Here is a 53990-nt window from a genome sequence, read left to right on the forward strand (position 1 = left end):
CCGTAGCTCAGCCTGGTAGAGCGGCGGGCTCTTAACCCGTAGAGGCGGGGCTTGGCCCGTTTCCCGCCGCGGAAGTCCCGGGTTCAAATCCCGGCGGGCCCGCCACACAGCAGCACGGGCTCCTACACCACTACTTCCCTCAGCTCATACACTATGTTCGGCAAGGGCACCACGAACATCAAGCTCATAACAGCGTAGGTAGCGAGTGACACGGGCCACGGTAAGGTAAAGGCGAGGGACGAGCTCACGAGCCCGCTGCCCGCGCCGTAGAGGGCGAAGGCCAAAGCGGCTTTTCCCTTCGTCTCTTCAGCTACGTCCTTAACGTACATCACTAACCGCTTGAACTTGTTATACTTTGATTGTACCAGTTCCTCCAACTCCTTCCTTTCCTCTGGGTTCTGTATCAGTTTGGTGTCCAAACCTTTAACGTCCAACAGCAAGTCCCAAGCCTCCCTAACGGCCTCTACCTTATTGCTTATTACATTCTTGAACAAGAATGCCGAAACCCCTAAGAGGACGACGCCGGCCGCGGCGACTAAGGGGAGCTTGAGCGAGGCGCCCGCGGCGGAGGCCGCCACATATGATGCGAGGAAGGCTAGGAGCTGCCTCCTCTCGTAGAACTGCGCCGCGGCCTCTCTGAGCTCCGCTTCGGCCACATCTACGACGTTCACCTCGCGAGTCACCTAAGGGGGAGTTCGGGGGTTCACTTAACGGTTAGGGACGCGGGCTCAAGTCCTTCACTACCCTAAAGACCTCCTCTACCGGGGCGTCGGTCTTAATCGATGTGTAGTCGTAGTGCGTCAACAACGCCTTATAGCCCAAGCTCCTCAGCTCCTCCACCACCAACTTGGGGCTCGGCATGTTAACCTTTAACAGGCTCGCAACCTTCTCAACCTTATAGGAATAAGGTACGCCCACCGAATCCTCCTCTATCAAGCTTTTCAAGAAGCGTTTTACCTCACCTCCAGCCAGTTCTGCTGCCCTCTTGGCCAAGGGTCCCGTCAAGGGACCCAACCACAAGGGGCCTAGAACCTCTCCCTTGGGGACCCTCTCGGGGAGGGGGTAGCCCTTTACGACCTCGACCGAGTAGCTGGGGCCGTAGAACAAGTAGCCGAGCTGCGACAAGGCTTCGTCCGCCCTCTTCGCCCCCCTGTCCACCGAAAGTTGCGCCCTCACGTAATAGTCCTTGAAGAACGCCGCCTCCGGCTTGAGGGCCACCTCCCTCACAGCCGCCACCCTGACCAGTGCGGCTATCAAGACCCTTATTGCAACCTCCTTTGAGAAGGGCGTCCTCCTCACCGAAGCCCCGTACTTGCGCAGAGCCGACTGAGGCCTCGCCCCGGTCAAGGGGGCGGTGTCGGTGGCCGTGAAGGCCACCACCCCTCCCCTCCTGGTCGCCCTTATCGCCCCGTCAGCGAAGGGCATGGGCGAGCCGAAGGGGTCCACGTCCACCAAGTCGTAATACCCTCCCCTCAGCTCGCGGGAGTGTAAGACTGCGTTGGCCTCTGCGAGCAAGACCTTCACCTTGTCTTCTAAGTTATTAATCTTTATATTGTACTTTATCAGCTCGACTGCTTTCGGGTTCGCGTCTACGGCCAGCACCTTGTCAGCCCCGGCCTCCGCTGCGTACCTCAAGCTTCTCACTCCGGAGCCGGCCAGCGGCTCCAAGACCTCCAGCCGCCCGAGCCTCTCCTTGAGCGCCGCTCCCAGCGCGACCGCCACGTCTCTGTTGAACTTCGCCTTGGGGTTGTAGAAAACTGGGGCGTGTGCGGGCTCGTACACGCCGTCGGGCCTCAGGTAGTCGCTCATCCTGGGGACCGCGAGCTTTACCTTCCCTTCTTCGATTACCTCTATAGGGTACTCCGGCCCCGACAATTTACTTTCCCGCCCGGACCTCCCGGGGGGACGGCACTTGATAATAGTGGAAAACTTGGAGGAGTACAGCGAGTGGCTGCTCTACGAGTACGAGCACGCTTACGAGCTGGTGGGCGATGAACTATTAATAGCAAACGTGAAGGACGAGATGTTGAAGAGTTCTCTGAGAGAGCTCGGAGTGCCTTTCGACGAGAGGAGCGTGGCGGAGCTGATAGACTCCTTGCCGAGGCCTTGGGTAGTGTTAGACCCGAAAGGGGATAGAGAGTTGGTCCCGGAGGAGGCCTCCGGGACGGTCGTCGTGGGCGGGATCTTGGGCGCACACCCCCCTAGGGGAAGGACGTGGGAGATGCTCACCAGCAAGCTCTTGCCAAAAGGAGTCTTGGTCAGGAACCTGGGGCCCGAGCAGTTCTCTATAGACGGCGCAGTCGCAGTCGCTTGGTTGATTAGGAGCGGGAAGAGGCTGAGCGAGATAGAGAGAGTCATAGGAGTAGAGCTAGAGGTGGGCGAAGTGATGGGGATGAAGGTAGTGGAAGAGCTGCCTTACGCCTACCCCGTGGTGGACGGTAAGCTGTTCTTCTCAGAAAAAGTAAAGGAGTATTTGAAGAGGAAGAGGTTAGCCGAATAGCGCGCCCAAGCCCGCAGAGAGGTCTTCCTCTGAGACCTCCTTCTTTTCTTCTTCCTCCTCCACCTCTTCCTTCTTCTCCTTCGCCTCCTCCTCGGCCGCCGGGGCGACGGTCGGGACCTCCACTTCTATTCCTAGTTCCTTTGCCTTGTCGCCCAGCGCGCCCACGAGCGCCAGCGCTTGCGCGTAGGCCTTGCTGATCAAGTATGGTGCAGTCTCCTCGGTGAGCCAGCCCGCTTCCACAGCAACCTTCAAAGCGTCCTGGAACGCCTTCGCTACGCTCAGCTTTAGCACGTCCGGCACGGGGTACGCTATGCTCACTCCTAGCGCCAACGCGTTGGTGTAGGCCTCTTGTATCTGTTCCTTATACTTGTTCAAGTCCAGTACTAGCTCCTCCGCGGGCACCCACTTCTTCAAGCTCTTTATGTAGGCTCCTTTTATCTTCATTTTTAATTCCATAGGTGTTATGCCTAGCTTCTGGAGCAAGCTGGCGAGTTCGGGCGAGATGACGTCCCCGGGCTTGGCGACTACCGTGTCCTTGGCTATGTGGATGGTCCCTCCCTTGACCATGGTCTTAATCTTCAGCTTACCGAAGGTAGATAGTATGGGGCCCGGGGTTAAGCCCGTATCTCCCGCAGGGACCACTATCTCGCTCTGGGCCACGTCCCCGGGTTTTGCGGGAGCCGGCATGCTGAACTTGGATATCTTGAGGGCCAGCTTGAACGGGTTCTCGTTGGTAAATACGAACATGTTGGAGCCTACCAGCTGTTCGTCCATCTCCTTGGGCATCTCGATTCCACTCTGCTCGAACGCTTTCCTCACCAAATTGTTCTTTATAACCTTCATGTAGGGCAGCTCTTTCCTGAACTTTTTCCTGAACTTGTGTACCAAATTGGCCGGCGTCTGTACGAGGTCCAGCACTAGCACTACGTCGTTCTCCTTCAGCCTCTCTTTTACCTCGTTCACGAGCTTTACTTTCCACTCGGGGAACTCCTCCCTGTGGTACGTGGAGACGCGATCAGTGATGGCGCTCAAGGGGCTTCACCTCCTGCTCAGAACGAGCACCGGCGGACCCATAGTTGTCTTCACTATAACTTTAGCTATCTGATTTTGAGGGTTGGGAAGCTTCCTCTCGAGCGCCCCCAAGACGGCCGCAGCGTTCTCAGCTAGCTCCTTGGGGTCCATGTCCTCCGTGCCTATGCTACACATGATTTGTGGCTGTTTCCTAACCCTCAAGTTGACCGACTTCGAGTACTTCTTGACGAAAGCCTCCAACGGCGCGTTGGGGGGTAATGGCACCGGAGCCTTCCCTCGGGGGCCCAAAGCGGGACCTAAGATCTTGCCCGCTATGCCCATCAAGTCTGTCTGAACCAAGACCCAGTCGCACCTCTTCGCGAGCTTCTTGGCCGCCTTCTTGTCCATCTGTTGGAGCTCGTCCCTAGTGACGACTGTCAAGCCCATCCTCTTCGCTTGCAAGGCCAAGTCCCCGTGGGCGACCACACAAACCTTGACCTCCTTCTTGGGGGCGTGCGGGAGCTCGACTACCTCCCTTATCCTTCCTTCAGGACCCTTCAAGTCTATATCCTTCAGGACTACGACTAAGTCAACCGACTCCTTGAAGTTACGCTTTCTACTCCTCTCGAGGGCCTCCTTGACGCCCCTCTCCAAGAGAGCTTCGTCCACTAGCAACTTCTGGCCCTCCTCCACCACTAAGAGGGGTTTTAACTGAGTGCCTCCCACTCGGGCTCGTACTTCTTAAGATAATCGTCGTACTTGCCCTCTTCCACCAACCGGGTCACTTCCTTGGGGTCCATCTTGTCTACAGTCAAGCCTATAGCTCTGGCCGTGCCGAGCACTGTCTTCACGGCCCCCTTCAAGGTCTTGGCCGTCAGCTCCGGGGCCTTGAGCAGCGCCGCCTCCACTACCTTCTCGAAAGGCAAGTCGCCCACCTTTTGGTGTATCGGGTCCCCGGAGGGGGCCTTGGCGCCCGCCAGCTTTAGGAGAAGCTCGGTTATGTTTGGGGGCTCCACTTCTATTTCATACTCCTTAGTGTCGGGATCTACAATGACCTTTACAGTTACTGTGAAGCCCTTGTACCTCTTGGTAATTTCGTTTATCTTTTGGACTACCTCGTTCGGGTCGAGGCCCACGGACTCCAACGCAGGCTTTATCGGGGGAGCGGGTTTGGCGTTACCTCCCTCGACGCTGAAGGTTAATACTTTCTTGGGCATTGCCTCTCACCTCCGCACCGGCCGCACGTAGTCCGCGGGGACTGTTATTTGCAACGGATAGGCCGCCTCTACTATGCTGAGCACCAGTTCGTTCTTCTCCGGTATCTTGGCCTCAACTCTCGCCTTCACGCCCTTAAAGACTCCGGCCACCAGTTCAACTATGTCGCCCACCTCGACGGTCTCTATTATCGGCACCGGCTTTATCATCTTGAGTACCTCGTCCAACGACATCTTCTTGCCTGGCCCTCCTCTGACGTACTTTATCCCCCTGACCGCCTCGGCCACCACGAAGTGGGCAGGGCTCTCCACTATAACGAAGCCCTTGATCCTCGGGGGCACAATTATTGACTTCACGTCTAGATTCTTGACTTTTGCCCTTTCCTCAATTAGGAGTGCGACGTCAACTTCTCTGCCGCTTACAGTTCTCACCGGGAAGAACGGCACTCCGATCACCCGTAGAGCAGTAATACTATGGCCAGCCTTATTATGTATGCTAAGGCCGCAATTATCACAGTGCTCAAGCCGACCACCTTTAGGACCGTCTTTATCTCGTCCTCATCGGGCTTGCTCGCCAAGGCCAATATTGTTTTCCAGTCGTTTATCAAATTCCTCAACTGGTTCGCGTAACGGCTTAGTTCCTTCACTTCTCATCACCCAACAACCGCTCCACGAACCACTTAGGGTCGAACTTTATCAAGTCCTCATAGTTCTGACCGACGCCCAAGTAAAGGACGGGCTTCTTTATTGTGGCTGCCACGCTCAGCACCGCCCCTCCCTTGGCATCTGCATCCACCTTAGTCAGTATCACAGCGTCCACTCCTACGGCTTCGTCAAAGAACTTCGCTTGCTCCACCGCGTCGTTTCCAGTGAGGGCGTCCAAGATCAAGACCTTGTAGTCGGGTTCAGCGACCTTAGCTACCTTCCGGAGCTCGTTCATCAAGTCTACGTCTACATGCATCCTTCCGGCAGTATCTATCAAAACTACGTTGAATCCCCTCGCCTTGGCGTACTCTATCGCGTCGTAGGCCACGGATGCAGGGTCGCTGCCGTAAGGCTTAGTTATTATCGGAACGCCTATCCTTTTTGCGTGCGCCTTGAGCTGCTCCACTGCTCCCGCCCTGAAGGTGTCGGCCGCAGCCAACACCGGGGTGATCCCGGCCCTCTTCAGCGCGTAGGCTACCTTAGCTATCGTTGTTGTCTTACCAACTCCGTTAACTCCCATGAACATGATCTTGAGTATCTTGCCTTCTTGACGAGCCCGCCTCGCCTCCTCGACCAAGTCGAAGGTAGGTACACTTATCAAACTCAAGATGGCGTCCTTCAGAGCCCTCTCTATCACTTCCCTCTCGTCAGCGCCTCTCTTTATTTTCAGTCCAACTAAGTTCTTCTTGAAGTTCTCGATCAGTTCCTCAGCTACCTCGTAAGCGACGTCGAGCTCGCTCAGCATTAAAACGTATTCCTCCAAGAGGGGTTCAAGCTTCTTTACGTCTATCTCTTTGTAAACGATTGTGTCCTTTAGTTTGGATAAAAGGCCCTTCTTCTTCTCCTTCTCCCCCGGTCCCTCCGCCTCTGGGAGAGCGGGCTTCTCTTCGGTTACTTCCTTCGTGCTCTTAGCTACTTCGTTGACCAGCCCCTTGAGTGCCTTCTTTAGGCGTCCCAGCAACGTTCAGTTCCCGGTAGATCTCGGCAACCCTGGCTTCTATTGAAGTCAGCGCTTGCGTCACCTTCGCGAGCTCGGCCTCGAGGAGCTTCAGCTGCTCGTCCACCTTCTTCTTCTCTTCCTTGAGTCTCCGGGCCGCCTCCTCCGGCTTTGTGGACAAGTAAATGTTGGCCCCCAACGGGTATAGTACTTTGGTTTCGAGCTTGGACTTCACTAGGACGGGGCCCACGGGAACTAGGGCTTCCTTTTCGCCCTTCAACTCCTCCAGCTCGCTCGCGGCCAGCTCGGCGTCCCTCGCAAAGGACTTGAGGCGCTCGGCCTCCAAGGCGAGGCTGGTCTGTAAGGCCCGGAGCTGTTCGTACTCCCTTTGGAGCTTCTGGAGCTCCTCGAGCTTTTCTTTAGGCAAGCTCACTTCCGATCACCCCAGCCCAGCTTGTACTTCCTCCAGACCTTGTGCGCGTCGTAGGTCTCCCAGCCGTTCAAGTGCGCCAGCTGGAGGAAGTAGATGTCCTCTATTTCCTCCTCCTTCATTTCTTGAACTTTCTCGATCCTTATGTGGTACCTCTTCAGCTTGTGTCTGCTGCCGAGTTCCGAGAGCACCCTCTCCACTACCTCCTCGGGCTTGGTGCCCCTCTTTATCACGTTGAAGGCTTGCCACCTGGGGTTCTTGTCGTGCGATATCAGCATATAGCCGCTAATCTTGAAGAACTTGACGTCGCTCACGTTCGTTACCCCTGCTTGCCCCATTGGGGGTTTTTTAAGGGCTCACACCTCATTAGCGTCCTCCCCGTGAAGCCCTCGGTAGGGCTCCATTTGAGGGATCGCCACGAGATAGAGCTCATGAAGAGAGTGTTGGTAGGCCGGGGAACTAGGAAGGAGTTGCCAAAGGTTATCAAGGCGTTGGGCTTTGACGGCGGCGAGGTGCTTGTGGTCACCGGTCCCCACATATGGTCTGAGTGGGGCGACGAGCTCCAAGGCCTCCTGGAGAGAGGCGGGTTCAAGGTAGATTTCGTGACAATAACCGAGCCGTCAGTAAAAGAGGCAAACGACGTCTTAAAGAAATTGAACAACAATCCAAGCGTAGTGGTCGGCTTTGGCGGGGGGAAGGCCATAGACGTGGCCAAGTACATAGCTATGAAGCTCGGGAAGGACGTCGTGAGCGTGCCCACGGCAACCAGCCACGACGGCATAGCGTCTCCGTTCTCAAGCCTCAAGGGCCTGAAGGGGCCTACCAGCGTCAAGACGAGGACGCCAATAGCGATAGTCGCTGACATCGAGGTTATAGCGAGGGCCCCTGAGAGGCTCAACCGGGCCGGCATAGGGGACGTGTTGGCCAAGTTCTCCGCCGTGCGCGACTGGAGGCTAGCTCACGTGCTGAAGGGGGAGTACTACGGCAGCTACGCGGCCTCCCTCGCTCTCATGAGCGCCCAGCACGTCCTCAAATACTCTCCCCTCTTGAAGGCGCTGAGCGAGGACGGTTTGAGGATACTGGTAGAGGCCCTCATATCCTCCGGAGTCGCCATGTGCATAGCCGGCTCCTCCAGGCCGGCCAGCGGGAGCGAGCACTTGTTCTCCCACGCGTTGGATACGATAGCCAACAGGCCGGCGCTTCACGGAGAGCAAGTGGGGGTAGGGACCATAATGATGCTCTACTTACACGGCTCCAAACTCTGGAGGAAGGTGAGGAAAGTATTGAAGGACTTGGGCCTACCGACCACAGCAGAAGAGCTGGGCGTGAATGACGAAAAGGTAATAGAAGCGCTTATCATAGCCCACAAAATAAGGCCTGAGAGGTACACGATCTTAGGCAGCGACGGCTTGACTAGGGAGGCTGCTGAGAGGCTGGCGCGCACCACAGGAGTGATAAGGTGACTCGTAAAGGTCCCGCGGAGGAAGTTATGAGCTCTCCTCAGAAGCTCCAAATTAACAAGAAGCTCTTGGTGGTGGCCTCCCTCGCTGTGGCGTTGATAGCCGGCCTCTGCATAACCTTCCTAGTGCTCAGCAGCAAGCCATCCCAGCTTCAAACCCCGACGCCTCAACGAGAGCGCTTCGGCGCCCCAGCCGAGGGGGTGCCTAAGGTAACCACCGAATACCCGCTGGAGTTCACGGAGCTCAAGGGGGCAGTAACGGCTCAGCCCTTGACCTACCCGGGCGAGGACGGCACGGCGTTCCTGTTCGTTAACACGGTAAACCAGACGCAAGAGATATGGACTATAAATGGCAACAAGGTCGTAGGCAAGTTCAAAATAGAGGGCCCGGTCGTGCCGGTCTTCGACCCCAGAAAGGGCGAGTCGGCGACCTTGGACGGCAAGCTCCTCCTCGGAATTAACGGAACCCTTTACGCAGTGTACGGGAACGAGGCTAAGCCTTTGGGCAAGTACGCACGCTCCCCGGACGCTAAGGTAGGGATATTTGTGAAGGAGAAAGACATCTACGCTTGGGAGATAAGTGAAAAGAAAGCGGGGAACGACACCTTGGTCTACTGCACTCTCTACGACGTCTTGAAGGGTAAGGTGAAGTCAAATATAACATTCAACTTGGGCGCCAACGTAAGTGTGGTCAACCCCTTGCCGGACTTGTTGGACGGGAACGGGTGCTTGGTTCTGTGGATGAAGAAGATGTCGCCATTAATGTATTACCATTACAAGGGCAACGGCGGTGAAGTCAAAGGTAAGGAAGACCTAATTAAGATGAAGGTAGCTACGTTCGCGCCGATATTCTTGGAGAACAAACCGTACTCCAGCAACCCTTACTTCATACTGATAAGCCTCGGCAACATGGGCACGTTCGTGTTGAGGTTTCATAACATATTACGCAACGAGACCGTCGTCTACACGCTGCCCGGAATATACAACTTCGTCGGTGTGGGAGACTACATGGGCAACGGCTACGTAGGGGATGCGCTCTTCTTAGTTGCTACGAAGAACGGCTTCGAGACCTATGTGTTCGACGTTAATAACGTATACCAGAACTTCACTGTAGGTAAATTGGAACCTACGATCGCGGTGGCCACCGGGATATCGCTGGAGCCGAGGGTAAAGAGGATATTCGGCTTGGGTAACTTTACTAACACCACCGTAACTATAAAGAGTAACGTGGGAGAGCTGAAGTTCAAGTTAAAGAACGTTCCCCAGAAGGCCTCCTCGCTATTCATAACCTTAACTCTGGGCAAGAAGCCTTGCTACACCGCAATAGTGAACCCGACCGTAGGCGGGTTGACCACCCAGCAACAAGTGGTAAAGGGGAAGGTCTACTTGGCCAGCGGCTGTTGGGGCTAAACTTAATTTTTTGTGAATAGCGCCCAGACGGGCATCGAGGGTGTACTGGCTCCTCCGAGAGCTCCCCCCTTCCGAAGAGGTCCTAGAGCTCCTCCACCCGACCATTAGGGAATGGTTCAAGGAGAAGTACGGCAGCTTGAGCCCGCCTCAGAGGGGAGCAATAAAGTTGATCAAAGAGGGCAAGAACGTGCTCATATCTTCTCCCACAGGGACGGGAAAGACGTTGGCAGCCTTCCTTGGCATAATAGATAACTTGTTCAGAATGGCAGATGGAGGGCTGTTGGAGGACAAGGTGTACGCCGTCTACGTCTCCCCCCTTCGGGCCTTGGGAAACGACATGAAGAGGAACCTAATAGAACCGCTCAACGAGATCTACCAGAGGGCGGAGGAAGGGGTCCAAGAGATAAGGGTTGCCATTAGGACTTCCGACACCTCTCCCTCTGAGAAGCAGAGGCAGCTCCGCAGGCCCCCACACGTCTTGATAACCACCCCGGAAAGCTTGGCCTTGTCCTTGGTCTCTCCGAAGTTTAGAGAGAAGCTCAAAGACGTCAAATGGGTCGTTGTAGACGAGATACACGAGATGGCCTCTAGCAAGAGGGGCACCCACTTGACGCTTACCTTAGAGCGCTTGGCGCTGCACGCCGGCGAGTTCCAGAGGATCGGGTTGAGCGCTACCATTCACCCCCTAGAGACCGTCGCCAAGTTCTTAGGCGGGAAGGGGAGGGACGTTTGGATAGTAGACGCAAGATTCGCTAAGCCGGTGGACATAAAGGTCTTGTGCCCGGTTAAGGACATAGTCAACGCTGACGCGGAGGAACTAAACGAAGCTATCTACAGAACCATAGTTAATTTGATAAAAGAGCACAAGACCGTTTTGATCTTCACTAACACGAGACACTCCACGGAGAAAGTTGCGTTCAAGCTGAAGCAATACTTGGAGAAGGAGGGGCTGGCAGACAAGGTGGCCGCCCACCACTCGTCTTTGTCTAGAGAGGTTAGGTTGGAGGTCGAGGAAAAGCTGAAGAAAGGAGAACTGAAGGTCGTAGTGACGTCGACGTCGCTAGAAATGGGAATAGATATAGGCCACGTGGACTTGGTTATATTGCTTTCTAGCCCTAAGAGCGTGAGCAGGCTGCTGCAGAGGGTCGGCCGGGCGGGGCACAGGATAGACGCCGTTTCCAAGGGAAGGATAATTGTGGTCGACAGGGACGACTTGCTCGAAAACGCCGTGCTAGCGAAGTTAGCTAGGGAAAAGAAGATAGACAGGGTGAGGATACCAAGGAACGCCTTAGACGTGCTCGCCCAACACCTAATTGCCCTCACCCTCGAGCTAGGGGAGGTTCCCTACGACTTCGCCCTGGAGGTCACCAAGAGGGCATACCCCTACTGGGACTTGGACGAGAGGGACTTCGAGTCAGTAGTAAAGTACTTGGCGGGGGAGTACGGGTTGGAAGAGGAGAAGGTGTTCCCGAAACTCTTCTGGGACAAAGAGAAGAACGTGTTGAAGAGAAAGAGAACAAGCAGAATGATATTTCTAATGAACGCGGGGACCATTCCGGACGAGAGCAAGGTAAAGGTGGTGGACTCAAAGAGCGGCAAACAGCTGGGCCACGTGGAGGAGCTCTTCGCCCAGAACCTGGTTCCCGGCGACGTGTTCGTGCTTTCCGGAAAGACGTATAGGTTCTTGTATTCCAAGGGAATGAGTATTTACGTAGAGCCGGCGCCCAGCGAGAGGCCCACCGTCCCGGCTTGGTTCAGCGAAATGCTCCCCTTGGCCTACGACTCCGCCAGAGAGGTGGCCAAGTTTAGGGAGATGTTGACTAAGATAAGCTTAGAGCAGTTGGTAGAGGAATACCAGCTAGAGCCGTGGGCTGCCAAGAGCTTGAAGGACTACGCCCAAGAGCAGTTGGACTACGTCGGCGTGGTCCCGGGCGACAGCACCTACTTGGTGGAAATCTGGGATGAGGAGGACAGGAGGAACTTCATATTCCACTTCCTAATAGGGAGGAGGGGGATAGACGCCCTCTCTCGGGCTTACGCCTACAAGCTGGGCCAGCTCACCGGAACCAACGTGAGCGTAACCGTTACTGACTACGGCTTCATGCTCACCGTGCCCGGCCGTCCAGAGGTGGACGTGGAGGAGCTGCTCTTCTCCGTGACTCCGGCTAACTTGAGAAGTTACGTGGAGGAAGCGGTAAAGAGGACTGAACTCTTCAAGAGGAGGTTCAGGCACTGCGCCCAGAGGGGCTTTATGATATTAAAGAGGTATAAAGGAAGGGAAAAAACTCCAGAGAGGATGCAGCTGTCGGCGCAGCAACTAATAAAGGTAGTGGAAGGGTTGGAAGATTTCCCCATATACAAGGAGACGCTACGGGAAATATTGGAAGACTACATGAACATAGAAGCTGCCGAGGAGACGGTGAGAAGAATAGTGGAAGGGGAAGTGGAGGTAGAGGTGGTCGGCCCCTTGGAGGTACCGAGCCCCTTCGCGCACATAATAGTGGCTAACGCCTTCAGCGACGTAGTCCTCATGGAGGACAAGAGGAAGCTCCTCCAGAGGTTAAGAGAGATGGTATTGAAGAAAATTCAGAGTTCAAAGGAGTCCCCGTCGTCGGGGACCTCCACGCTTATCCCCAACGCCTCTCCCTCCGCTACCACGTCTGCCTCGCTCACGGAAGGGAGCAAGTGAACTGCGAACACCTTCTTGGCTCTTATTTCCTTTCCTAGCCTCAAAGCTTCCTCGTAGGTGTTGTGGGCCCCCTCTTCGCCCTTGGGAAGGGCGGCGTCCACCACTAAATAGTCCACGGAACCCCTCAGCAGCTCTAAGCTCTCTTGAGGGAGCCACTTGGTGTCCAACGCGTAGGCCAGCCTCCTCCCGCAGTCCACCAAGAACCCGGTTGCCGGTATAGAGTGGTTCAAAGGAAATGGAGTTATCTTTACTCCTTTTATTTCAATCGTTTCAAACGGCTTCACCTCGGTAAGCTTAAGCGAGAAGGGGGCATCCCTGATCTCCTTGAAATACGGGTGTTCGAAAGTCTCCTTGGTAGATAGTGTGGGCAACTGGGGGCCCCACCGGAAGAAGTTGAGCCCTCCCCAGTGGTCCACGTGTGCGTGACTTATCAATATGAAGTCTACTTCCCCCAGCTTCTTCGCCCCCTCCAACGCGGCTTCCCAAGATCCTACGTCTATGAAGAACTTCGCCCCGTCGCACTCGAAGGCGTACGTGCTCGGCCTCCTCTTCTTGTTAGTCTCCTTCCCGTAGGCAGGCCACCCGCTGGCCGGGCCTGTGCCCAAGAAGTGGACCCTCAAGGGCCTCGCCAGTTACGGCAACCCCTCTGTCCCCATATACCTCGGATGCCAAAGAAAGCCCCGAGGAAGTTATTGTGAAGGTTGTCGGGAGGGTGGTGGAAGTAGAAGGGTTGGACTCCTATACAGTAGTCGTTGATACGTCTGCCAAGCTCAGCAAGTTCGAATTCGTTTACTTTGAGGATGGCGGAAGAAAGGTGTTAGGTTACGTGGAGTGGGTAAGGGTAAAGCCCTTCTTGCCTTCGGACGTACCGTGGGACGTAGCCAGTAAGATGCCTTTGGACGGCAAGACGGCCGTGGCGCTCGCCGGAGTGAGGAGCTTGGACGAGGGGATTCCCTCTGTAGGGCAGTGGGTCTACTTGGCCTCGGACGAGGACGTCTCTAGAGTATACTCAGTCCCCGAGGAGAGGGGCTTATGGATCGGAAACTTGAAGAACAGACCTTCCGTTCAAATAAAGTTAGACATGAACGCCCTCGTGAGACACTTAGCGATAATAGCTGCGACGGGTTCGGGAAAGACGTGGACCAGCGTAGTCTTAATAGAGGAGCTGTTGAGGAAGGGGGCCACAGTCCTAATCTTGGACCCGCATGGCGAGTACGTCCCAATAAAGGAGAAGGTGAAGGAGCTGGGAGGGGACGCGCTGGTCCTAAAGGCCCACGCTGACCAGGAGGGCGACGTGCTCTACAAGATAGACTTAACCACTGTAGACACGGACGAATTGGCCTTCGTCATGGGAATACCGAAAACTGCCACCAGGATAAGGGCCGTGCTGGAGGGGGTTAGGTCTGCCGCCCAGAAGGCCTTCAAGGAGGGCGGCGACCGGGAAGCGCTCAGCTTGAGGAGAATGGTGGATTACTTGAACGCGGTGGCGGAAGCGTCGGAGATATCGCGATCATTCAATCAGTTCGCTTCCTTGTTGAAGTCAAAAGACTTTCCCATTGATGAAAAAGCGGTAAAGAAGCTATGGAGCGTTGTTAGGAAAGGCCCCGACCCAGTCTATGACTTAATAAAGTACGTTTCGGAATTAGAAAGGTTGGGCGTCTACGACACCCGACCGACGCCGTTGATGTCGTTCTTAAGGCCATCAACCGCAACGGTGTTCAACTTAAGCGGCATAAAGAGGGAGGTCCAGGTACACTTAGTATACGACGTGCTCAAAAGGATCTTCGAAGCGAGGGTGAGGTCCGTGAGGGACGTGCCGGGTGAGAAGTACCCATTCCCGGTAATGGTCGTCGTGGAGGAGGCCCACCGGTTCGCCCCTCCTCCTTCCGAGGAGAACGTCTGGACCGCTAACTTGCTAAAGAGAATAGCATCAGAGGGGAGGAAGTTCGGAGTACTGCTCACAATAATAACTCAGAGGCCCAGCAGGGTCGACCAAACCGTCCTAAGCCAGTGCCAGAGCCAGATAATAATGAGAATAATCAACCCTAAGGACCAAGAGGCCGTGGCGAACTCATCGGAAGAGCTAGGGGCCAGGCTTGCTTCGGACTTGCCCTCGCTCAAGCCCGGCGAGGCCATAGTGGTCGGGCCAGTGCTCCCGAAACCTGCCTTCATCAAAGTTAGACCAAAGACGTTGGACTACGGAGGAGGCGACTTGGACTTGGTCGAGGAGTGGGGCAAGGCTACCCTAATAAAGGAGAGAGTCCGGGCGGTGGAGGAGCTCGCCCCCAAGGTGGCCGAACTCTTAGGGACAAGCTTCACAAAAGACGATATAGAAAGGGCGAAGGGAATCATTGTTACAGAAAAGATCTACCTGAGCAGGGCTGGGGGCAAGGTCAAGGCCAGGGTGGGGGAGTGCTCCTTCGTCTTGGGGGAAGGGGCCTGCGACCCGGCCCGCGCCTTGGCGGCGGCCGTGGAGGCCGCCCTCAGGGGGTACCTCTGAAGCTCCGCATTTAATAAAGGGCGAAGCGTGTCCCTAACGTCGGGAGCGTTAGTGTCCTTTCAACCCACAACTCTGGGCATCCCGGAAGAAGTAAAGAAGGAGCTCACGAGCGACCCAATTGCACGTAAGATCCTAATTACTATATTCAAAATGGGCTCGGTCAGGCCCAGGATAGGGTTGGAGACCGGCATTAGGTACCCCCCGTTCGAGGATTTACCTAACTGGAGGAGCATCATTGAGAAGCTTATAAGGTACAAGCTGGTAGACAAGTCGATCGTAGACAGGCTAATCCACTGTCCGAGGTGTGGTTCCATCCACGTCTCCTCCAGGCTCCTCTGCCCTTGGTGTAAGAGCTTTAACATAGAACCCACTTACATAATTCAGCACACCCTCTGTGGTTACATCGATACCGAGTCCAAGTTCAGGGACCCGAACACGGGCCAACTGGTGTGCCCGAAGTGTAAGAGGCCCTTGAGGAAGGAAGGCTTGGACTACGTAGTCATAGGTAAGGTCTTCGAGTGCTTAAACTGCAAGAGGAAGAGCAACAAACCGCTCATAGTGTTCTACTGCAGAAACTGCAGCCACCAGTTCGACTACCTCAACACTAGCTACGAGCCGGTCTACGAGTTCACCTTAACTCCCCTCGGCCAGAGGCTGCTCACGAGCGGAGAGCTACACAAACAAGACATAATCGAGGCCCTGAGGGAACTGGGCCTCATGGTCGAGAGCCCCGGAAAGGAGAGGGGAAGGAGCGGCATAGAGCACGTGTTCGACATAATAGCGAGGACTCCCCAAGGGCGCGTGTTGGCGATAGACTTCGCCGAAGAGAAGGACCCGTCGCTCGCGATAACGTCCAGAGTCCCTAAGGCGTTGGACACCGGAGTGGATAGGTACGTAATCATACTCCCCGCCAACGCGTTCGAAGCCTCTATGCTAGTCCAAATGAAGAACATAATAGTGTTAGACCTCACTGAACCCTACTTGGTTGAGAGGATAAAGAACATAGCGAAGGAACTGTTGAAGAAAGAGGTGAAGGAGGTGGAGGTCACCGCCGAAGCCCCGCCGGAGCTCGGCGAAGAGGCCTTCTTCGGCGAAGAGATACTCGGCGAAGAAGGAGGAAGAGAGATACCGGAGGAAGGGTTGCTCCTCGAGGAAGGCGAAGAAAGGAAAGAAGAGAAGGAGGAAGAGAAAGGAAAAGAAGAGGAGAAGAAAGAAGAGCTCTTGGCGGACGAGTTCTTCGGGGGATGAACGGCTTTTAGCGGTCAACGACCAGTTGGGATGACGGCTTCACGGACCGGTTGACCCCTTTTAAGATCCCAGTTCCGCAGGATGGGGGAACAGTCGTGGAAACGCTGGCGCGATACCTCAACGAGTTCAAACCCCTAATTGACGGGAAAATAATGGAAGTCTTGGAGGGGAGCCCGAAGGAGCTCTACGAGGCCGCGAGACACTTGCCCTCCAAAGGAGGCAAGAGGCTCAGGCCCGCCTTAGTGCTCTTGGTCAACAAGGCCCTTGGGGGCGAGCTGGAAGAGGCGCTGCCGGCAGCGGCGGCCGTAGAGCTCTTGCACAACTTCACTCTGGTCCACGACGACATAATGGACAGAGACGAGCTGAGGCGGGGGGTGCCCACGGTCCACGTCCTCTATGGGGAGCCCATGGCCATCCTCGCGGGCGACTTGCTCTACGCCAAGGCCTACGAAGCCTTGCTCCAGTCCCCCCACTCCCCAGACCTCGTGAAGGAGATGACCGCTGAGCTCACTTGGAGTGCCGTGACCGTGGCAGAGGGACAAGCAATGGACATGGAGTTCGAGAAGCGTTGGGAAGTAACGGAAGAGGAATACTTGGAAATGATAGAGAAGAAGACCGGCGCCCTCTTCGGCGCCTCTGCCGCCTTGGGAGCGTTAACCGCGAAGAGGAGGGAAGTTAAGGACCTCATGAAGGAGTTTGGCCTTATACTGGGAAAGGCCTTTCAGATCAAGGACGACGTGTTGTCGCTGTTAGGTGACGAGAAGGTCACCGGGAAGCCGAAGTACAACGACTTGAGAGAGGGAAAGAAGACTATACTGGTGATATACGCCCTAAGGAACTTACCTAAGGACGAGGCAGAGAGGGTCAAATCCGTCTTAGGCAAGGAGACCTCATACGAGGTCTTGGAGGAGGTCGCCGAGATCATAAAGAGGTCCGGTGCGTTGGACTATGCAATGAAGTTGGCCGAAGCGTTCGAAAAGAGGGCATACGAAATACTAGGGTCGGTCAGCTTCGAGGACGAGGCGGCTTTGAAGGCGTTGAAAGAGATGGTAGACTTCGCGGTGAAGAGGGAGTACTGATGGACCCCTACAAGTTCCCCCGGCTCTTCGTAGAGGGCAAAGAAGGGGAGGAGTACGCAGTGGTGGAAGGGAACGAGGTGACTTTCGTAAAGGAGAGGGTCCCGGGAGCCTTGGGCAAGGTCCCCTACGAAACCCCCTTGGACGAGCTCGTGGACAGACTAAAGGAGGAAGCAAAAGTGACCTTCCTAATACATCTACCAAACGAGAACAAGGCGATATTGGTGCCTAAGGGGAGCAAGGTGAAGCTCTTCAGAGTGTCCCACGTGAAGGTCGGGGTGACTGTCAAAGAAGGGGACGAAATAGAGGAAGGAAGCACGTACGCTTACGGCTTGACGGGCAAGGGCGAGGTTAGGAGGTTCAAGAGCACCGTCAAGGGGAAGGTAGTTATGGTCCATTGGGAACCGTACGGCGGGAGAGACGACTACCACGTCCTAGTAGTCCCCGAGGGGGCGATGGAATTGAAGACGAGAGCCCCAAGAGGCTGAGGGAAGCGGTTGAGGCGAGGACAGTAGAAGTTAAGTTTATTATTCTCCAAACGGTCAAGCTCTCCGCCAACTTAGGGTAGGCGAGCGTACACGCGCTCTCCGGTAGTCCCACCCCTCCCGGAGTTATGGGGATCACCGTCAGCGGAAGCGCGGACGCGAAGGTCAGAGTTCCCACGGTACCCGCCCTGCTCAACGCAGAAGCTATCACCCCGAAGGACATCGAGTAAAGAACTACCCCAAAAGTGGAGGCGAGGACCGCTGCGCCGAAGGTCTCGTAGCCAGCCAAGCTTATAGCTTCCCTTATCCCCTCACACAGCTCCTTCACCTTCCCCTTGAGGGCTCTCGGGCAGTTGAGTGCTGGCACCAAGGAACCCCCGAGGGCTTGAAGGGTCCCTATGAAGACGGGAGGGATTAAGGGAGCTATATTAACGTCGAAGCCGCCAAGCCACAGCATCGCGAACGCCACTACCGAATTTATCCCTATGGCCACCGCCTCGGAAGTGGTCTCCAACACGTTTATAGCCACTGACTTGTGGACGCCGAATTTCTTTGACAGCGTGCTTATCCTGAGTACCTCTCCGCCGTAGAAGCCCGGCGTCAAAACCGCTAAGAGCCTCGATGCCTCCCATATGAGCACAGAGTCCTTCAAACTGAGCTCTTCCCCCATCCCTTTGGAAAGCATTCTCAGCCTGAAGGCCCTCACGGCGTCCGACACGACGCTCAGCGCTACGGAGGCCACAACGGCGTACAGAGGGACCCTATAGAACGCGCTCAAGTCAACGTTTGTGAGCTTTATGTAAATCCACATGACTAGTACTGTGATCGTCAGCCCTAGTGCTATTCTCTTCCACAACTCCCTTACCCTACCCCTCCGGCTTAGAAATTAAGCCCTTTTTCGGGTCGGCGGTGGGGCTGGAGTTGGAGTGCAGCGGCAAGGTTACCGACATACGGAAGGGCAAAATACCGTATACCAACATATTGATATTTGAATGTGACGACAAGAAAGTGGAGATGTTGCTGCACGAGGACTTGATAAGTTTTGTAAAAGGCGAGACGGCGAGGTTCGTGATAAGCGAGGAGGTGCCCCAATTCAAGCAAGGTACGGACTTCTGCGGCAGGGGGGTTTTGGTGAGGGACGACGGCAACAAGAAGCTGTTCTCTATAGGCGGCTTCGTGGTACTGTTGCAGAACTTCCAAGAGAAGTTTAAGGATAACGTAAAGTACTACATATGCCTACTGAAGGAGGAATGAGGCTTGAGGGCCTCCTACAAAGCCGGCCAGTGCGGGGCGAGGGTGCTAGTGATAAAGGATCTGGGGGTAGAAACGCCCGTCGCCAACGCGAGGGAGCTGTGCGGGGAACTCAAGTGTTGTGAGGCCGAGGACGAGTGCGAGGCCGCGTTGAAGGTCCTGTCGGGGTGCGACGTAATAATAGGTCCCCAGAGGCTAGAGAAGGTTTTGTCCTACGCGAGGGCATTAATACCGATAGGACGCTTCTTCCAGTACGCTGACTTCGTGTGTCGGACCACCGCCAGAGGAATTGAGATGTTAAAGAGGTTGAAGCTCGACTGCCCGGACTACTCCTATCCTAGAGCGCTCTTCGTTGCAGACTCCCTCTCCCCTTCGGTCCACTTCCTAATGGAAGCCTTGAGGAGGGCCACGGAAGTGGGGGAGGGAGAAACGGAGGCCGGCTGCGGGCTCCGGGTCCCGGGAGGGCTGGAGGGGGCCTACCCGTTTTCACAAATAGAGTGTCCGCGGCCTCTGCCGAAAGACTTGGCCGAGAAGTTAAGGGACTACATGTAGTGGGACTCCCTCCCAGTGGCCCCGGACTCCAGCATCTTCCTCAGCCTCTCCAGTTCCGACTCTATGCTCTCCGCCCTCTCCACGAGTTCGCTCACGTCCAAGCTAAGGCCCACTATTCTTGCGAACTCTTGTAACCCCACGGCCGAGGCCCTCGGGTCCTGTCTCATGGACTCACAGAAGGGTAATATAGCAAGCGCCTTTACCCCTCGAACTTCCGCCGAGGCCAACAGGAGCGCCAAGGGGCCTATTACCTTAAGGCCTCCCGTCATAGGCTTGCCGTCGGGCAAGGGTCCGTCGTAGTGTCTAGTCTTCACCCACCTCAACCTCTCCTTCGGCTCTTCCTTGTAGGAGTTGTCAAGCCCCCCGAAGGCGTAAATGGTCTCAACGCCCCTCTTCTTCGCCCACTTAACAACATAGTCCACATATGCGAACCTTTCCACAGTGACGGGCACCCACCTGTTCATCAGGATCAATATCTTTTTGCCCTCCACCTCCTTGTAGTAAAGCTCGAAGGGAAGCTCCAACCCCCTCTCCTCGGAATAGGACACTTGCTCCGGCAAGTACTTGGTCACGAAGTACCCTATCTTTTCCGGTTTTAGCTTGTTCAACAAGAAGTCCGTAGCGATAAAGCCTACTAGACCAAAGCCCATGAAGCCCGTGACCAGCACGGAGCCCCTGAAGTCTGTAGACCCCTTGTCCATCGGGACGAACTTGACCTTCCTCACAGCACCTTACCCCTAACCCTCACGGCCTCGCCCAAATTAAGCTCCTTCATCTCCCTCCCGGACATCACGGCCTTGCCGAACGCTACGAGACGAGAGCCGTAGATTACCAAGACGTCTACGCCCCTCTTTATCCTTTCGTCCGAATCAGTCACGTGCCTCGCGAAGACGGTCTTCTCGGGGACCTCCGAGACGTAAACTCTGGCGACCTTCGGGGGGAAACACCTCTCCAAGAGGGCCGCCCCATCCGGGGAGAGGGTTATTGACATGTCGTTGGGTTTTATCGTGAAGAGCCTCTTCCCGTTCAAGATCGCGTAGCGCGGCTTCCCGGTCTTCGAGTACTTTAGCGTTACCCCCTCCAGGGAGCACCGGGGCTCGGCGCCGTAGATGTAGTGTAGCAGTCGCCTCAACAAGAGGGGATGAGGTATCGATCGCCGCCCCGAGCGGTGAGGAGGGCTGGGATTCACTGACCCGCACCCCCACAAGCGTTGAGGAGGGCCGAGGAGAGGACGTAGGCCAACGTTCCTCCGAGCGCCCCTCCGACCAAAATTAAAAGAGGGCTCGCCAAGCCCAACAAGTAAACGGCTGAGAGCGTGAGGAGTGTGACCACCGACACCGCGAAGGACGTAGAGAACGCAATCGCCATTATAGAGCAGTGCGCCATCATCTTTCCCCTATTCTTCGGTGAGGAGTTCGTAGAGTAAAATCTTTACGACAAGGTCTCTGCCAACATGTACGCCAGTAGCGCGCTTAACAAGCCCAAGATTAGGGGGGCGGCCGCGGCGTTGTAAACGAAGGCGTCCCAACCGGAGCTCAAGGAAAGGGCCCCGAGCGCGGCAAAGGCGCCGGTCAGGGCTCCGGTGACTAAGGCCACGGACCTCTCGTCCAAGCCTCCCACCTTAGAACAAGCTCAGTTCGGATAAGATCCTGTTGGCCTCTTCTAGGTCCTTGAAGGTGTCCACACTCTTCCAGAAGGCGTCCGGGTACTTGACCGCCACCAGTTTCCCCTCCTCGGCCAACTGGGGGAAGGCCGTCTTCTCCACGTCCCCGCTCTCGGGCAGGTAATCGAACACCTCGTTCCTCATACAATACACCCCTGCGTTTATCCAGTAGTCGTGTATCTTAGGTTTCTCCTTAAATTCCAGCACCTTACCCTCTTCGTCGGTTACTACTATCCCGTAAGGGGAGGGGAGGGGGACGAGCGACATAGCAACGACGGCGTCGCTGTTCTTCAAGACGTTACACAGCTTAGTAACGTCTAAATTAGTTATTACGTCCCCGTTGGAAGCCACGAACATTTCTTCGTTCCTTAGCGCGCTTTCCGCGTTCTTTATAGCTCCCCCCGTCCCTAAAGGCTCCTCCTCGACGACGTAGATTACCCTCATACCGTACTTGCTGCCGGACCCGACCAGCTCTATTACCTTTTCCTTCAAGTAGCCTACAGCCATAACTATTTCCATTATTCCGTGCTTCTTGTATAAATCGAACTGCCAAGCGACTATGGGCTTTCCGGCCACTTGGAGCAAAGGTTTGGGCAGCTCCTCGGTGAGCGGTTTCAGCCTCTTGCCGTACCCCCCGGCGAGTATCAGCGCCTTCACAGAGACCACCGTACTAGGGCCTATGAGAGCATTAATTTTGGTTCTCGCGTTGTGATAAGGGAGGTATTAAGGTGTTGAGGAGGGGACTGGTCGTCCTAGGCGTCGAGCTGACGACTGACCAAATAATATTCTATGGAACGCTGTTCCTACTGACGCTAATATCGGTTTTAGCCGGGCTTTACTTGAAGATGAAGTACGATGAGTTCGTGAAATTCTTGAACGAAACGGCTCCCCTCTTCCTGACAGGGTGATGGAAGTTGTGCAGAATGTTAATTATGAAAGGGTTTTCGGAAGACTTGGTGAAGGCATTAGTAGAAGCGGCAAGGGACGACCCTTACGGAGCGAGGAGGTGGAAGAACAAGGAGCCCAACCACCCCGACGGCTGGGGGTTCGTGGGGGTAGAGGAGGGAAGGTTCGTCGAGTACAGAAGCACGAGGGCCGTGTGGGAGGACGAGAGGGGCCTCCGGTTTCTGCACAACAACTTCGGGGCGCTGAACTTGGTGCACGTGAGGAAGACTAGTATAAAGGGAACAGAGGCCCACCCTCAGAACGTCCAGCCCGTAGGTGTCCTCAACATTCTCTGGGTTGGCTATAACGGGACCATAGACCCCTCGACTCTCGAGGCCCCCTATCCGGTCAGGAGGATGATGGGCTCCGGCGTCCTGGCCGACACCGCGGCCGTCGCGTGGGCGGTTATGGAAAACTACAGCGAGGACCCCCTACTGACCGCCATGAGGGTGAAGGGGTGGCTGGAGGAGGTACTCCCGGAAGGTAGCGGGGCGGCGGTGTTCTTCGTGGACGTCTACGGCAACGCGGGTTACGCGTGGGAGTGCAAGGAATGTAGGAAGGAAGAACTGGATTACTATAAAATATACCTTTATGAAGTGGGAAGCGTGAGGGCGGTTGCGTCTAGCACGGTGGCCCTAAAACACGGAGGCAAGTGGAGGGAGGCCCCGAAGTACGGGAGCCTTTAGATCTTGGTCGTGTTGGAGAGGGAGACGCTGGGGAACTCTGTCTCCACTTGCCTCTCCGCCAGCGTCCTCGCCTCCTCCAGTATCTTCCTAGCCTCCTTGTCCAGCACCACGTCCGCCTCCGCCGCTCCGTAGAAGCTCATCTCGTCGACCACCTCCTCCAGCTCTTCGTGGATCTTGCTCAGTTCTATCCCTAGCTCCGGTATCTCCTTCAGCAGTTGACCCTTCAGTATACCTAGAACCGGTACCACCGGCGCCAGAGTGCTCGCTACGTCACCTATTGTTAAGTACAGCTCCATCCTATACTTAACCCTTTCAAGAGCTAGCTGAGTAGTCATTAGTGTCTTGGCTATCTTCCTTATTTCCGCAATCTCACTGGCCAGTATCTTCGCCCTAAGTTCGTCGTGATTTACTATGCTATCTACCAGCTTGTTAAACAGCCTCTCGTCCCTCTCTTTCAGCTTGTTGATAGTATACCCTATCTTGTCTATCTGCTTTTCTATTAGATACCGTGCCTTGAACACCTTCTTCTTGAGCGGCTCCTCGCCTCCCTCCTTGGGACCGAATATCAAGAACCTCCTGCCGCCCTTGCTCCCCTCCTCCCACATCTTGCTGAACCTAACTATCGCATCCATCCGACGCTCCCGTTGGGTGTATAGCTGCCTAAGAAAGCTTAAAAGGGGTCTATGGCGGTATCATCCGTCCCCCAAGCTTTAAACCCCTCGCTTGTACAGCTCCCGTTTTATGCTCGTGACCCCCAAAGCCTCCGGGGACGAGGGTGGCTAAGTGGATAGTGGGGAGCGCGTGGCCTTACGTCAACACGGTGCCGCACTTAGGCAACTTGATCGGCTCCATACTGTCTGCAGACGTGTTTGCAAGGTTCTTGAGGCTCATGGGCGAAGAGGTGGTGTTCGTCTCCGGGAGCGACGAGCACGGGACACCGATAGAGGTGGAGGCCAGGAAGAGGGGGCTGGAGCCCAAAGAGCTGACGGACAAGGTACACGAGTACGTAAAGAAGTTGTTCGAAAAGTACTTGATATCTTTTGATAACTACACTCGAACGCACAACCCAGTACACGTGGAGTTCGTAAGAGAGACCTTTATGAAGATATACGAAAACGGTTACATATTCACCCAAGAAATGGTTATGCCGTACTGCCCCAAGGACGGGATGTTCTTGCCGGACAGGTTCACGGTGGGAACTTGTCCCTACTGCGGGGCCCCGGACGCCAGGGGAGACCAGTGCGAGAAGTGTGGAAAACTCTTGGACCCTCCAGACTTGGTTAACCCCCGTTGTGCCTTCTGCGGCTCCCGGCCGGTGTGGAAGAAGACGCTGCACTGGTTCTTCGATTTGCCCAGAGCCGCCGAGGGACTCGTAGAGTGGCTCGAGAAGAGCGATTTGCCAGACAACGTCAAGAAGTTTACGCTAAACTGGATAAAGGAGGGGCTCACGCCCAGGTCGGTGACCAGGGACAACAAGTGGGGCATACCCGCACCGTTCCCCGGGGCCGAGGGGAAGACCGTCTACGTATGGTTCGAAGCGGTCTTGGGCTATCTCTCAGCAGTCAAAGAGCTCGACGTTAAGAACGGGACTAACTTGTTCGAAAAGTTCTGGAAAGATATCAATTCGAGACCCGTATACTTTATTGGAAAGGACAACATACCGTTCCACTCTATCATACTCCCGGCCCTCCTCAAGGCCACCGGAGAGGAGTATCCCCTCCCCTACAACATATCCGCAACTGAGTACTTGATGTACGAGGGCAAGAAGTTTAGCAAGAGAAGGAGGGTGGGCGTTTGGATAGACGAGGCGCTAGAAGTGGTGCCCAACCCAGATTACTGGCGGTTCGCCCTAATTAGGATGAGGCCCGAGGAGAGGGACACCAACTTCACGTGGAGGGAGTTTTACAGAATAGTCAACAGCGAGCTGAACGACGATATAGGCAACTTCGCACACAGGGTGCTGACCTTCGTGGAGAGGCGCCTCGGAGGCTCGGTCCGAGGAAGGGTCGACGAAGAGGTTAAGAGGAGCATATCCGAACTTCACGAGAAGTACGTAAGCGCTATGTATAAGGTAAAACTAAAGGAAGCTTCAAGCGTAGTCTTGGAGATGGCCAGGCTAGGGAACAAGTGCTTGAACGAGAGGGAACCGTGGAGGCTGTTGAAAGAAGGAGAGGAGGAGAAAGTGAGGGACATCATGTACACGTGCTTGTTCGTACTCAGGGAGGTGGCCATCCACTTGGCGCCCTTCGCGCCCTCGGCCGCAGAGGAGCTCTGGAAGATGATAGGCGAGCCAGGAAGCGTACACGAGAGGGGGAAGCTCCTTACAAGCGGCTCAGAACCGACTGGCGAGGTCAAGAAGCCCAAGCCCTTGTTCCAGAAGTTGCCCAAGGACTTCCTCGAGAATGTGGAAGAGATGCTCGAAGAGGCTAGAAGAAAGGTTGAAAAACTCCGTCCTATCTGACTAACTGGTAAGGAAATCGTTAATAACGGCGCAGCCTCCCTCGAGCTAGGAACCTCCCATGCCTGAAGTCCGCACCTTACGCGAATCAAACAAAAACTCAAAGAAGCTCAAGAAGAGCTTCGAGGAGGCCTTAAAAGTAATAAAGGAGAGGGACGTGCCCCTCCCCTCCCTCACTTTGGCCTCTATGTTAGCTTCATTGAGCGAACTGGGAACGCTCAACCAAGGCACGGTCGGGGTGATCTCCAAGTACTTCACCCCGAGGGTGTTAGCCTACTTCGTGGCACACGGGCTGGTCGACCCGAAGAAAAGTATAGAAGAGAACTTGAAGGTCATGTTTTCCAAGTACGGGTACTCGGATAGCGAATACGACGTGGAGGTCGGTGACGGCTCCATAAAGATTTCTGTGGTCACAAAGAGGTGTAAGATCTGCCCCAAAGGGGTGGGCGGGGCCGAGCTGGAGGGGGCCGCGTGCCCACTGCCCTACATGATCGCCACTGCCCTAACCCTCATGGAAGGGAGGGAGTGGAAACCAAAGCTAATGACAGATGGGGGTAGGGTAAAGGCCGTTACGAGGGAGGGCGACAAGTGCGTCACCGTGATCGAGAGGGTTTAAGGTAGTACCTTTCATATTCCTCTCTGTTCGCCTTCAAGTACTCCCTAAAGGCTTCCCTACTCAAGGCGTCTGCTTCCTCGTTGAGCTCTCTAGGAACCCACTGGAGTTCGGCTTTAAACTTGGATAACAACGCCTTGGCCCTCTCGTAGAGCGGTGCGATCCTCTGGGACCTAACCTTGTACTCGCCTTTCAACTGCCTTATCACCAACTGGGAATCGCCTTTGACCGTTACCTCCGCCCCCTCCAAGCCCTTCTCGAGTAAGCACTCCAACGCCTTTATCAAGGCCGTGTACTCAGCCACGTTGTTGGTGACGTCGTCGCCCCGCGCGCCCACCCCCACTAGGCCCTTGCCGGAACAGACCACCTCGTCCCCCTCCTTAACCAAGAACCCGTAAGTGGCGACCCCTCCCGGGTTGACGGGCTCGCAGAGCCCGTCGAAGTACAGCTCGAGTCGGCGAGACTTACCGCCGCTCACCGCTCGCCCACCCTCGTCCTTCCTCATCCCCTCCCAGAAACGCTTTTAACCGAAAATAAGGAGCGCGTCCCGGAGAGCGCGGCGGTCGTCTAGCCTGGACTAGGATGCCGGCCTCCCAAGCCGGTGATCCCGGGTTCAAATCCCGGCCGCCGCACCAGAAGTTCCTCCTCGCAAGGCCAAGAAACCTCGAAGGTTAGGAGGCCCAGGCGATCGCCGCCTCGTGAAGGGTCTCGCAAGCAGCAAACTTATCGCGTCCCTCAAGAGACCCGACTCGGGAGAGAGCATGAAGATCGCTATAGCTGCGTGCGGCTGCGAGGGACCGGTGACGTTGGCCAGATCCTTAGCTTCCAAGGCAGCAGAACTAGGCGTAAAGATATTACTAGGAGGGTGCTGGGGGCTCATGGGTAAGGTAGTAGATGAGGCTGCGAGAGCGGGCGTGGAGGTCTACATCTTCTTGCCCTTAGGTTACCAGTGCCCGGCCGAGAACAGGGAACACGTGACCGTGATACACACTAACATGACTGAGAACTTCAGGAGCGCGCTGCTGACGAGTGCCGCCGACGCCTTGCTCGCGTTGGGCGGAGGGGCAGGCACGCTAATGGAGGTCTTGATGGCCTATCGAGAGAGGAAGAGGATCGCACTAGTCAAGGGCCACGGAATGGATACTGACAAGTACTTCGAATTGATGGAAAAAGGTATAGATTCGAGGGAACTAGCCGAGGTCAAGGCCTTCGAGGACCCCGGAGAGGCATTGGAATGGCTAGTCAAAGGCTGAAAAGCCCTCGGGGCCCGAGACCCGGAGGGCAGCAACATGATCAAGGGCAGAGTAGTCGCAAAACTCGGTGACAACATAGACACTGATATGATAATACCCTTCCGATACAAAGCCAAGACTACCGACTACTACGAGTTGGCAAAGCACGTTTTCGAGGACTTGGACCCGGAGTTGGCGAACAAGATAAAGCCCGGGGACGTGGTAGTAGCGGGCAAAAACTTCGGGATGGGGAGTTCTAGGGAACAAGCCCCCATAGCCATCAAGTACTCGGGCGTGAGCGTTGTGATAGCCAAGAGTTTTGCGAGGATATTCTTCAGGAACGCAATAAACATAGGTCTCCCGGTCATAGAGGCTCCGGAGGTCGTGGATGAAGTCAACGAGGGGGACGAGCTAGAGGTAGACTTGGAGAGGGGTATAATCAGGAACGTTACGAAGGGCAAAGAGTACTCCTTCAAACCTTATCCCCCCATGATAATGAATATCATGAAGGAAGGGGGGATATATGAGTACTTTAAGAAACACGGTAAGTTTCCATGGGAGCTGAATCGCAACTAACCGTGAAAACGTCCCCCTTTTTGGCACCCCGGGGGGAAGCGGTTGCCTCAATACGCAGTCATAACCGTGGTCGGGAAGGACCGGGTCGGGATAGTGGCCGGCATATCCTCGGTGCTGGCTGAACACGGAGTGAACATAGTAGACATATCCCAAACAGTCCTCCGCGGGATGTTTGCAATGATAATGGTTGTGGACTTAGCGGGGGCCAAGGTGAGCGTTGGTGAACTCAGAAATCTATTAAAGAAAAAGGGAGAGGAGCTGGGCGTGGACGTAGCCCTTCACTCAGCCGAGCTCGTGGAGAGCGTGGAACGGCTCTGAGCCCAAGCGAGTAAGCCCAAGGCCAAGGAAGCCGCCGGCAATACGACCACCGCCCAAGGGCCCGATGAGCTGACCGCTGAGCCCAGCAGCCTCCCTAAGTCGCCGGCAGCGTTGAAGGCGCCAACCCTTCTCCCCACGTCGCCCGCCCGCGCCAGCCCCAGGGCGGAGCTTCTCCACCACATAGTTAAGGTTTTGGTCAAGAGGAGGCCGGCCACCGATAAGGGGGGCGGGGCGGAGATCAAGAAGCCCGCCAAGGACGTGCCGACCGCAGGGAGCAGCAAGGACAAGTGGCTCTCCAAGACGTCTATCAGCTTTTTGTTGAGGAAGTAACTTATTACCGACCCAACGAGAGCCGCAGTTGCCAGCAAGAGCCCTCCGAAGGCCCTTCCGAACTCCATTCCAAACATTGCTATTGCAACTTCCGTATTCACCAATACAGTCATCATCCCTAATGCAACAGATGTCAATACCAAAGCCAAGAGTGGAGGGACGAACGCCCTCCTCTTGCCCCCGCGCCTTTCCTTCGCCGCCTTTCCCTTGAACGCGAGCGTCGCGACGGAAAGTATGAAGAGCGTGACGGCGCTCGGGACTAACGCTTTCTCAGCTAAGAGGCCCCCTATTGCGAATGCGAAGAACCAGGCCAAGTTACCCGAGACGAAGTAGAGGGAAGAAGCCCTTCCCCTGTACTCCCGGGGAACCTTGCTCATAGCCACCGCTTGTAACGAAGGCCAAGTGAAGCCCGCGCTCAAGCCGTGGACCACTCTGAGCAAGGGGTAGTAGCTCGACGGCAAGAACGCGTACCCGAGGCCGACGGCTCCCAGGGAGGCCAAACCTAAGGAGGTCACCTTAGACCCGTACTTCTTACTCATTTCTCCTCCCAAGAACGAAGACACGAGCCTGCCTAAGGAGAAGGTCGCTGCCAGCACCGCCAAGAAGCTCCAGCCCTCTCCCAAAACGGCGAAGGCGCTTCCCGTGCGGACGGTCCTCGAGGCAGCGTTGCCCAAGAAAGCTATCGCCAGCAAAGCGTAAAACTCCTTCAAACCCCCCTCCGGGGCCCTCCCCACAAAACTCTCTGATGAACGTTCGGCTTTAGGTGCGGACCAGCGTGTGCTCGCGGGTAGCAGAGAAGGTAAAGGCCTGTTGTAAGTGCGACCTATGTAAGGTCAGGAAGAACCCCGTTCCGGGGGAAGGGGACGAAGGGGCCGAGGTGGTCTTCGTTGGGGAAGCGCCGGGAAAAGAAGAGGACGAGGAGGGGCGTCCCTTCATCGGGAGGGCCGGGAAGCTCCTCCGCTCCACGATCTCACAAATAGGATTCGAGAAGTACTATATAACCAACGTAGTAAAGTGTAGGCCTCCCGGGAACAGGACGCCGACAAAGGAGGAGGTGGAGGCGTGCAAACCGTACTTACTTGAAGAGCTTAACTGCATAAGGCCCAAGCTTGTGGTGGCCCTTGGAAGGACCGCCGCCGAGACGTTGTTGGGCGTCAAGAGTCCCTTAAAAGAGATTAGGGGGAAGGTGTTCGTGACCTCGGCGGGAGGGGTCCAGCTGAAGGTATTGGTAAGCTACCACCCCGCGGCCGTGCTTCGCAACCCAAAGCTCAAAGAGCAGTTCGTACACGACTTGAAGAAAGCTTTCAACGAGGTCTACAAGCAAAGGTCTCTGCTCGACTTGGGGTGAGGGAGTTGGGGAGGTTGACAAAAGCTATAGAAATGAAAAAGAAGAAATTAGAAGAGCTGAAGGGTCTCGTCGAGGACGCGAGGAGGGCCAAGGAGGACTGGCACGCGAGGAGGGAGCCTAGGGACTGCGGGATAACGGTCCACCCGGGGATAGGGTGTGACTTGGGGTGCGTGTACTGTTACGTGCCGGACATGGGGTTCCCAACGGAAGAGGTGAAGCCCTACCCCCTCAGCGGGCCAGAGCTCGCCCTGGCCTTGACGTTTAACCCTAACGTAACTCCCGGCCCCACGGGGACTTACGTAGCTGTGGGGTCCGTCACGGAGCCCTTCCATCCGTTGTTGTTAGACAAAACGTTCGAATACCTCAGGTGGCTAAAGTACTTGGGCAACTACACGCAAATGTCATTTAAGATGGTATTTCCAGAAAGGAGGTTGAGCGAGTTCTTGGAGTCCTCAGAAGAAAGGCTGAGCGTGCTAGTTTCAGTAACTAGCTTGAGGAGGACAAAGGAGTTGGAGCCGAGACTTCCCCCGGTGGAAAAGAGGTTCGAACTAGCGAAGAAGATAAAGGAGGGAGGGAAGGGGGTAGCTGTCTTCATAAGGCCCATAATTCCCGGGATAACGGACCGGGAGTCGAAAGAGATACTGGAGTTGGCCCTAAGCTACGGGTTGAAAGACGTAGTCTTGGGAGGGCTCAGGGTGACGCGGAGGATATTGAAAAACTTGACTTCCTTGGGGGCGTCGCTGGAGGGGAGGCTCAAGAGGCTTCCAAGGGGAAGGGAGCAAGTTTACGTAAACACTAAGGACTTGAGAAAGAGGATTGCTCGAGAAGCGGAGTCGTTGGGAATGAGAGTTCTCTACACAGCTTGTGACGCCAACGCGAGGCACCACGGCGAGGTCTGTTGGGACTCATGTATATTCGAGAAGGACTTGTGTGACTCCTTGCCGTCCGTGGACCCCAAGGACTTAAAGGAAGGCGTGGAAATGTTAGGAGGCAGGCTGTTGGGCTTCGAGATAAAGGAGCCGCTCTTGAAGGTGGAGGCTCAAGGGTTGAAGAAGAGCGCCGGGTGGATTATACAAATGGCCTACAGAAGGCAAGTTATTTTAAAAGTCGGCGAGCGGACGTTCTATTATAAGTAGGCACTGACGCCCTCCTCGCCGGAGCTCACGAAAAGTGCCTTAACCTTGTATAGGTCTCCCTCCTTCTCTACCTCGAAGCTCGTAGGCGTGTAGAAGCTGAACTCCACTTCGTTCACTATCTCGGTGATCTTGAGCTCTATGTCCTCCGGAAGCGCGTCTAGCGTCATTTCGACGTAATAGGTGCCTCCGAAGGGGAATGGTTCGGCCACTACCTTAACGGACTTGGGGCGGAACTCTTCCACTACCATCCTCTCTATCAACTTCGAGAAAGCTTCCCTTAGGCCCACTTCCCTGTCCCGAAGGGGGAGTAGCCTCACTTGGGGTTTATTTTGCGAGAGGCCGCGAGGAGGGCCGCCGAGACTAAGGCCATGGAAGCAGTCGCTCCGGAGAACGAGAGGGACGCCTCGAAGGACCCCGCGACGCCCGCGAGGGGGACTAAGGTCACGTTCGCCAAGTCCCAAGCGGTTGTGAAGAGGCTTATACTCCTCCCTTTCTCTTTCTCCCTGGCCGCTATTGAGAGTAAAGTCGGGCTGGCCAAGCCCCAAGAGCTGCCGGCTAGGAAGCCTGCGACCGCTGCGGAGATGGGTTCGACCGCGCCGAGGGTCAAGCGGGAGGCCAGTAGGGCCAACAAGGGGGGAAGCGCTATCAAGCGCGGGGCCGCGTCCGCTATCAGTCCGCCCAAGAGCCTGGCGCTCCCGCTGCCCAGCGCCCTCCCGGAGAAGAAGTAAGCGGTGGCTAAGCGCTCGCTGCCGCGAGACGCCTGGTAGGGTGGCAAGTAAGTAGAAATTATGAGGATTGTAGACGCGAGGAAGTACGAGGTCGCGTAGGCCAACGTCCAAGAGGGGCTGAAGCCGCACCTCTTCCCGCCCTCGAAGGAGTAGTTCAGTCCCCTCTGGACCGCCCAAGCTGCAGCCGAGGCGAGCGCCCCGACGGAGAGGGGGCCCGGGAGGCCCCAAGCGGAGTAAGCCAAGCCCCCCAATATGGGCCCCACGAAGGACGCGGAGGAGAGCGCCACCCCTCTCAAGGCGTAGTGGAAGCCCAGCTTGTTCGGAGGGGCCTCCTCCGCAACCACTATCAAAGATAAAACCAATATTATTGCAAACGCAAAGTTGGTCAGTGCCAAGTACGTAAAGAAGCCGGGAAGTCCGAGGAAGGCCGTTGGGAACGCTAGAACCATGAGCGCGGGCGCGGCGGAGGTCAGCTGGGGACTGAGTCCCCTCTTGAACATAGTAAGCTTGGAGGTCAGGCCGACCACTGAGGCCGCCCCGCTGGCCAGCCCAACCGAGAGAGGGCCGTAGACGTGGGCCTCCCTCAAGACGTAGGGGTCGGAGGAAGTGGTCGAGAGGAAGAGGAAAAACGCTAACAAGTGTGACCTCAAGAGAGGGCTCATTTTATCCCCCAAGGCTTGCCGGACAAGACCTCCTCGGGCAAGAGGTCTTTGTACTTCTTCAAGAACTTAATGTCCTCATCCTTGTTCCTGAGCTCGTCCGGCAACATGTGGGGGATACCGTCTATTATCGGAAACCAGCGCCCGCACTTGGGACAGACGAGCACGCCCGTGACGATCTCCTCATCCAAACAGCGCTCGCAAGGGGGGTCCTCCACGTCCTTCAAGTACTTGCCTAGGTAGCCGCAGTACAGCTCGCAATAAGGCTTCTCCTTCAGTGGCCTCTTCCTCTTCACCTTTTTCTTATCTATCACGTAAAGCTTCAAAGGGAAGCCTTCGTCCTTACAATACGGACATGCAAGAACGTCCAGCGTCATATACATCATTTCCTTCTGCCCGAGGAGGTCCGGAGGGGGCGCTTTCTGTTGAACGCCTCAACACTTTGGTTCCCCTCTAGGTAGGGAATTGGGGCGAAAGGGTTGCGCGAGCCCTTGACAAACCCGATAGAGATAGACCTAGAGGAGGAGAACTGGAAGAAAATAGACGTAAAGGCGTTGGGTCCCGTGGAGGCCGGCGTAAAACTACACCTAAAGGGCCAAACGCAAGACTGGGACCCAATAGAGAGGAACTTGACTGTCATGGGTACCGGCCCCTTCGCGCGCTCCCCTTTCTTTGGGACTAACAGGCTAATAATTGTTTTTAAAAGCCCCATGACCAAGGGGCTCCACGTAACGGCCGCCGGCGGAGCGGGCTTCGACTTCATAAGTTCCGGGACCAGTTTGGTGGTCTTCAAGGGCAAGGCAAGCTCGCCTAAGGTAGTGATCTTGGAGGGGGATGAGGAGGGACTGAAGGACGTCAAGTTTAGGAACGTTACGTCGGACGCGTTCAACTACGAGGGCTACTTCGGCACCTTCGCGCTGAGCAAGTACGTATACGACCTCTATTCCCCTGCCCGCGCCGTGGTCGTGGGGCCCTTCTCCACGTTCTCGATATCCGGGTCGCTGGTGAGCGTGGAGAGGCTCGGAAACGAGCTCTCTCCTTTCGCCGTGGACTTCTTCGGGAGGGGAGGCGCCGGGAGCGTCATGGCCAGAGCCCACAACGTCTGGGCCGTAGGCTTTGGAGGGCGCTACGAGCCTCCCGAGATCTCGGCAGACTTGCCGGAAAGGCTCAGCCGAGAGGTCTTCGGCAAGAGCTATGTAGAGGCCGTCTTGGAGGCGACTACCAAGTACCGATACGACCCGAAGTACAAGAGCGGGGGGACCTTTGGGGTAAACTACGTTTACTACAGGGACTTAATACCTATGTTCGCCTTCAACAGTATATACTACAGTGACGAGGCAAGAACGAGGTTGAGCAAGATGATAATTAAGTACTTCTGGACACCATTCGTAAAAGAGACCATAAAGAGGAGAGTCTTCGGCGGCTGCGGCGACCCGTGCCCCGCCGCTTGCAAGAAAGTTTGGAGGGGCGTGAAGCTAGACTACGAGCCGAGCAACGCCATGGGGCCGCTGATAGGCGTCTTCAAGCTAGACCTCACGGTTAAGCTCATAGAAGTTGTGGACTCTTACGGTATGGACGCCATAGAGGCCGGACACGTCGTCTCGTGGCTGATGGACGCGCTCTACCGGAACTTGTTGAAGCCGGAGGAACTCGAAGTGGAGGAGCCGCCCTCCTTCGACCCCTCTCACTTCGAGGTGGAGGAGAGCGAGAAGAATTACGAGATAGCGAGGAAGATATTAGAACAATACGCGCGGGGCTCGGGCATACCGGGGGAGGTCGCCAAGAGGGGGCTGAGGGAAGTAGCCAAGCACTTGGACGAAGAGTTCCCGTCCAGAGCGGAGAGGGTGAGGTTCGAGGACCTAGCGGTGTACGTGGCCTTCGGGGAGGAAGGTTACATGACGCCTAACTTGTACTGGGCTCCGGGCATGGTTGCCCCCCTCTACGTGTTGGGAAGGTACTGGACGAACTACAGGCCGACCTTCGACGAACCGGAAAAGTTCGCAGAGAGCTCGTTAAGGAGGGCGTTGAAGGAGCTAATCTTGGACAACGCCGGCATATGCCGGTTCCACCGAAAGTGGGCGGAGAGGTTGGTGGGAGCCATGTATAAGGACGTAGTAGGGGTCGAGGTGGACGAGGAATACGCCAGATCGGTGTACAGGAACGTCGCCATTTATAATATCGAGGCCGGTGCGGAGCCCGTCCCGTGGGAGAGTAAGAAGACCTATGACATTGCAAGAACCATGGCGAAAAGGGTTATGCCCGATAAATGGGGGAGGCTCTTCGACGAGGGGAAGGGAATAGAGTGGTGGAGCAGGTTTAAAGCGAGGGTAGAGGAGCTCCTTGAAATACGCCCCCTGGGGAGGGAGGCCGGTGTCAGACCATAGAGGAGCTGGAGCTATACTTGAAGTCCGGAGAGGCCGTGAGGAGGGCGTTAGAGAGGGGGAGGGAGCTCATAAGGCCCGGGGCCTCAGTGCTGGAGATATGCGAAGAGGTTGAGGACCTAATTAGGAAACTTTCAGACGGGCCGGCCTTCCCGTGCAACTTGAGCGTGGGCCACGAGGCCGCACATTACTCCCCAGTACCAGAGGACTCGAAGAGGCTTCCGGAAAAGGGGGTGGTCAAGCTCGACTTGGGGGCCCACGTCGGCGGGAGGATAGCCGACTCTGCCATAAGCGTCTTGCTTAAGCCCGTGGAGAGGCACGCGAAGCTTTCGGAAGCAGTCAAAGAGGCCTTGGAGAAGGCCTTGGAGAGGGCGAGGCCCGGCATCTCAGTCTCTGCCATAGGAACTACGATAAGCGTTACAATAAGGAGGAGGGGCTTCAAACCGATCTCCAACTTAGGGGGACACGGCTTGGCCCCCTACTTGGTTCACTCCGGGGTATCCATACCGAACGTCCCAGAACCCTTGCCGTTCAGGCTGGAGCCGGGCCGGGCGTATGCAATAGAGCCCTTCGGCACGGACGGCGCCGGCTACGTGGTTGAGGGAAAGGAGGTCACCATATTCTCGCTCAGGCCGAAGCCCCCCAAGGGGTGGGAGAAGAGGGCCGGCGACTTAAAGGAATTGGTCGACGTGATAAATGAAAGGTTCAAGACACTCCCGTTCTCCCCCCGCTGGCTAACGGACGTAATGGCTTACGACAAATTAATTGAAGCACTTATGAGGTTATCAAAGATAGGCGTGTTAACAGCTTATCCCATACTCGTTGAGGCGAAGAGGGGAGAAGTGGCACAGTGGGAGCACACGATCTTTGTAACTGAGGATAGGGTAGTGATCACGACCGTCGGCAACGATAAAGGTTGACCTCCGTCCTCCTCTTCCTAGAGACGTGGAACTCGTAGAGCTGGGGGAGGTGCATTTCGTAACGGGCCAGCGCCTCACACACAAAGCCCTTCTCCTCGCCCAACCTCTTGACGACCTTCCAAACCCCGACGGGCTGGATAGAGTAAACCGTGGAGGCGAGCTCGAACGCCGCCAACAAGAACGCCCTGTCCGCCTTCTTTACCTTGGTACCGAAGGGCGGGTTCATTATTACAGTATCTACCTTCCTCAAGGGCGCGCGTGGAACCTCGGCCAACACCTTCTCTTCTAAGGGAGCTTCCTTTAGTAGCTCCAAGTCCAGCTCAAGGCAGATGGACCTGGCGCCCAATAGGGCCGCGCCGTAGGCTAGCCTCCCCGTGCCGCAGCCCAAATCCACCACGAGTTTACCTTCGATGTCTCCGGCCAAGAAGGCCCTCCACAAGACGTCCGCCGCCACAGAGGCGGGGGTGGGGTATTGCTCGTACCTTATACCTAACCTCCCCCTCTTCCAACTCACCCTCTCCAACTCCATCTCCAGCTCCTTCTTCGTGAGCCTCGTACACCTCACCCCTCCAAGCTACCCGGACCACCCGGTCCCTTACAACCAACAAGTTGAGGGGGAAAGAGCGCAGCAAGGGGAGGTCTTCGGGAGAGAACTCACGACACCTTAGGTGTTTGTGTAAGACCCCCTCGTACCCGGCGGCCACCGGCCTCGGGTCGAGCACCTCGAAGGATGTAGGGGTAACCTTCTGGAGGGGGAAAGCATAGTCGACCACCCGCACTTCCCCCTCGCCAACCTCAAACTTCAAGAACAATGCGTATTCAAATGAAAAGTCCTTCATGGTCCTTATTGCTCTGTACACATCCTCTACGACCACTAACCTCTCCAAGCGTCATACCTCCCCTTCGTAGACGTCCTCGTTCTTCTTCGAGGCCTCATCCATTTCCTTCACTATCTCCGGATTCAAAGACTCTATGTAAGCCTTGCCGGCCCTCACTCTCAGCACCTTGTCGTAGAATACTACTATCCCCTTATCGGTTATCTCAAAGGGATGTCTCCTCATGCTGTGTTTGGTTCCCCTCATCTTCCAGACTATCAGGGAACGGTAAAGCTCGCCGTCGTATTCGTCCAAGTCAAGCCTTATTATCCCGTCCGCGGCGTGCTCGACGCCGGGGCCGCCAAAGCCCCTCTCCGTAGCCGACACTTGGCTCACCAAGATGCTGGTCACGCCCAAGCCGCTCAACACCCTCTTCAGTTGGAGGACCACGCTCCTCGCCACCGCCGGCCTGGTCAAGTAAAGCGTGGAGACCGAATCTATGGCCGCCCGCTTGGCGCCTATTTCTCTAATTGCCTCCCTCAACACGTCCACTAGCATGTGGACGTCCGTCGGGTCTCTCACGACGTACTTCTCCCTTTTCGCGGCCTCGCCTATTCCGCCGGTGAAGGCATCTATTATGGCGAACGTGCCCTTCTTCTCGTACTTCCTCACGTCCCAGCCGAACTGCAACATGTTCCTCCTTATTTGGACGGGGTGCTCCTCCAAGGCTACGTAAATCCCTGGCTCGCCGTGCTCTAGGCCGTACCAAAGGAACTGTTGGGAGAATATGGTCTTCCCCGTGCCGGGGCCCCCAGACAAGAGTACTACGTTCCTCTCCGGAATGCCGCCGTAGAGGATCTCATCCATGCCGGGTATGCCGGTTTTTACCCTCTTCACTATCATCCTTCTTCTCCGCGCAAGGTATAGTTACTTCGAGAGTTTAAACGTTGGAGGGGATCAAATAGGGGGCCCGAAGCTTGAAGCTGAGGACCGGAGTGGTCCAGAGGGCCTTGAGCTATATAGCTGAGGAGATGGGAAGCATCTTGAAACGCTCGTCCGTGTCGCCTAACATCAGAGAGCGGTTGGACATGTCTTGCGCCCTGCTCGACGAGGAGGGGAGGGTGCTGGCGCAAGCAGAGCACATCCCCGTACACTTAGGCAGCCTCTCGTGGGCTGCCCCCAAGCTGGTCGAGAGGGCGGCGGAGCTAGTGGAGGACGACGGGGACGTAATGGTGCTCAACGACCCTTACTTGACCGGCACGCACTTGAATGATGTAACAGTCATAACTAAGTATAAGAATGTGTGGATAGTCAACAAGGCCCACCACGTGGACGTAGGGGGCCCGGTGCCCGGCTCCTTGAACCCGCGAGCAAAGACGCTGTTCGAGGAGGGCGTTGTAATAGAACCAACCTTAGTTGCTAAGAAGTGGAAAATATTAAAGGTGGCTGAAGACATCGCGAGGGGGGTGAGGGGGCCTAAGACGTTCTTGGCCGACTTGAAGGCTCAAGTGGCGGCCTTGAGGACGGGCTTCCAGAGGCTGAGAGAGCTAGAGGATCGTTACGGAAAAATAGAAGAATACAAAGAAGGATTCTTAGAAGCGTCCAGAAGGGCCTACTCGGAGCGGTTGGCAAACCTGTCCGGAAAGGGGGAGGCGGAGGTCCCCTTGGAGCTCCCGGAAGGCTTCGCTAAGATAAGGGTTAGACTGGAAGTAGGTGAGGTCGTGGAGGCCGACTTCTCCGGATCCTCGGACCAAGTGCCCTATAACTTGAACGCCGTCGAGGGAATAGCCTACGCGGCCGTGGCCTTCTTCGTAAAGGCGATGACCGTGCCGGAAGGCCCGGTGGACCACGGCCTCTATTCTCTAATAAGGGTGAGGACTAGAGAGGGGAGCTTGTTGAACCCCCAGTTCCCGGCGGCCGTGGGAGCGGGCAACTTGGAAACCTCCCAGAGGACTTTGGAGGCCGTGGTGCTCGCCGCTCAAAGCTTCACAGAAGCCCCCTCGGGAGGGCCCGGCACCATGAGCAACTTGATAATCTCGTGGAAGAACAAGGTTTATTACGAAACCAACGCCGGAGGGGGAAGCGCTACCAAGGACGTGGACGGTCAAAACGCCGTTCAGTGGGGGATGACTAACACCATGAACACCCCAATAGAAATAATAGAAAGGGAGATGCCGGTGCTCTTCACGAAGTATTCGGTGAGGAGGGGCTCTGGCGGGAAAGGGGGGCGCAAGGGAGGGGACGGGGTGATAAGGGAGTTCGTAGCGCTCGACGACATAAAAGTTACCGTAATCATGTCGAGGTACTTGACGAGGTCCCCGGGTGCGGAGGGAGGGGCAGAGGGAGCCTCGGGGAAGATCTTGGTAGACGGCGAGCCCGTCGAGGGCTACTTCTCCGGAAAGCTCAAGAAGGGGTCCCGCTTGACTCTCATGACCCCCGGCGCCGGGGGCTGGGGCCGAGCTTGAGGTCCAACACGTAGTGTAAGTAGTAGATGCAGTGGGAAGCCAAGTAACTCTTGGGGCCTAAGGAAACTTTCTCGGCTTCTAACCAAGGGGGAAGCTCCAAGTCGTGTTGTGAGCCCAGCAGGAACGCCGCCGACCTCGGGAAGTTGAAGGACCAGACGTCCTCCCCGTCTTCGGAGAGGACGTAGACCTTCATCCCCAAACCCTTAAGCATCTCTTCAAAGCTCTCCTTGGTCTTCTTGCAACCCTTGAGTTGCCCCAACATGCATTTCCTTAGAGCCTCGACGGCCGCGCGTTCGTCGCTCAAGTCCACCTCGAGCTCGGCCCCCTTGAACTTCAAGGTGACGGGCGGGTTCGGGGGACCCTCTAAGGTAACGAGAAAAGAAGAATCCCTCCTCACGCCCTCTTCCGTCCAGAGAGCTGCCCTCAGCATCCTCGCTATTACGTCCAGCCTTCCGGTGTGGGAGGCTATCCCCCTCTTGGGAAAGGCAGGGGAGGTAGTCGCTGTGAGGGAACGAGTGACGAAGGTCCTCAAAGCTAGTAGAGGCCCCTCCTCTTGCGCTCGTGCTCGGGCCTCACCTTAACTATGCCCAAGTGAACCGCACAGCTCACGCAGTAACACTTGGTTATCTTATACCTCGGTATTATGGCCCCCTTCTTCTCGAGCTCTCTCGCGAGCTGCGGGTCTACGGGGCTGTGCCACCTGGTGATACAGATAGCCTTGTCGGCCGGCACTATCCTGCCACAGTTGTCGCACTGTATTACACCCGTCCTACCCTTGTCGCCCTTATGCCTTCCACGGTTCTCCCTCTTCTTGGGCAAGCACTCCTCCCTCGCGAGGAACCCCAAGTGCGGGAATTTAAAGGTTCTTCCAAGGGGCCACTTTCGCCCCATCCCTTCCGGAACAAAAGGGAGGGCGTCGCTAAGTCGTAACCAGGGAGGAGGTTTGAGGCTATACTCGAAGGAGTGGGTGATATTCACATTAAAGAAGTTGGGCGGCGAGGCGAGCATAGACTTGTTGAGAATGATGAGCGCTGGCCTCGCGCCTACGGAGGCCTACGTGGCCGACTGCTACGCCCCCGAGGTCACGGAAGAGGGGCTCTTGAGCTGCATAGAGGGCGCTGTGGAGGAGCTCGCTGATGACGGCGTCGTGAAGCTGGAAGCGGGTAAGGTGAAGCTAGCCGAGTCGTCCTACCTTAAGCGAGCTCTTCGAGGCGAAGAGCGCGTCCTCTAAGACCACGGGAGCATTCACTTTTATGTTAGAGTGATCCCCGACGACGCTCCTCTTCAAGGCCGCACCTTCTATCATTAGAACTTTGGATCCCTTAAAGATTAATGACTCCATGAAGGAGCCCTCTACGGTCGAGCCCTCCTCAACGTCCACGAACGGGCCTGCTGAGCCCCTCACCACCGCTCGGGGGCCTACGTAGGCCGGGCCCACGAGCTTCCCCTCCACGGTTGCCCCCTCAGCAACGTAAACCTTCCCCACGACTTCTCCCTCAACAGCCCCCTCGACTTTCGGAACCAGCTTCTTCTCCAATATGAACTTCATAGCCTCTATTAGGTCCTCCGGGACCCCGGTGTCCTTCCACCAGCCCTCGACGACCGCGTACCTCACTTCGTATCCCCTCTTTATATAGCAGTTCAACAAATCCGTTATCTCGTACTCGCCCCGCCACGAGGGCCGGAGTTCCGAGAAGCAGCCCTCGTACTGATCTGGGTCTCTGAAGACGTAAAGGCCAGTTAACGCGTAGCTTGAGGGGGGTTCTTCGGGCTTCTCGACGAACTTAACTATTTTTCCAGACTTTATCACCGGGACGCCGAAGCGTCTGGGGTCATCGACCTTGGCCAACACTACAAACGCGTCGAACTCGTAATCTATGGTCTCGAACTTCTTGATCCACTCGTCGTCAAACACGTTGTCTCCAAAGTAGACCAAGAACGGTGAGTTCACGTCAGCCTCTACTATCGCCGTGTGTATAGCGTGGGCGACCCCGAGCCTCTTTGGTTGGCGCACGTACTCAAACCTCATCCCCAGCGCGCTCCCGTCCCCCAGAGTCTCTCTGAAGAGATCACCCAGCCAACCCACCACTAAGACTGTCCTCTCGACCCCTACCTCCTTCAACTGTTCGATTCCGTATTGCACCAGGGGTTTACCCGCCACGGGGATCAGAGGTTTGGGTACGGTGAGGGTTAGGGGTCTCAGCCTGCTCCCCTTCCCAGCTGCCAGTATTATTCCTTCCAAAGACTTCTTTCCCCAAGGCCCCTCCGGTTCTCGCAGTAAATTATTCGCCCGAAAGCGCTCTGGCAATCCTCGCCATCTCTACGCCTGTGGTCAAGTCGCCCACTACCGCCCCTTTGTTGTTAACTACTAGGCCAGTCTTCACGTACGGAACTCCATAGTTCACTGTGCCTATGCCCAACACTACTTGGAACTTCTTCTCTAGTTCGTTTAGCTCCTCATCGCTCGCGTCCGGGTGGACTAAGCCTCCCTTGTCGTTCACTACCGCGACCGAGCCTACGGTAGGCACCCCAGCTATAGTCCCAGTCTCCCCGGGGACGCCGAGGACCTCGCTCACGTCCTTCACCCAGTTGCTCATCTCCGGGTGGAAGAGAGCGAACTTATCGTTACAGAGTATTACGTTACCCATGGCTGTGAGCTTACTATAAACGACCTTTATAGGCAAGTCGAGCTCTTTCTTCAAGTTCATCAATTCGTACTCCTTTATTATTGACGGAACTACGAGCGCGTAGTTATTACCGTTGATAAAGAGTCCTAGGAGGGCGCTATCTGCCACCTTCGCATCCACGACCCTCACTTTGAGGGCGTTCTCTACCTTTCTGACGACGTCCTCTTTAACCCCGGGCGGGATTAGGGCGAAGTCGTCGTTGGCGAACATATACACACCTATATTGGGGTTTCCAAAAATCGATATTGGGACGACGTCAAAAATCATGTCGCTTCAGTCCTCCACGTCCTTTACGTTAGCGAGGGTGACATAGGCTATCTTATTCTCCCTATCTTCGGTCATCTCAGTCTTCACGGTAACGTAGACTTGTACCCTCGCCGGAGGCTTGGTGATGCTTCCGCTCCACAAATACTTGTTAACGCTGTTGTCTATCTTCACGTCGCTAGGCTCCACGCCGAAGTGCCTAGCTACGAACTCCCTAACCATTCGGACAGCCCTCTTCGCCCTGTTGCTCCTTTTGCCCCAGTAGACCCTCCTCAGGTTTATTGTATAGATTACTCCATCCTTTTCCTTAGGCACGGCCATCACCTCAGACGTTCTTTATCTTTTGCCTCCTCCAGTACCTTCTCATGGGGTTCCGGGTTACCCTTCTGCGAGTCTTTAATATAACCCACGCGGGGAGCGCTCTGTTCTGTTTTGTCTTCTTATTCAACCTTATCTTCTTAGCTACGTGTTTGTAGTGTGCCACGTTCACCACCCCCTCTCCTTTATGTTTATCTTACCCTCTCTGCGCGTCTCGCCCGCCAGTCGGGCCAATATTTCCTTTATCTCCGCGTCAGTGAGGGGCCTGGTGATCCTCCCGGCCTGAGCGAGGGCAATTAGGTAGTTCTCCACTTGCTCCGCGAGCTCCGGCCTCACGAGCTTGACGTTGGTCAGCCTGGCGCGGGCCTCGCTGGTCAAGATGTTCTTCAGTATGCTTTCTCTAACTAACTCTTGTCTCCTCCTCAGCTCTTCTGCCTTCTTTTCCTCTTCGATGCGCCTCTGGAGCTCCATTAACTTTTTCTTCTTTATCTCTTCCAACTCTCTGTCGTCGAAGCTCATGTTCTCACCTCTTAGCATATTTCTTAAGTTCGACCATTTCCTCTGCTACTTCTTGGAACGTGAAGTAAGCCACGTGGTCGAGGACGCTCCTACCGGCGGGGGTAAGGACCCTTCCTTTGTCCTTTACTTTCTTTACCAGGCCGGCCTTCTCTAGCTGTTGGAGGATCTTCCTTATGTGGGAGCCCCCGGCCTTCCTGAAGTGCGGAGGTGCGACGCCCCTCCTCTGCCGACCCCCGTAGACCGTCCTGAGGGTCTCTATTCCAAGAGGTCTCCCGGCTAGGTAGAGCTTCCTCAGTATGCTGGCGGCCCTGTAGTACCACCAGTCCTCGTCTAAGGGGGGCCTGTCCTTGAAGCAACCCGTCTTCGCGTACATGGCCCACTCGGGAGGCTTGATCTCCGGGAACCTCTCCTTCAGATACATGGCCAGCCTCTGGTTGAACCTCTCCGGGGGCACTTCCCTCGGCGTGATCAAGTCGTGACTACCCCGGCGGCTCTCCGACCGAGCTATTTAAGTGCCTTCCAAGGCCTCCCGCAGATTACTTAAAAGGCTGAAAGTCGCGACCGCAGGTGGTTTCGCTCGAAGGCGGTTCTCGTAGCTTGCAAGAAGAGGGCTGACTTCCAAGAGGCCTTGGCCCTCTGCGAGACTGCAGGCTACGAGGTGGTCGTGACCGTCAACTTTTGTAAGAAGCCGCACCCGGCCACTTACATAACGCCGGGAAAGCTGGACGAGTTGAAAGAGATAGTGAAGGAGGGCAGCGTGGACGCGGTAATAGTTTACGGGAACCCGAAGCCCTCTCAGTTCTACAGGCTTAAGAAGGAGTTAGGCGTGGATGTAATCGACCGCACCAGTTTGATCTTAAAGATATTTGAGTTACACGCCGGCAGCAAGGAGGCTAAACTGCAGACGGAGCTCGCGAGACTGAAGTACGAACTGACCTTGGCAAGGGAATACGTCAGGAGGGTTAAGATGGGAGAACAAGTAGACTTCTTGGGCCCCGGCGAGTACGCGGCCAAGTACGTTATAAAGGCGATAAGGAGGAGGATAAAGAAAATAGAAGAAGAGCTCGAGAAGATAAGGACGGTAAGGGAGCAACAGAAAATCCGCCGCATGAAGCGTTTGCGCGTCCCGGAGATAGCGGTCACCGGCTACACGTGTGCCGGAAAGACAGCCTTGGTCAACGCATTGGGCAAGCTCAACTTGAAGGAAGGGCCCGAGATGTTCACTACCTTAGCGCCCAAACACGTGAAGGTTAGCGTGTACGAAGGCAGTGTGTACGAAGCTATCTTCATAGACACGGTAGGCTTTATCGAGGGCATACCGCCGCAGATACTAGAGGTGTTCCACGCAACGTTAGCAGAGATAACTTACTCCGACGCCGCCGTGCTGGTACTGGACGGGAGCGAGGAGTTGGGGAGAGTATTGGACAAGCTAGAGAGTAGCTTGGCTACGCTGGCCGAGATAGGTTTCGTGGGGAAACCCTTGATAATCGCGTTCAACAAGATAGATTTGGTAGACGACTACGAGGAGAAGGTCTCGGAGGTCGACGACTGGGCGAAGAGCCTGTACCCCTGGACGTGGGGAACCGTCCCGATATCCGCGAAGAGAGGGACCAACCTGAAGCGTCTCGTGGTAGAGAGCGTGCTGGCCGCGAGGGGAGCCCGAAATATAAAAGAAACGGGAGCTAGCATCTGTGGGAAGAGGGCTTGCTAAAGAAGAACTTGTTGTTGGAAGCCCTCGTCTCTCTAGATGGGAAAGCAGACATCAAGTCCGTGTACGAATACGTGAAGACTAGGGAGCCCAGCATAACTCGGGAACAGTTCGAAGAAATGCTCAACGAATTCCTATCCAAAGAGGACAAGATAATAAGGAAGGGGGACAAACTACTCATCGACGATTAGACACACTAGGTCCGGCGCGACCTCTTCGCAAGCCCGAGCGCTCAAACCCTTCCCCCTAAGGGAGCTGACCACCGCCTTGAGACAGACCCTCGTGAGCTCCCCGAGGGCCTCTTGGGGCTCGGGCACGTTCTGAAGCATCGTGAAGCTGTAGCACGTCTCAAACGACTTGGTTCTGAACGGCAAGCTCCGAGCATCCCCCAAGACGAAGTCTGCTGCGCGGTTGCCCCTTTTCTTCAAAGCTTCCGCCAACATACCCTTACTGACGTCCAAACCTACGTATATTCCGTCCACGTGTTTCATAAAAAGGGCCGTACCACACCCCACGTCCAGTACCCTTTTCGATGGTCTAAGCATCTTTAGGCCTACTGTGTACTTCCTCTCTTGTTCATCCCCGTAGAGCTCGTCGTAGCCCTTGGCAATCGCAGAGTAATATCGAGCACTGTCCCTAACCGCCCCCCAGGGGTCCCCGGTGTACGCGGTGGCGTCCATCCCATTTACCGACTTAAAACAAGTAAAAAGGCTTATAATTAAGTCCGCTGCTGCCGGAGCGGACTTTGTGGAGCTTAGGCTGGATTATTGGACTCACAAGGACATGCCCCCGTTCTTGGAAGCTATAGAGCTGGCGAGGAACTATGGCTTAGACGTGATAGTCACCGTCAGAGATCCCGAAGAGGGAGGCGTGTGGTCCCCTCCGTGGAGGGGGGAGGCTTACGAGAGGGCATCGGAGGCGGGAGCTGTCTGCGACGTGGAGATCAAGAAGTTCAAAGAGCTTCCGTGCGAGAGGTCGCTCCTGTCGGTTCACTACTTCCAGAGCCCCCCTCGGGAGGGAGAGGTTCGAAGGCTGTCCCAGAAGGCGTTGGAAGCAGGGGCGTGGGCCTTTAAAGTAGCTACGGTGGTAACGGACGTTCCATCCTACTTCTTATTGTTTAACGAGAGTACCCACCCTAGGACTGCTTTCATGCCCATGGGCGAGGGAACGGAGTCTCTGAGGCTGGCCTCGGCCCTCTTGGGCAGCTTTTTGAACTATGGGAGTGTCGGCGAGGCCACAGCCCCGGGGCAAGTGAAGGTCCGCCAACTGACAAAAGTCTTGAGCCTCCTAGGGTGGCGCGGGGACTGAGCGTGAGACTGCCCATCTTGGTCGTACTGGCGCTACTCCTATTGAGCTTCATTGGAATAGACGTGGCGCACGTCATTGGAATAATAAAGAAGTTCCCCCTCTTCTTATTTATTGAGAACTTGGTTTATGCAGCAGTCTCAGCGGCCTTGGCGTTTGGAGTCATCAAGAACAAGGACGTGTGGTGCTTGGCGGCGTCCTTCGGCGGCTATTTGACCGGAAGGGTCTCTAGGAGCGTGATAACCCCCTACGGCACCTTCCCCAACCTCGCGTTCCAGCACATACCGCTCTTGGCGCTTTCCCTCGCGCTGGCCCTATTAGGGCTCGGAGGTTGCTACCGGAAGGGGCGGTGAGCGGATCGAGGTAAGCCGAGCGACGTGAGGTAGTTATCCCCGGGCGAGCCCTAAAATGTGTGACCGCTATGCTGATCGTCCACGCCGCGGACGTTCACTTGGGTAAGAGACAGTACGGCTTGAAAGAGAGGGAAGAGGACTTCTACAAAGCCTTTGAGGACTTGGTTGAAGCCACAATAAGGGAGAGGGCAGACGCCCTCGTGATAGCCGGCGACTTGTTCGACGCGCCGGTGCCGGACAGCAGTATAAAGCCTTTCAAGGTTGCCGTCGAAGGGATAAAGAGGCTAAGGGAGAACGGCGTAGAAGTAATAATGGTTCCCGGAGATCACGACATACCCAAGGTAAGGGGTTATCCGGCGATAGCTTACCTAAGCGAGCTCACCGGGGCGAAGCTCTTGAGGGGGGAACTGGGAATCAAGGGATACGAGTTCAAAGGTTTCACCTTCTACGGGGGCGACGCCGTAACCCCTACGAAGAGGGGCCCCTTGGAACGCTTGAGGGGGATCAAACCTAAGAAGAACTCAGTCTTGTTGTTGCACATAGGACTGTGCAGGGCGCTTCCCTTCGGCTGCCTCGACGAGGGCATGTTGCCAAAGGGCTACAAGTACTACGCCTTGGGTCACGTGCACAAACCCGCTATCTTACAAGTCCACGGCGCCCCGGCCGCGTACCCGGGCTCCTTGGAGGCCACTACCGTGGACGAGGTGCTCTGGGGGGCCTCAGAAAACCCTCTGTTGAGGCGAGGGCCCTTGTTGATAGACTTGGGAGGCGACGAAGCGCAAGTAATAGACAAAATAGAGGTATACAATAGGGTTCAGATAATAAAGAAGTATGAATTACCGAAGGATTATAAGAGGGCGCTCGCGGAGGCGGAGGCGATCCCCGAGGGGGCTGTGGTTCACTTGTACTTAACCGGCAGGGTAGGGAAGGAGACTGTAAAGACTATATCGTCCAAATTCCAAGCTAAGGCTCTGAGCGTGAGGATGAACTTCCTCAAAGAGGAAGAAGCTGAGGTCGAAGAAGTCGCCACAAGTTTTACGGGTTTGGAAGAGTTAATAATAGAGTTCTACGGGAAGGAGCTCGGCCCGCTACTTTACGAGTTAGTAAAAGCGGCGCAGGAGAAGAGGTCCGAAGAACTCAAGAGGATAGCCGAGAAGATCTTTGAGAGCGGAGTTTGGCGTAGAGCTCCGCGTGCCTCCTCGCGACGCGGTCAATGGCGGTGAAACGAGCGTAGGCCAACGCCCCCGGGTTGCACAAGTTTCCCCTTAGCACTTCATCTATTGCCCTCTTCAAGGCTTGTTTCATCGTAGGCAGAGGGTCATATACATCAAAGGAGTGAAAGGCTTCCGGATAGTTACGGACGTCGCCTATCTTCGGAACGACCACGTGCCTCCCACAAGTCAAGGAGTCGTGAACTATGCCGGAAGCCTCTTGGGTGGGGTCTGAATAGGGGAGCAGCACCACGTGAGCCGAACAGGCCCTCTCTATAAGCTCTTCCTTAGTCATCATTTTTTTCATTATTCTTATTTCGAGGCCCAGTTTCTCGGTGTACTTTGATATCTCGTCCACGAAACTTTTCATGTACTCGTACCACTTCTCCCCGGCCTCGTCTTGCGTAGTCCCCACGACGGTATACCGAAGCGGGACCTCGAGGCCCTCCGCCGCCAAGCTCACCAGAGCGTGGACCGCCCAATCGTACCTCTTGGTGGGCCTGATGAACCCGGGGGTCACTATCTCCACGCGCTCCACCTTTTCTTTACTCATCTTTTTACAGTTCTCTATGACTTCGTCTATCTTCCACGAAGGCTTGGGGGTAAAGTGAGGTATTAGGACTGCCTTCATCTTCCCGAGCCACGGGAGGAGCTCGTAGCCCCGAAGGGTGTGCACGACTAGGGCGTCGCTGAAAGCTTGGGGGATGTAAGGTACTAGCGCGCTTGTCAAGAGTCCCCTCAAGGTGTACAGCAAGCTCTCTTTGACGTACGGGAGAACGAACTTGACATAGTTCTCGATAGCTTGTCCGGGCGTCACGACTGTGTGGAGGGTGGTGACGTTCCTCTTCCTCAAGAACTTCAACGTTAAGTAGTAAAATATCTGAGACCAGCCGAAGTGACCCTTGAAGAGGCCGTACTCGTGTTGGGTATGCACCAACTCCCCGCGGGAGGCGCACACCGCTGCCCTCACTGAGTCTGCGTAGTTGTCCTTCCTCAAGTCACATACATCAACGTCTATCCCTAAAGCCTTGAGCCACTTGACCAATGCATCCCCGTACTCTTTTATTCCACATTTCTTCTTACTGAAGTCGTAGACCATCGCTACTTTTGACATTTCTTCGCTTCCTGGGAACCAAACTAGAGGGGAGAAAATAGGTTAGTACTTCCTCTCTTGCGGAGGCCACTTAGTTATGGTCACCGGGAGCTTCTCCGTTTCCCACGTCCCCTTCCAACGCATCAGCGTGTGGGCGAGCCAGTTCTCGTTGTCCCTCTTGGGGTAGTCGGAACGGTAGTGCGCTCCCCTGCTCTCCGTCCTCCACATAGCGGCCGTCGCCGTGGCGTAGGCGTTCATAATCATATTTATGGTCTCGTGTACCGCGACTAGCTCGTAGGCACCGGGACCCCCGGACCCTCTCAAGTATTTAGCCATACTCATTAATTCTTTCAGCCTCTTGACGGCAGTCTTGAGGTCCTCCCCGTTTCTTTCGATGCCCACGTAGTTCCACATGATTTCTCCCACCTCCTTCCTGAGTTGTCCGAAACTCAAGCCGCTTTCGGAAGTCGTGGGAAGCCACAGCCTAGCTTCAGCCTCTGAGACGGCCTCCTTCGGCGGCTCTAGGTAGCCCAAGCCCTTAGCGTAGGCCGCAGCGGCCATGCCGGCCCTTCTGCCGAAAACTAAGGTCTCTAACAAGGAGTTGCTGCCCAGCCTGTTGGCCCCGTGGACGCTCACACAAGCGGCCTCTCCGGCGGCGAACAAACCCTTCACTTCGGTAGCGCCGTCCAAATCAGTCTTGATCCCGCCCATAGTGTAGTGGGCCGCCGGCCTGACCGGTATCGGTTCCTTGACCGGATCCACCTTGGCGAACTTTATAGCAACCTCCCTAACCAAGGGAAGCCTTTCGTTGATCTTCTCCTCCCCCAAGTGGGTTAGGTCCAAAAGGACGTAGCCGCCCTCGAAGCCCCTTCCCTCCTTGATCTCATTCATTATCGCTCTGGAAACCACGTCCCTCGGGGCTAGTTCCATCCTCTCTGGAGCGTACCTCTTCATGAACCTCTCTCCGTCTTTGTTGATTAAGTAGCCGCCCTCGCCCCTGGCGGCCTCGGTTATCAGTATGTTGGAAGGATACAGAGCCGTGGGGTGGAACTGGACGAACTCCATGTCAGCCAAGGGGGCGCCCGCCCTGGCGGCCATCGCGTAGCCGTCCCCCGAGTTCAAATAGCTGTTTGTAGAGAACTTGTACATCAGCCCGCCCCCGCCCGTCGCGATAATCACGGCTTTACTCTTGATGAAGTAGACGTCACCGCTCCTAACGTCGAAGCCTATGACACCGTAGACCCTCCTCTTGTCACTAACTACGTCAGTAACGTAGAATTCGTAAAGCATATCGACTCCCTCGGCAAGTGCCCTTTCATAAACTGTGTGGAGCATACACATGCCGGTCTTGTCGGCCGCGAACCTCGTGCGGGGGTAAGTGTGGCCCCCGAAGGGTCTCCTCGCAATCTTTCCGTCCGGGTCTCTGGAGAACAAGCAGCCCCATTTCTCTAATTCTAGAATAGCCCTTTCTGCGTCAAAGGTCATGAGTTCGACTGCGTCTTGGTCGGCCAGCCAGTCCGAGCCCTTTACCGTGTCGAACGCGTGCTGGAGGGGAGAGTCCCTAGGGTCCGAGGCCCCCTCTATGTAAGCGGCGACGCCGCCCTCGGCGGCCGAAGAGTGGCTTCTGACCGGGTGGGACTTCGCTACCACCAGCGTGCTCGCCCCGTGGCGCTTCGCCTCTATCGCTGCCCTGAGGCCCGCCAGCCCTCCTCCAACTACGACAACGTCATAGGGACCGAGGGTTTCCAAAACTTCCTCCTCTGGGGGTCTTGGAGGCTTGGGCTTTTACCCTTACTGAGCCCTAGGGCAAGTCCCGTAGAGGGGACAGCTCTCGCAGCTCCCGCTCTCCTCGGCGCGATATATCGGACACTCCTTGTAATTGCCGAAGCAAGGGTACTCCGCGGGGTCCACCGCCATGTCCGCGGCCCTGCAGTGCACTAACCCCCCTCTCGCCGGTATCGCATAAGGGCATACCAACTCGGACGACCGAAGCGTCGTTCACGAGACGGTGATTAAAAGGTGTTCCGGCGCACAAGCCCGGCCCATCGTCCGCCACGACGACGGCCGGTCGCCGGGCGTTCTCCCCTCCGGCGGAACGCTATTTTGTCTATTACTTCTGAGCCGGAGAGGGAATGAGGAAGTGGGCAGCCCCTGAACGAATGATGTACCTAGTCTCACTCCGACCCCCGCTTGTCCTATAACCAAGGGCCGCACTAGAGAGGTCGGGAAGGCCCTCCTTGAAGCTGGAGGAGCTCCCTACTTTGGACGACATAGATGTATCCAATAAAAAAGTATTGTTGAGGGTAGACTTCAACAGCCCCGTCAAGGACGAGGAGTTGTTGGACGACTCAAGGATAAGGGCTCACGTGCCCACGATAAAGGAGCTCTTGGAGAAAGGTGCGGCGGTAGTCATAATTTCCCACCAAGGGCGTCCGGGAGAGGAAGACTTCATCACCTTAGAGCCCCACGCTAAGAAGCTCTCGGAGGCCTTGGGCCAGACCATAAACTTCGTAGACGACGTGATGGGGCCCGAGGCCCGGAGGAGGATAAAGGAGCTCAAGCCGGGAGAAGTCCTCTTGTTGGACAACGTCAGGTTCTTAGCAGAAGAGAACATTAACGCCCCTCCGGAAGTGCAAGCTAACACCTACCTCGTGAGGAGGTTAGCCAAGCTCTTCGACGTGTACGTAAACGACGCCTTCGCCACCGCCCACCGCTCCCAGCCGAGCGTGGTGGGCTTCCCGTTGGTCCTCCCCTCTGCTATGGGCAGGGTGATGGAGAAGGAGGTAAAGGCATTAAGCAAAGTATTCAACCCCAAGGTATCTCCCAAGATATTCGTTCTGGGAGGGGGGAAGGTCCCAGACACTATAGTCATAATAGAGAACTTAGTAAAGAACAAAGTGGCCGACAGGATATTGACGACTGGGCTAGTGGCTGAGGTATTCCTAGTCGCCAAAGGAGTAGACTTAGGGGAGAAGAACATGGAAGTTTTGGAAAAGAAGGGCCTCTTGGGGCTGATACCCAAGGCGAAGAAACTCTTGTTGTCTGGAGCCCCAATAGAAACGCCGCTCGACTTTAAGACTGTGGACGAAGAAGGGAACGTGCGCGTGGAGCCCGTCTTCTCGGTTACGGGCCTCATAAGGGACGTGGGGCCAGCGACCGTCAGGACGTACGGGGAGCTGATGAAGGACGCAAAGATAATCGTGATGAGAGGGCCCGCGGGCGTCATGGAGGACCCCCGCTTCCGCGAGGGCACCCGAGAGCTCGTTAGGCTAGCATTGGAGAGCGGCACCTTTACCATATTCGGCGGGGGGCACTTAACTGCCATAATTAAGGAGCTTGGTATGGAAGACAAGGTGGGCCACATAAGCACCGGAGGGGGCGCCTTGTTGAGCTTCCTAGCAGGCAAGGAGCTGCCGGCGCTCAAAGCCCTAGAGCTCTCTAAAGAGAGGTTCTGGAAGTAGCCTCGGCCGAGAACCGAGTCCTCACACCTCGGCGCCCATGACAGCTCCTCACTGGCCCTCCTCCCCAAAACGCGGCGAGGGAGGTATTGAGATTGATCGTAGTTAGGTCGAAATACGCACTGGTCGGCGAAGATTTGGAGCTCGTGGAGAACGTAGAGCTCGTCTGGGAGGACGGGGAGCTGACAGACTGGTACCCCACGTCCAAGAGGGTTTCCGACTTGCTAGTCATGCCAGCCTTGGTGAACGCTCACACCCACTTGGCGGACTGCCTCTTCCCGGAGGCTTGGTTGAAGGAGGGTTTGAGCGACATAGTGGACCCGTCTAAGGGGTTAAAGAGGAAGGCTCTGGAGACCGTGGACGTCAGAGAGGCGATAAGGCTTGGGATGGAGGCGCTGCGTTCCATCGGCTCCTTCGCCACCGCGGACTTCCGCGAGGGAGGGGCGAAGGGGGTGAGGGAGGCCTTAGAGGCCGGGGAGGAGGGCTACTTGCCCTTTGGCAGGGTCGAGAGGGAGGAAGACTTAGAGGTCGTCTTGAAGCTCGCCCACGGCCTTGGCTTGCCGGAGCCGGACTTCCCCAGCCCTGACCTCGCTGAGAGAGCCGCGAGGGCCTTCAAGGCCGCTGGAAAGCCCGTGGGGCTCCACTTGGCCGAGGTGAGGAAGGAGCCCGTCCAAAAGGCGCTCGACTTGGGAGCCGACTTCGTAGTTCACGGCTGCTTTTTGGAGTATGAGGACCTAGAGGAGTTGAAGAGAAATGACGTCTCCTTGGTCGTCTGCCCGCGCTCGAACCGCTGGTTCGGCTTGAGACCGAAGGTTAAGGAGGCAGTAGAGGTGGGGGTGAGGTTGTTGCTGGGAAGCGACAACTGCGCCTTCAACAAGCCTGACCTTTGGAGGGACTTGGAGGCCGGGGCATTCGAGCTGAGGGCCGAGGGAGCATTCGACGACGCGGCGGCTAGGGAGCTACTGAGAGCGGTTACCTCGAACGCCGAGAAGCCGTTGAAGCTTCCGTGGAAGGTCGCACTGGTTAAAGGTACCGAGTGGCCGGCGCTCTTGATGGACTCTAAGCTTTTGGGTTTGGAGAGGTCGAAAAATAAGTACGCTACAATAGTCAAGAGAGGCGGGCCGGAGGCGTTGGTGGGCGTCGTCGGGAAAGCAAAATTAAATCGTCCTTGGCCCACCGCGGGGTGGCGATAGATTGGGGAAAGTGAGGATTAACGTAGTTAAGAGGACCGCGAGGAAGCTCCTCCAGATGTATCCTGACTTGTTCACCAGGGATTTCGAACACAATAAGAAGGTGGTGAGTCAGATAATAGAAGTAAACTCCAAAAAGCTGAGGAATCAGATAGCCGGTTATATAACTCACTTGAAGAAGGTTGAAGAGAGGAGGCAGAAGGTTGAGCTCAGGGAGGAGTACTTGTGAGGGGTGAGGGGCGTTGAGCGAGTTCGAGCTCCAAGTAGTCAACAAAAGGTGGAACCCCCTAGCCGAGAGAGAAGAGCTGGACTTGATACTAGTGCACGTGGCGAAGTCGACCCCGTCGAGATGCGAGGTGGAGGAAAAGGTAGCCCAGACGCTTGGGGTTGACAAGAAGCTAGTGGTCGTAACCAAGCTCTTGAGCGAATACGGCATAGGCAGGACGCGGGCCAGGGTGCACGTGTACAAAAGCTATGAGAGGCTGCAGAAGCTAGAGTCGAAAAAGGTTAAGAAGCTCCACGAGCAGTGCTCACAGGCTCAAGAAGCACAAGCCCAGTGAGAGGTGATGAGTCCGTGCCCAAACACGCTCAGGTGAAGCCCCACACCTTGTACGAGTGGGATTACGAGAAGGGAACCATAAAGCCGAAAAACAAGAGGTGTCCGCGCTGCGGCAGCTTCATGGCACATCACCTAAAGCCAGTGCCCAGGTGGCACTGCGGCAAGTGCGGATACACCATCTTTGAGAAGTGAGGAGCTCACCTTCCCAAAGCCCTCAAGAGTTCCTCCACCGCCTTTCCAGGGTTAGGAGACTTCGTTATGTAGCCCCCAACCACCACCACGTCCGCCTTACCCAAAAAGGCCCTCGCGGTCTCAGGGGTTATCCCTCCCGCCACGGCGACCACGAGGCCCAAGGACCTCAACCTCTCGGCCAACGCCGCCAACTCGACAGCTGTGACGCCGTAGGCCCTTTGCTGCGATATCCCCACGTGTAGCTCCACTGCCCTCACCCCGAGTTCCTTCAGCCTCTTAGCTCTCTCCACAGGCTCATCCAAATGCATCATGTCGGCCACCACGACCTTCCCCCTCCTCTCGGCCTCCTCGATGGCCTCCTTTATGACCGAGTCGTCAGAGAACGCCATTACA

Annotated in this window: 71 protein-coding genes, 1 tRNA gene and 1 pseudogene (1 of these 73 running past the window's edge); 34 read left to right on the plus strand and 39 right to left on the minus strand. The window is 55.9% G+C overall.

Translation table 11 applies throughout. The features are described 5' to 3' along the window. Positions 1-122 precede the first annotated feature (122 nt). Positions 123-671: a hypothetical protein gene (locus AC1HCZ_RS00005; RefSeq protein ID WP_479461494.1), complete on the minus strand. Its 549-nt coding sequence runs from the start codon at positions 669-671 to the stop codon at positions 123-125. Between the two features lie 43 nt (positions 672-714). After that, positions 715-1875, minus strand: coding sequence for an RsmD family RNA methyltransferase (locus tag AC1HCZ_RS00010; RefSeq protein WP_479461495.1), 1161 nt, complete (start codon positions 1873-1875; stop codon positions 715-717). A gap of 46 nt (positions 1876-1921) precedes the next feature. On the opposite strand from AC1HCZ_RS00010, the gene AC1HCZ_RS00015 reads away from it, so the two are divergent. Next, positions 1922-2500 (plus strand): hypothetical protein, encoded by a 579-nt coding sequence (locus tag AC1HCZ_RS00015; protein WP_479461634.1) that lies wholly within the window; start codon positions 1922-1924, stop codon positions 2498-2500. On the opposite strand, the gene AC1HCZ_RS00020 is transcribed toward AC1HCZ_RS00015, so the two are convergent. From AC1HCZ_RS00020 to rpl18a, 8 genes are read right to left on the minus strand one after another with little or no spacing between them, the layout of a single operon-like run. Further along, positions 2489-3532, minus strand: coding sequence for a 50S ribosomal protein L10 (locus AC1HCZ_RS00020; RefSeq protein WP_479461496.1), 1044 nt, complete (start codon positions 3530-3532; stop codon positions 2489-2491). The genes AC1HCZ_RS00015 and AC1HCZ_RS00020 overlap by 12 nt on opposite strands. 6 nt (positions 3533-3538) lie before the next feature. Beyond that, positions 3539-4186, minus strand: a complete 648-nt coding sequence (locus AC1HCZ_RS00025) for a 50S ribosomal protein L1 (protein ID WP_479461635.1) — start codon at positions 4184-4186, stop codon at positions 3539-3541. A 32-nt stretch (positions 4187-4218) separates the two neighbouring features. Further along, positions 4219-4728: a 50S ribosomal protein L11 gene (locus AC1HCZ_RS00030; RefSeq protein WP_479461497.1), complete on the minus strand. Its 510-nt coding sequence runs from the start codon at positions 4726-4728 to the stop codon at positions 4219-4221. Positions 4729-4734: 6 nt separating this feature from the next. Next, entirely contained in the window at positions 4735-5172 is a 438-nt protein-coding gene (locus AC1HCZ_RS00035; RefSeq protein ID WP_479461498.1) for a transcription elongation factor Spt5, read from the minus strand. Between the two features lie 5 nt (positions 5173-5177). Beyond that, on the minus strand, positions 5178-5372 hold the full coding sequence (locus AC1HCZ_RS00040; RefSeq protein WP_479461499.1) for a SecE/sec61-gamma family protein translocase subunit: 195 nt from the start codon (positions 5370-5372) through the stop codon (positions 5178-5180). Continuing rightward, positions 5369-6391: a signal recognition particle-docking protein FtsY gene (gene ftsY / locus AC1HCZ_RS00045; RefSeq protein WP_479461500.1), complete on the minus strand. Its 1023-nt coding sequence runs from the start codon at positions 6389-6391 to the stop codon at positions 5369-5371. The genes AC1HCZ_RS00040 and ftsY overlap by 4 nt, the downstream gene beginning before the upstream one ends. After that, positions 6339-6800 carry a hypothetical protein gene (locus AC1HCZ_RS00050; RefSeq protein WP_479461501.1) on the minus strand — a complete coding sequence of 154 codons (462 nt, stop codon included), beginning with the start codon at positions 6798-6800 and terminating at the stop codon, positions 6339-6341. Before AC1HCZ_RS00050 ends, ftsY begins: the two co-directional genes overlap by 53 nt. Then, complete coding sequence (gene rpl18a / locus AC1HCZ_RS00055; protein WP_479461502.1) at positions 6797-7135, minus strand: 50S ribosomal protein L18Ae; 339 nt, start codon at positions 7133-7135, stop codon at positions 6797-6799. Before rpl18a ends, AC1HCZ_RS00050 begins: the two co-directional genes overlap by 4 nt. Positions 7136-7201: 66 nt before the next feature. Between rpl18a and AC1HCZ_RS00060 the strand changes: the two genes are divergently transcribed. The 3 genes from AC1HCZ_RS00060 to AC1HCZ_RS00070 are packed head-to-tail and all read left to right on the plus strand — an operon-like array spanning position 7202 to position 12355. Further along, positions 7202-8260, plus strand: a complete 1059-nt coding sequence (locus tag AC1HCZ_RS00060) for an NAD(P)-dependent glycerol-1-phosphate dehydrogenase (protein WP_479461636.1) — start codon at positions 7202-7204, stop codon at positions 8258-8260. Beyond that, complete coding sequence (locus tag AC1HCZ_RS00065; protein ID WP_479461503.1) at positions 8257-9666, plus strand: hypothetical protein; 1410 nt, start codon at positions 8257-8259, stop codon at positions 9664-9666. Before AC1HCZ_RS00060 ends, AC1HCZ_RS00065 begins: the two co-directional genes overlap by 4 nt. A gap of 40 nt (positions 9667-9706) precedes the next feature. Beyond that, positions 9707-12355, plus strand: coding sequence for an ATP-dependent helicase (locus AC1HCZ_RS00070; protein WP_479461504.1), 2649 nt, complete (start codon positions 9707-9709; stop codon positions 12353-12355). Here AC1HCZ_RS00070 and AC1HCZ_RS00075 read toward each other — a convergent pair. Then, complete coding sequence (locus AC1HCZ_RS00075) at positions 12253-12975, minus strand: MBL fold metallo-hydrolase (protein ID WP_479461505.1); 723 nt, start codon at positions 12973-12975, stop codon at positions 12253-12255. The two genes, AC1HCZ_RS00070 and AC1HCZ_RS00075, sit on opposite strands and share 103 nt — an antisense overlap. A 74-nt stretch (positions 12976-13049) precedes the next feature. Between AC1HCZ_RS00075 and AC1HCZ_RS00080 the strand changes: the two genes are divergently transcribed. The 4 genes from AC1HCZ_RS00080 (at position 13050) to AC1HCZ_RS00095 (ending at position 17667) form a co-directional block, all read left to right on the plus strand. After that, positions 13050-14855, plus strand: coding sequence for an ATP-binding protein (locus AC1HCZ_RS00080; protein WP_479461506.1), 1806 nt, complete (start codon positions 13050-13052; stop codon positions 14853-14855). Between the two features lie 51 nt (positions 14856-14906). After that, positions 14907-16103 carry a TackOD1 domain-containing metal-binding protein gene (locus AC1HCZ_RS00085; protein ID WP_479461507.1) on the plus strand — a complete coding sequence of 399 codons (1197 nt, stop codon included), beginning with the start codon at positions 14907-14909 and terminating at the stop codon, positions 16101-16103. 95 nt (positions 16104-16198) lie between these two features. After that, positions 16199-17182 carry a polyprenyl synthetase family protein gene (locus AC1HCZ_RS00090; protein ID WP_479461508.1) on the plus strand — a complete coding sequence of 328 codons (984 nt, stop codon included), beginning with the start codon at positions 16199-16201 and terminating at the stop codon, positions 17180-17182. Next, positions 17182-17667, plus strand: a complete 486-nt coding sequence (locus AC1HCZ_RS00095; protein ID WP_479461509.1) for a DUF2118 domain-containing protein — start codon at positions 17182-17184, stop codon at positions 17665-17667. The genes AC1HCZ_RS00090 and AC1HCZ_RS00095 overlap by 1 nt, the downstream gene beginning before the upstream one ends. Here the strand turns inward: AC1HCZ_RS00095 and AC1HCZ_RS00100 are convergent. Then, complete coding sequence (locus AC1HCZ_RS00100; protein ID WP_479461510.1) at positions 17567-18520, minus strand: lysylphosphatidylglycerol synthase domain-containing protein; 954 nt, start codon at positions 18518-18520, stop codon at positions 17567-17569. The two genes, AC1HCZ_RS00095 and AC1HCZ_RS00100, sit on opposite strands and share 101 nt — an antisense overlap. A 53-nt stretch (positions 18521-18573) precedes the next feature. Between AC1HCZ_RS00100 and AC1HCZ_RS00105 the strand changes: the two genes are divergently transcribed. Then, complete coding sequence (locus AC1HCZ_RS00105; protein WP_479461511.1) at positions 18574-18918, plus strand: DNA-directed RNA polymerase subunit G; 345 nt, start codon at positions 18574-18576, stop codon at positions 18916-18918. 3 nt (positions 18919-18921) lie between these two features. Further along, on the plus strand, positions 18922-19467 hold the full coding sequence (locus AC1HCZ_RS00110; RefSeq protein WP_479461512.1) for a hypothetical protein: 546 nt from the start codon (positions 18922-18924) through the stop codon (positions 19465-19467). Here the strand turns inward: AC1HCZ_RS00110 and AC1HCZ_RS00115 are convergent. The 5 genes from AC1HCZ_RS00115 to AC1HCZ_RS00135 are packed head-to-tail and all read right to left on the minus strand — an operon-like array spanning position 19458 to position 21787. Then, positions 19458-20192 (minus strand): proteasome assembly chaperone family protein, encoded by a 735-nt coding sequence (locus AC1HCZ_RS00115; protein ID WP_479461513.1) that lies wholly within the window; start codon positions 20190-20192, stop codon positions 19458-19460. The genes AC1HCZ_RS00110 and AC1HCZ_RS00115 overlap by 10 nt on opposite strands. Then, on the minus strand, positions 20189-20602 hold the full coding sequence (locus AC1HCZ_RS00120) for a PUA domain-containing protein (protein WP_479461514.1): 414 nt from the start codon (positions 20600-20602) through the stop codon (positions 20189-20191). Before AC1HCZ_RS00120 ends, AC1HCZ_RS00115 begins: the two co-directional genes overlap by 4 nt. A gap of 50 nt (positions 20603-20652) precedes the next feature. Next, a complete protein-coding gene (locus tag AC1HCZ_RS00125; RefSeq protein ID WP_479461515.1) occupies positions 20653-20856 on the minus strand; it encodes a hypothetical protein in 204 nt (67 codons plus the stop codon). A gap of 42 nt (positions 20857-20898) precedes the next feature. Next, complete coding sequence (locus AC1HCZ_RS00130; protein WP_479461516.1) at positions 20899-21078, minus strand: hypothetical protein; 180 nt, start codon at positions 21076-21078, stop codon at positions 20899-20901. A 10-nt stretch (positions 21079-21088) separates the two neighbouring features. Then, positions 21089-21787: a nucleotidyltransferase family protein gene (locus tag AC1HCZ_RS00135; RefSeq protein ID WP_479461517.1), complete on the minus strand. Its 699-nt coding sequence runs from the start codon at positions 21785-21787 to the stop codon at positions 21089-21091. A gap of 74 nt (positions 21788-21861) precedes the next feature. Here AC1HCZ_RS00135 and AC1HCZ_RS00140 point away from each other — a divergent pair, with 74 nt between their 5' ends. After that, positions 21862-22038, plus strand: a complete 177-nt coding sequence (locus AC1HCZ_RS00140) for a hypothetical protein (protein WP_479461518.1) — start codon at positions 21862-21864, stop codon at positions 22036-22038. Positions 22039-22044: 6 nt separating this feature from the next. Beyond that, a complete protein-coding gene (locus AC1HCZ_RS00145) occupies positions 22045-22761 on the plus strand; it encodes a class II glutamine amidotransferase domain-containing protein (protein WP_479461519.1) in 717 nt (238 codons plus the stop codon). On the opposite strand, the gene AC1HCZ_RS00150 is transcribed toward AC1HCZ_RS00145, so the two are convergent. Further along, entirely contained in the window at positions 22758-23393 is a 636-nt protein-coding gene (locus AC1HCZ_RS00150; protein ID WP_479461520.1) for a Snf7 family protein, read from the minus strand. The genes AC1HCZ_RS00145 and AC1HCZ_RS00150 overlap by 4 nt on opposite strands. Positions 23394-23536: 143 nt before the next feature. Here AC1HCZ_RS00150 and metG point away from each other — a divergent pair, with 143 nt between their 5' ends. Both metG and AC1HCZ_RS00160 read left to right on the plus strand, forming a co-directional pair. Then, positions 23537-25222: a methionine--tRNA ligase gene (gene metG, locus AC1HCZ_RS00155; protein ID WP_479461521.1), complete on the plus strand. Its 1686-nt coding sequence runs from the start codon at positions 23537-23539 to the stop codon at positions 25220-25222. A 58-nt stretch (positions 25223-25280) separates the two neighbouring features. After that, positions 25281-25835 (plus strand): hypothetical protein, encoded by a 555-nt coding sequence (locus AC1HCZ_RS00160; RefSeq protein ID WP_479461522.1) that lies wholly within the window; start codon positions 25281-25283, stop codon positions 25833-25835. Here AC1HCZ_RS00160 and rnhA read toward each other — a convergent pair. Continuing rightward, positions 25813-26310, minus strand: a complete 498-nt coding sequence (gene rnhA, locus AC1HCZ_RS00165; protein WP_479461523.1) for a ribonuclease HI — start codon at positions 26308-26310, stop codon at positions 25813-25815. The two genes, AC1HCZ_RS00160 and rnhA, sit on opposite strands and share 23 nt — an antisense overlap. A gap of 78 nt (positions 26311-26388) precedes the next feature. Between rnhA and AC1HCZ_RS00170 the strand changes: the two genes are divergently transcribed. From AC1HCZ_RS00170 to AC1HCZ_RS00185, 4 genes are all read left to right on the plus strand, one after another. Then, positions 26389-26467: transfer RNA gene (locus tag AC1HCZ_RS00170), tRNA-Gly, on the plus strand. A gap of 126 nt (positions 26468-26593) precedes the next feature. After that, positions 26594-27085, plus strand: coding sequence for an SLOG cluster 4 domain-containing protein (locus AC1HCZ_RS00175; protein ID WP_479461524.1), 492 nt, complete (start codon positions 26594-26596; stop codon positions 27083-27085). Positions 27086-27121: 36 nt separating this feature from the next. Beyond that, positions 27122-27640: a 3-isopropylmalate dehydratase small subunit gene (locus AC1HCZ_RS00180; protein WP_479461525.1), complete on the plus strand. Its 519-nt coding sequence runs from the start codon at positions 27122-27124 to the stop codon at positions 27638-27640. Between the two features lie 42 nt (positions 27641-27682). Next, positions 27683-27958, plus strand: a complete 276-nt coding sequence (locus AC1HCZ_RS00185) for an ACT domain-containing protein (protein WP_479461526.1) — start codon at positions 27683-27685, stop codon at positions 27956-27958. Here the strand turns inward: AC1HCZ_RS00185 and AC1HCZ_RS00190 are convergent. Beyond that, positions 27919-28998 carry an MFS transporter gene (locus AC1HCZ_RS00190; protein ID WP_479461527.1) on the minus strand — a complete coding sequence of 360 codons (1080 nt, stop codon included), beginning with the start codon at positions 28996-28998 and terminating at the stop codon, positions 27919-27921. The two genes, AC1HCZ_RS00185 and AC1HCZ_RS00190, sit on opposite strands and share 40 nt — an antisense overlap. A 65-nt stretch (positions 28999-29063) precedes the next feature. Between AC1HCZ_RS00190 and AC1HCZ_RS00195 the strand changes: the two genes are divergently transcribed. Together AC1HCZ_RS00195 and AC1HCZ_RS00200 are read left to right on the plus strand one after the other, a co-directional pair. Next, positions 29064-29636 carry a uracil-DNA glycosylase gene (locus tag AC1HCZ_RS00195; RefSeq protein ID WP_479461528.1) on the plus strand — a complete coding sequence of 191 codons (573 nt, stop codon included), beginning with the start codon at positions 29064-29066 and terminating at the stop codon, positions 29634-29636. Between the two features lie 5 nt (positions 29637-29641). Then, a complete protein-coding gene (locus AC1HCZ_RS00200; protein WP_479461529.1) occupies positions 29642-30772 on the plus strand; it encodes a radical SAM protein in 1131 nt (376 codons plus the stop codon). Here AC1HCZ_RS00200 and AC1HCZ_RS00205 read toward each other — a convergent pair. The 3 genes from AC1HCZ_RS00205 to AC1HCZ_RS00215 are packed head-to-tail and all read right to left on the minus strand — an operon-like array spanning position 30763 to position 32545. Next, positions 30763-31089, minus strand: coding sequence for a hypothetical protein (locus AC1HCZ_RS00205; RefSeq protein ID WP_479461530.1), 327 nt, complete (start codon positions 31087-31089; stop codon positions 30763-30765). The two genes, AC1HCZ_RS00200 and AC1HCZ_RS00205, sit on opposite strands and share 10 nt — an antisense overlap. Beyond that, entirely contained in the window at positions 31086-32162 is a 1077-nt protein-coding gene (locus AC1HCZ_RS00210; protein ID WP_479461531.1) for an MFS transporter, read from the minus strand. The genes AC1HCZ_RS00205 and AC1HCZ_RS00210 overlap by 4 nt, the downstream gene beginning before the upstream one ends. Then, entirely contained in the window at positions 32159-32545 is a 387-nt protein-coding gene (locus AC1HCZ_RS00215; protein WP_479461532.1) for a Trm112 family protein, read from the minus strand. The genes AC1HCZ_RS00210 and AC1HCZ_RS00215 overlap by 4 nt, the downstream gene beginning before the upstream one ends. A gap of 93 nt (positions 32546-32638) precedes the next feature. On the opposite strand from AC1HCZ_RS00215, the gene AC1HCZ_RS00220 reads away from it, so the two are divergent. Both AC1HCZ_RS00220 and map read left to right on the plus strand, forming a co-directional pair. After that, on the plus strand, positions 32639-34543 hold the full coding sequence (locus tag AC1HCZ_RS00220) for an aldehyde ferredoxin oxidoreductase N-terminal domain-containing protein (RefSeq protein WP_479461533.1): 1905 nt from the start codon (positions 32639-32641) through the stop codon (positions 34541-34543). A 17-nt stretch (positions 34544-34560) separates the two neighbouring features. Further along, a complete protein-coding gene (map, locus tag AC1HCZ_RS00225; RefSeq protein ID WP_479461534.1) occupies positions 34561-35460 on the plus strand; it encodes a type II methionyl aminopeptidase in 900 nt (299 codons plus the stop codon). Here map and AC1HCZ_RS00230 read toward each other — a convergent pair. From AC1HCZ_RS00230 to AC1HCZ_RS00240, 3 genes are read right to left on the minus strand one after another with little or no spacing between them, the layout of a single operon-like run. After that, positions 35432-35974: an METTL5 family protein gene (locus tag AC1HCZ_RS00230; RefSeq protein WP_479461637.1), complete on the minus strand. Its 543-nt coding sequence runs from the start codon at positions 35972-35974 to the stop codon at positions 35432-35434. The genes map and AC1HCZ_RS00230 overlap by 29 nt on opposite strands. Next, the gene (locus AC1HCZ_RS00235) at positions 35862-36347 is read right to left on the minus strand and encodes a hypothetical protein (protein WP_479461535.1); all 486 of its coding nucleotides are present in this window, start codon (positions 36345-36347) and stop codon (positions 35862-35864) included. The genes AC1HCZ_RS00230 and AC1HCZ_RS00235 overlap by 113 nt, the downstream gene beginning before the upstream one ends. Positions 36348-36350: 3 nt before the next feature. Further along, the gene (locus tag AC1HCZ_RS00240) at positions 36351-37178 is read right to left on the minus strand and encodes a KaiC domain-containing protein (protein WP_479461536.1); all 828 of its coding nucleotides are present in this window, start codon (positions 37176-37178) and stop codon (positions 36351-36353) included. Between the two features lie 74 nt (positions 37179-37252). On the opposite strand from AC1HCZ_RS00240, the gene AC1HCZ_RS00245 reads away from it, so the two are divergent. Beyond that, positions 37253-38740 carry a hydantoinase B/oxoprolinase family protein gene (locus AC1HCZ_RS00245; protein ID WP_479461537.1) on the plus strand — a complete coding sequence of 496 codons (1488 nt, stop codon included), beginning with the start codon at positions 37253-37255 and terminating at the stop codon, positions 38738-38740. Here AC1HCZ_RS00245 and AC1HCZ_RS00250 read toward each other — a convergent pair. Both AC1HCZ_RS00250 and AC1HCZ_RS00255 read right to left on the minus strand, forming a co-directional pair. Continuing rightward, positions 38703-39272, minus strand: a complete 570-nt coding sequence (locus AC1HCZ_RS00250) for an RNA methyltransferase (protein ID WP_479461538.1) — start codon at positions 39270-39272, stop codon at positions 38703-38705. The two genes, AC1HCZ_RS00245 and AC1HCZ_RS00250, sit on opposite strands and share 38 nt — an antisense overlap. A 2-nt stretch (positions 39273-39274) precedes the next feature. Continuing rightward, positions 39275-39559, minus strand: coding sequence for a 30S ribosomal protein S26e (locus AC1HCZ_RS00255; protein WP_479461638.1), 285 nt, complete (start codon positions 39557-39559; stop codon positions 39275-39277). A 124-nt stretch (positions 39560-39683) separates the two neighbouring features. On the opposite strand from AC1HCZ_RS00255, the gene AC1HCZ_RS00260 reads away from it, so the two are divergent. After that, the gene (locus AC1HCZ_RS00260; RefSeq protein WP_479461539.1) at positions 39684-39971 is read left to right on the plus strand and encodes a hypothetical protein; all 288 of its coding nucleotides are present in this window, start codon (positions 39684-39686) and stop codon (positions 39969-39971) included. On the opposite strand, the gene AC1HCZ_RS00265 is transcribed toward AC1HCZ_RS00260, so the two are convergent. The 6 genes from AC1HCZ_RS00265 to AC1HCZ_RS00290 are packed head-to-tail and all read right to left on the minus strand — an operon-like array spanning position 39915 to position 43000. Further along, complete coding sequence (locus AC1HCZ_RS00265) at positions 39915-40982, minus strand: sugar phosphate nucleotidyltransferase (protein ID WP_479461540.1); 1068 nt, start codon at positions 40980-40982, stop codon at positions 39915-39917. The genes AC1HCZ_RS00260 and AC1HCZ_RS00265 overlap by 57 nt on opposite strands. A 40-nt stretch (positions 40983-41022) precedes the next feature. Further along, positions 41023-41694 (minus strand): translation initiation factor IF-6, encoded by a 672-nt coding sequence (locus tag AC1HCZ_RS00270; RefSeq protein WP_479461541.1) that lies wholly within the window; start codon positions 41692-41694, stop codon positions 41023-41025. A 6-nt stretch (positions 41695-41700) separates the two neighbouring features. Further along, positions 41701-42006 (minus strand): 50S ribosomal protein L31e, encoded by a 306-nt coding sequence (locus AC1HCZ_RS00275; RefSeq protein ID WP_479461542.1) that lies wholly within the window; start codon positions 42004-42006, stop codon positions 41701-41703. Between the two features lie 10 nt (positions 42007-42016). Next, positions 42017-42184 (minus strand): 50S ribosomal protein L39e, encoded by a 168-nt coding sequence (locus AC1HCZ_RS00280; RefSeq protein WP_479461543.1) that lies wholly within the window; start codon positions 42182-42184, stop codon positions 42017-42019. Beyond that, positions 42178-42528: a DNA-binding protein gene (locus AC1HCZ_RS00285; protein WP_479461544.1), complete on the minus strand. Its 351-nt coding sequence runs from the start codon at positions 42526-42528 to the stop codon at positions 42178-42180. Before AC1HCZ_RS00285 ends, AC1HCZ_RS00280 begins: the two co-directional genes overlap by 7 nt. A 4-nt stretch (positions 42529-42532) precedes the next feature. Next, positions 42533-43000, minus strand: a complete 468-nt coding sequence (locus AC1HCZ_RS00290; protein WP_479461545.1) for a 30S ribosomal protein S19e — start codon at positions 42998-43000, stop codon at positions 42533-42535. 144 nt (positions 43001-43144) lie between these two features. Between AC1HCZ_RS00290 and hflX the strand changes: the two are divergent. Beyond that, a pseudogene (hflX, locus tag AC1HCZ_RS00295) lies at positions 43145-44239 on the plus strand (GTPase HflX); the annotation flags it as partial. Beyond that, the gene (locus tag AC1HCZ_RS00300) at positions 44233-44427 is read left to right on the plus strand and encodes a hypothetical protein (RefSeq protein ID WP_479461546.1); all 195 of its coding nucleotides are present in this window, start codon (positions 44233-44235) and stop codon (positions 44425-44427) included. The pseudogene hflX and the gene AC1HCZ_RS00300, both read left to right, overlap by 7 nt. Here AC1HCZ_RS00300 and AC1HCZ_RS00305 read toward each other — a convergent pair. Then, complete coding sequence (locus AC1HCZ_RS00305) at positions 44410-44916, minus strand: class I SAM-dependent methyltransferase (protein WP_479461547.1); 507 nt, start codon at positions 44914-44916, stop codon at positions 44410-44412. The two genes, AC1HCZ_RS00300 and AC1HCZ_RS00305, sit on opposite strands and share 18 nt — an antisense overlap. Here AC1HCZ_RS00305 and AC1HCZ_RS00310 point away from each other — a divergent pair. The 3 genes from AC1HCZ_RS00310 to AC1HCZ_RS00320 all read left to right on the plus strand — a co-directional run bounded on the left by AC1HCZ_RS00310 (position 44897) and on the right by AC1HCZ_RS00320 (position 47117). After that, positions 44897-45544 carry a type I 3-dehydroquinate dehydratase gene (locus AC1HCZ_RS00310; protein WP_479461548.1) on the plus strand — a complete coding sequence of 216 codons (648 nt, stop codon included), beginning with the start codon at positions 44897-44899 and terminating at the stop codon, positions 45542-45544. The two genes, AC1HCZ_RS00305 and AC1HCZ_RS00310, sit on opposite strands and share 20 nt — an antisense overlap. A gap of 2 nt (positions 45545-45546) precedes the next feature. Further along, positions 45547-45894 (plus strand): hypothetical protein, encoded by a 348-nt coding sequence (locus AC1HCZ_RS00315; protein WP_479461549.1) that lies wholly within the window; start codon positions 45547-45549, stop codon positions 45892-45894. A 68-nt stretch (positions 45895-45962) separates the two neighbouring features. Continuing rightward, the gene (locus AC1HCZ_RS00320) at positions 45963-47117 is read left to right on the plus strand and encodes a DNA repair exonuclease (RefSeq protein ID WP_479461550.1); all 1155 of its coding nucleotides are present in this window, start codon (positions 45963-45965) and stop codon (positions 47115-47117) included. On the opposite strand, the gene AC1HCZ_RS00325 is transcribed toward AC1HCZ_RS00320, so the two are convergent. From AC1HCZ_RS00325 to AC1HCZ_RS00335, 3 genes are read right to left on the minus strand one after another with little or no spacing between them, the layout of a single operon-like run. Beyond that, positions 47032-48219 (minus strand): glycosyltransferase family protein, encoded by a 1188-nt coding sequence (locus tag AC1HCZ_RS00325; RefSeq protein ID WP_479461551.1) that lies wholly within the window; start codon positions 48217-48219, stop codon positions 47032-47034. The two genes, AC1HCZ_RS00320 and AC1HCZ_RS00325, sit on opposite strands and share 86 nt — an antisense overlap. Positions 48220-48261: 42 nt before the next feature. Beyond that, positions 48262-49947 carry an FAD-dependent oxidoreductase gene (locus tag AC1HCZ_RS00330; protein ID WP_479461552.1) on the minus strand — a complete coding sequence of 562 codons (1686 nt, stop codon included), beginning with the start codon at positions 49945-49947 and terminating at the stop codon, positions 48262-48264. Positions 49948-49989: 42 nt separating this feature from the next. After that, positions 49990-50136 (minus strand): hypothetical protein, encoded by a 147-nt coding sequence (locus AC1HCZ_RS00335; RefSeq protein ID WP_479461553.1) that lies wholly within the window; start codon positions 50134-50136, stop codon positions 49990-49992. Between the two features lie 299 nt (positions 50137-50435). Here AC1HCZ_RS00335 and AC1HCZ_RS00340 point away from each other — a divergent pair, with 299 nt between their 5' ends. From AC1HCZ_RS00340 to AC1HCZ_RS00360, 5 genes are all read left to right on the plus strand, one after another. Next, positions 50436-51659 (plus strand): phosphoglycerate kinase, encoded by a 1224-nt coding sequence (locus tag AC1HCZ_RS00340; protein WP_479461554.1) that lies wholly within the window; start codon positions 50436-50438, stop codon positions 51657-51659. A 92-nt stretch (positions 51660-51751) separates the two neighbouring features. Next, positions 51752-52849 (plus strand): amidohydrolase family protein, encoded by a 1098-nt coding sequence (locus AC1HCZ_RS00345; RefSeq protein WP_479461555.1) that lies wholly within the window; start codon positions 51752-51754, stop codon positions 52847-52849. A gap of 1 nt (position 52850) precedes the next feature. After that, positions 52851-53075 carry a 30S ribosomal protein S17e gene (locus AC1HCZ_RS00350; RefSeq protein ID WP_479461556.1) on the plus strand — a complete coding sequence of 75 codons (225 nt, stop codon included), beginning with the start codon at positions 52851-52853 and terminating at the stop codon, positions 53073-53075. Positions 53076-53088: 13 nt separating this feature from the next. Further along, positions 53089-53406, plus strand: coding sequence for a 30S ribosomal protein S24e (locus AC1HCZ_RS00355; RefSeq protein ID WP_479461557.1), 318 nt, complete (start codon positions 53089-53091; stop codon positions 53404-53406). Positions 53407-53420: 14 nt separating this feature from the next. Continuing rightward, positions 53421-53597 carry a 30S ribosomal protein S27ae gene (locus AC1HCZ_RS00360; protein ID WP_479461558.1) on the plus strand — a complete coding sequence of 59 codons (177 nt, stop codon included), beginning with the start codon at positions 53421-53423 and terminating at the stop codon, positions 53595-53597. A gap of 5 nt (positions 53598-53602) precedes the next feature. Here the strand turns inward: AC1HCZ_RS00360 and AC1HCZ_RS00365 are convergent, their stop codons facing one another. Continuing rightward, positions 53603-53990: the 3' portion of an orotidine 5'-phosphate decarboxylase / HUMPS family protein gene (locus tag AC1HCZ_RS00365; RefSeq protein WP_479461559.1), read on the minus strand. 260 nt of this gene lie beyond the right edge of the window; only the last 388 of its 648 coding nucleotides appear in the window; its start codon lies off the right edge, out of view — the gene reads right to left on this strand; its stop codon occupies positions 53603-53605.

This window comes from Ignicoccus sp. (assembly GCF_056435145.1).

Coding starts and splice junctions, on each gene's coding strand:
- AC1HCZ_RS00030 (WP_479461497.1), bottom strand. CDS start 4,728: ATGCCCAAGAAAGTATTAACCTTCAGCGTCGAGGGAGGTAACGCCAAA.
- rpl18a (WP_479461502.1), bottom strand. CDS start 7,135: ATGGGGCAAGCAGGGGTAACGAACGTGAGCGACGTCAAGTTCTTCAAG.
- AC1HCZ_RS00095 (WP_479461509.1), top strand. CDS start 17,182: ATGGACCCCTACAAGTTCCCCCGGCTCTTCGTAGAGGGCAAAGAAGGG.
- AC1HCZ_RS00125 (WP_479461515.1), bottom strand. CDS start 20,856: ATGATGGCGCACTGCTCTATAATGGCGATTGCGTTCTCTACGTCCTTC.
- AC1HCZ_RS00150 (WP_479461520.1), bottom strand. CDS start 23,393: ATGGATGCGATAGTTAGGTTCAGCAAGATGTGGGAGGAGGGGAGCAAG.
- AC1HCZ_RS00160 (WP_479461522.1), top strand. CDS start 25,281: ATGCCTGAAGTCCGCACCTTACGCGAATCAAACAAAAACTCAAAGAAG.
- AC1HCZ_RS00175 (WP_479461524.1), top strand. CDS start 26,594: ATGAAGATCGCTATAGCTGCGTGCGGCTGCGAGGGACCGGTGACGTTG.
- AC1HCZ_RS00180 (WP_479461525.1), top strand. CDS start 27,122: ATGATCAAGGGCAGAGTAGTCGCAAAACTCGGTGACAACATAGACACT.
- AC1HCZ_RS00210 (WP_479461531.1), bottom strand. CDS start 32,162: ATGAGCCCTCTCTTGAGGTCACACTTGTTAGCGTTTTTCCTCTTCCTC.
- AC1HCZ_RS00215 (WP_479461532.1), bottom strand. CDS start 32,545: ATGATGTATATGACGCTGGACGTTCTTGCATGTCCGTATTGTAAGGAC.
- AC1HCZ_RS00240 (WP_479461536.1), bottom strand. CDS start 37,178: ATGATAGTGAAGAGGGTAAAAACCGGCATACCCGGCATGGATGAGATC.
- AC1HCZ_RS00270 (WP_479461541.1), bottom strand. CDS start 41,694: ATGATTTTTGACGTCGTCCCAATATCGATTTTTGGAAACCCCAATATA.
- AC1HCZ_RS00285 (WP_479461544.1), bottom strand. CDS start 42,528: ATGAGCTTCGACGACAGAGAGTTGGAAGAGATAAAGAAGAAAAAGTTA.
- AC1HCZ_RS00305 (WP_479461547.1), bottom strand. CDS start 44,916: ATGGACGCCACCGCGTACACCGGGGACCCCTGGGGGGCGGTTAGGGAC.
- AC1HCZ_RS00320 (WP_479461550.1), top strand. CDS start 45,963: ATGCTGATCGTCCACGCCGCGGACGTTCACTTGGGTAAGAGACAGTAC.
- AC1HCZ_RS00325 (WP_479461551.1), bottom strand. CDS start 48,219: ATGTCAAAAGTAGCGATGGTCTACGACTTCAGTAAGAAGAAATGTGGA.